The 57671-nt window shown below is 45.9% G+C and carries 59 protein-coding genes, 1 other RNA gene and 1 riboswitch (1 of these 61 running past the window's edge); of the genes, 44 read left to right on the top strand and 16 right to left on the bottom strand.

Annotated features, from left to right (window positions below; genetic code table 11):
• Positions 1-214 precede the first annotated feature (214 nt).
• From ACFPXP_RS17800 to racE, 14 genes are all read left to right on the top strand, one after another.
• The gene (locus ACFPXP_RS17800; protein WP_379895725.1) at positions 215-880 is read left to right on the top strand and encodes a hypothetical protein; all 666 of its coding nucleotides are present in this window, start codon (positions 215-217) and stop codon (positions 878-880) included.
• 140 nt (positions 881-1020) lie between these two features.
• The gene (locus ACFPXP_RS17805) at positions 1021-1677 is read left to right on the top strand and encodes a hypothetical protein (RefSeq protein WP_379895726.1); all 657 of its coding nucleotides are present in this window, start codon (positions 1021-1023) and stop codon (positions 1675-1677) included.
• Positions 1670-2188, top strand: coding sequence for an accessory gene regulator B family protein (locus tag ACFPXP_RS17810; protein ID WP_379895727.1), 519 nt, complete (start codon positions 1670-1672; stop codon positions 2186-2188). The genes ACFPXP_RS17805 and ACFPXP_RS17810 overlap by 8 nt, the downstream gene beginning before the upstream one ends.
• Positions 2189-2210: 22 nt before the next feature.
• Positions 2211-2351, top strand: a complete 141-nt coding sequence (locus tag ACFPXP_RS17815; RefSeq protein ID WP_379895728.1) for an AgrD family cyclic lactone autoinducer peptide — start codon at positions 2211-2213, stop codon at positions 2349-2351.
• A gap of 123 nt (positions 2352-2474) precedes the next feature.
• On the top strand, positions 2475-2840 hold the full coding sequence (locus tag ACFPXP_RS17820) for a LytTR family transcriptional regulator DNA-binding domain-containing protein (protein ID WP_379895729.1): 366 nt from the start codon (positions 2475-2477) through the stop codon (positions 2838-2840).
• 227 nt (positions 2841-3067) lie between these two features.
• Entirely contained in the window at positions 3068-4219 is a 1152-nt protein-coding gene (locus ACFPXP_RS17825; protein WP_379895730.1) for a peptidylprolyl isomerase, read from the top strand.
• 15 nt (positions 4220-4234) lie between these two features.
• Positions 4235-4522: a Dabb family protein gene (locus tag ACFPXP_RS17830; RefSeq protein WP_379895731.1), complete on the top strand. Its 288-nt coding sequence runs from the start codon at positions 4235-4237 to the stop codon at positions 4520-4522.
• A gap of 83 nt (positions 4523-4605) precedes the next feature.
• Positions 4606-4791 carry a hypothetical protein gene (locus tag ACFPXP_RS17835; RefSeq protein ID WP_379895732.1) on the top strand — a complete coding sequence of 62 codons (186 nt, stop codon included), beginning with the start codon at positions 4606-4608 and terminating at the stop codon, positions 4789-4791.
• Between the two features lie 45 nt (positions 4792-4836).
• A complete protein-coding gene (locus ACFPXP_RS17840) occupies positions 4837-5262 on the top strand; it encodes a DUF86 domain-containing protein (RefSeq protein ID WP_379895733.1) in 426 nt (141 codons plus the stop codon).
• A gap of 70 nt (positions 5263-5332) precedes the next feature.
• Complete coding sequence (locus tag ACFPXP_RS17845; RefSeq protein ID WP_379895734.1) at positions 5333-5962, top strand: helix-turn-helix transcriptional regulator; 630 nt, start codon at positions 5333-5335, stop codon at positions 5960-5962.
• A 211-nt stretch (positions 5963-6173) separates the two neighbouring features.
• A complete protein-coding gene (locus ACFPXP_RS17850; RefSeq protein ID WP_379895735.1) occupies positions 6174-6623 on the top strand; it encodes a DUF948 domain-containing protein in 450 nt (149 codons plus the stop codon).
• 17 nt (positions 6624-6640) lie between these two features.
• Positions 6641-7036, top strand: a complete 396-nt coding sequence (locus ACFPXP_RS17855) for a YtxH domain-containing protein (RefSeq protein ID WP_379895736.1) — start codon at positions 6641-6643, stop codon at positions 7034-7036.
• A gap of 177 nt (positions 7037-7213) precedes the next feature.
• Positions 7214-7663, top strand: a complete 450-nt coding sequence (locus ACFPXP_RS17860; RefSeq protein ID WP_379895737.1) for a disulfide oxidoreductase — start codon at positions 7214-7216, stop codon at positions 7661-7663.
• 123 nt (positions 7664-7786) lie between these two features.
• Positions 7787-8596 carry a glutamate racemase gene (gene racE / locus ACFPXP_RS17865; RefSeq protein ID WP_379895738.1) on the top strand — a complete coding sequence of 270 codons (810 nt, stop codon included), beginning with the start codon at positions 7787-7789 and terminating at the stop codon, positions 8594-8596.
• A 54-nt stretch (positions 8597-8650) separates the two neighbouring features.
• Here racE and ACFPXP_RS17870 read toward each other — a convergent pair whose 3' ends face one another.
• Positions 8651-9412, bottom strand: coding sequence for a DUF1836 domain-containing protein (locus tag ACFPXP_RS17870; RefSeq protein ID WP_379895739.1), 762 nt, complete (start codon positions 9410-9412; stop codon positions 8651-8653).
• Positions 9413-9634: 222 nt separating this feature from the next.
• On the opposite strand from ACFPXP_RS17870, the gene ACFPXP_RS17875 reads away from it, so the two are divergent.
• The 11 genes from ACFPXP_RS17875 to ACFPXP_RS17925 all read left to right on the top strand — a co-directional run bounded on the left by ACFPXP_RS17875 (position 9635) and on the right by ACFPXP_RS17925 (position 23003).
• Entirely contained in the window at positions 9635-10969 is a 1335-nt protein-coding gene (locus ACFPXP_RS17875) for a hemolysin family protein (RefSeq protein ID WP_379895740.1), read from the top strand.
• A gap of 125 nt (positions 10970-11094) precedes the next feature.
• Complete coding sequence (locus ACFPXP_RS17880; protein WP_379895741.1) at positions 11095-12294, top strand: M14 family zinc carboxypeptidase; 1200 nt, start codon at positions 11095-11097, stop codon at positions 12292-12294.
• A 122-nt stretch (positions 12295-12416) separates the two neighbouring features.
• On the top strand, positions 12417-12638 hold the full coding sequence (locus ACFPXP_RS17885) for a DUF1450 domain-containing protein (RefSeq protein ID WP_379895742.1): 222 nt from the start codon (positions 12417-12419) through the stop codon (positions 12636-12638).
• A gap of 222 nt (positions 12639-12860) precedes the next feature.
• Entirely contained in the window at positions 12861-13583 is a 723-nt protein-coding gene (locus ACFPXP_RS17890; protein WP_379895743.1) for a glycerophosphodiester phosphodiesterase, read from the top strand.
• An 87-nt stretch (positions 13584-13670) separates the two neighbouring features.
• Entirely contained in the window at positions 13671-14975 is a 1305-nt protein-coding gene (locus ACFPXP_RS17895; protein ID WP_379895744.1) for an ATP-binding protein, read from the top strand.
• A gap of 188 nt (positions 14976-15163) precedes the next feature.
• Positions 15164-15877, top strand: coding sequence for a lysophospholipid acyltransferase family protein (locus tag ACFPXP_RS17900; protein ID WP_379895745.1), 714 nt, complete (start codon positions 15164-15166; stop codon positions 15875-15877).
• Between the two features lie 22 nt (positions 15878-15899).
• Positions 15900-16099: riboswitch (cobalamin riboswitch) on the top strand.
• 168 nt (positions 16100-16267) lie between these two features.
• On the top strand, positions 16268-18943 hold the full coding sequence (locus tag ACFPXP_RS17905; protein WP_379895746.1) for an S-layer homology domain-containing protein: 2676 nt from the start codon (positions 16268-16270) through the stop codon (positions 18941-18943).
• Between the two features lie 106 nt (positions 18944-19049).
• On the top strand, positions 19050-19784 hold the full coding sequence (locus tag ACFPXP_RS17910; RefSeq protein WP_379895747.1) for a DUF4430 domain-containing protein: 735 nt from the start codon (positions 19050-19052) through the stop codon (positions 19782-19784).
• A complete protein-coding gene (locus tag ACFPXP_RS17915; protein ID WP_379895748.1) occupies positions 19781-20656 on the top strand; it encodes an energy-coupling factor transporter transmembrane component T in 876 nt (291 codons plus the stop codon). Before ACFPXP_RS17910 ends, ACFPXP_RS17915 begins: the two co-directional genes overlap by 4 nt.
• On the top strand, positions 20644-22329 hold the full coding sequence (locus tag ACFPXP_RS17920; RefSeq protein ID WP_379895749.1) for an ABC transporter ATP-binding protein: 1686 nt from the start codon (positions 20644-20646) through the stop codon (positions 22327-22329). Before ACFPXP_RS17915 ends, ACFPXP_RS17920 begins: the two co-directional genes overlap by 13 nt.
• Positions 22317-23003, top strand: coding sequence for an ECF transporter S component (locus ACFPXP_RS17925; protein ID WP_379895750.1), 687 nt, complete (start codon positions 22317-22319; stop codon positions 23001-23003). The genes ACFPXP_RS17920 and ACFPXP_RS17925 overlap by 13 nt, the downstream gene beginning before the upstream one ends.
• A 263-nt stretch (positions 23004-23266) precedes the next feature.
• Here the strand turns inward: ACFPXP_RS17925 and ACFPXP_RS17930 are convergent, their stop codons facing one another.
• From ACFPXP_RS17930 to ACFPXP_RS17940, 3 genes are all read right to left on the bottom strand, one after another.
• Positions 23267-23479: a hypothetical protein gene (locus ACFPXP_RS17930; protein WP_379895751.1), complete on the bottom strand. Its 213-nt coding sequence runs from the start codon at positions 23477-23479 to the stop codon at positions 23267-23269.
• 116 nt (positions 23480-23595) lie between these two features.
• Positions 23596-24804 (bottom strand): MFS transporter, encoded by a 1209-nt coding sequence (locus ACFPXP_RS17935; protein ID WP_379895752.1) that lies wholly within the window; start codon positions 24802-24804, stop codon positions 23596-23598.
• Between the two features lie 240 nt (positions 24805-25044).
• On the bottom strand, positions 25045-26337 hold the full coding sequence (locus ACFPXP_RS17940; protein ID WP_379895753.1) for a vWA domain-containing protein: 1293 nt from the start codon (positions 26335-26337) through the stop codon (positions 25045-25047).
• 198 nt (positions 26338-26535) lie between these two features.
• Between ACFPXP_RS17940 and ACFPXP_RS17945 the strand changes: the two genes are divergently transcribed.
• From ACFPXP_RS17945 to ACFPXP_RS17970, 6 genes are all read left to right on the top strand, one after another.
• Entirely contained in the window at positions 26536-27168 is a 633-nt protein-coding gene (locus ACFPXP_RS17945) for a spore coat protein (RefSeq protein ID WP_379895754.1), read from the top strand.
• A 403-nt stretch (positions 27169-27571) separates the two neighbouring features.
• Positions 27572-28228, top strand: coding sequence for a bifunctional 4-hydroxy-2-oxoglutarate aldolase/2-dehydro-3-deoxy-phosphogluconate aldolase (locus tag ACFPXP_RS17950; RefSeq protein WP_379895755.1), 657 nt, complete (start codon positions 27572-27574; stop codon positions 28226-28228).
• 18 nt (positions 28229-28246) lie between these two features.
• Complete coding sequence (locus ACFPXP_RS17955) at positions 28247-29578, top strand: CapA family protein (protein ID WP_379895756.1); 1332 nt, start codon at positions 28247-28249, stop codon at positions 29576-29578.
• Between the two features lie 20 nt (positions 29579-29598).
• Complete coding sequence (locus tag ACFPXP_RS17960; protein ID WP_379895757.1) at positions 29599-30243, top strand: fumarylacetoacetate hydrolase family protein; 645 nt, start codon at positions 29599-29601, stop codon at positions 30241-30243.
• Between the two features lie 52 nt (positions 30244-30295).
• Positions 30296-31117, top strand: coding sequence for a DUF92 domain-containing protein (locus ACFPXP_RS17965; RefSeq protein ID WP_379895758.1), 822 nt, complete (start codon positions 30296-30298; stop codon positions 31115-31117).
• Between the two features lie 5 nt (positions 31118-31122).
• A complete protein-coding gene (locus tag ACFPXP_RS17970) occupies positions 31123-32196 on the top strand; it encodes a M42 family metallopeptidase (RefSeq protein WP_379895759.1) in 1074 nt (357 codons plus the stop codon).
• A gap of 237 nt (positions 32197-32433) precedes the next feature.
• Here ACFPXP_RS17970 and ACFPXP_RS17975 read toward each other — a convergent pair whose 3' ends face one another.
• The 4 genes from ACFPXP_RS17975 to ACFPXP_RS17990 all read right to left on the bottom strand — a co-directional run bounded on the left by ACFPXP_RS17975 (position 32434) and on the right by ACFPXP_RS17990 (position 37220).
• Positions 32434-33474 (bottom strand): M42 family metallopeptidase, encoded by a 1041-nt coding sequence (locus tag ACFPXP_RS17975; RefSeq protein ID WP_379895760.1) that lies wholly within the window; start codon positions 33472-33474, stop codon positions 32434-32436.
• Positions 33475-33508: 34 nt separating this feature from the next.
• Positions 33509-34414, bottom strand: a complete 906-nt coding sequence (locus tag ACFPXP_RS17980; RefSeq protein ID WP_379895761.1) for a mechanosensitive ion channel family protein — start codon at positions 34412-34414, stop codon at positions 33509-33511.
• 129 nt (positions 34415-34543) lie between these two features.
• On the bottom strand, positions 34544-36346 hold the full coding sequence (gene pepF, locus ACFPXP_RS17985; RefSeq protein WP_379895801.1) for an oligoendopeptidase F: 1803 nt from the start codon (positions 36344-36346) through the stop codon (positions 34544-34546).
• A 643-nt stretch (positions 36347-36989) separates the two neighbouring features.
• Positions 36990-37220 carry a hypothetical protein gene (locus ACFPXP_RS17990; protein WP_379895762.1) on the bottom strand — a complete coding sequence of 77 codons (231 nt, stop codon included), beginning with the start codon at positions 37218-37220 and terminating at the stop codon, positions 36990-36992.
• 155 nt (positions 37221-37375) lie between these two features.
• Between ACFPXP_RS17990 and ACFPXP_RS17995 the strand changes: the two genes are divergently transcribed.
• Positions 37376-38092 (top strand): class I SAM-dependent methyltransferase, encoded by a 717-nt coding sequence (locus tag ACFPXP_RS17995; protein WP_379895763.1) that lies wholly within the window; start codon positions 37376-37378, stop codon positions 38090-38092.
• Positions 38093-38131: 39 nt separating this feature from the next.
• Here ACFPXP_RS17995 and ACFPXP_RS18000 read toward each other — a convergent pair whose 3' ends face one another.
• Positions 38132-39295 carry an MFS transporter gene (locus ACFPXP_RS18000; protein ID WP_379895764.1) on the bottom strand — a complete coding sequence of 388 codons (1164 nt, stop codon included), beginning with the start codon at positions 39293-39295 and terminating at the stop codon, positions 38132-38134.
• A 359-nt stretch (positions 39296-39654) separates the two neighbouring features.
• Here ACFPXP_RS18000 and ACFPXP_RS18005 point away from each other — a divergent pair, with 359 nt between their 5' ends.
• Entirely contained in the window at positions 39655-40740 is a 1086-nt protein-coding gene (locus ACFPXP_RS18005) for a tetraprenyl-beta-curcumene synthase family protein (protein WP_379895765.1), read from the top strand.
• A gap of 3 nt (positions 40741-40743) precedes the next feature.
• Entirely contained in the window at positions 40744-41712 is a 969-nt protein-coding gene (pfkA, locus tag ACFPXP_RS18010; protein WP_379895766.1) for a 6-phosphofructokinase, read from the top strand.
• Between the two features lie 114 nt (positions 41713-41826).
• Here the strand turns inward: pfkA and ACFPXP_RS18015 are convergent, their stop codons facing one another.
• The 3 genes from ACFPXP_RS18015 to ACFPXP_RS18025 all read right to left on the bottom strand — a co-directional run bounded on the left by ACFPXP_RS18015 (position 41827) and on the right by ACFPXP_RS18025 (position 44354).
• Positions 41827-43062 carry a putative glycoside hydrolase gene (locus tag ACFPXP_RS18015; RefSeq protein WP_379895767.1) on the bottom strand — a complete coding sequence of 412 codons (1236 nt, stop codon included), beginning with the start codon at positions 43060-43062 and terminating at the stop codon, positions 41827-41829.
• Between the two features lie 171 nt (positions 43063-43233).
• Positions 43234-43428 (bottom strand): hypothetical protein, encoded by a 195-nt coding sequence (locus ACFPXP_RS18020; protein ID WP_379895768.1) that lies wholly within the window; start codon positions 43426-43428, stop codon positions 43234-43236.
• 98 nt (positions 43429-43526) lie between these two features.
• Positions 43527-44354: a YitT family protein gene (locus tag ACFPXP_RS18025; protein WP_379895769.1), complete on the bottom strand. Its 828-nt coding sequence runs from the start codon at positions 44352-44354 to the stop codon at positions 43527-43529.
• A gap of 455 nt (positions 44355-44809) precedes the next feature.
• On the opposite strand from ACFPXP_RS18025, the gene ACFPXP_RS18030 reads away from it, so the two are divergent.
• From ACFPXP_RS18030 to ACFPXP_RS18050, 5 genes are all read left to right on the top strand, one after another.
• The gene (locus ACFPXP_RS18030) at positions 44810-46324 is read left to right on the top strand and encodes a DEAD/DEAH box helicase (RefSeq protein ID WP_379895770.1); all 1515 of its coding nucleotides are present in this window, start codon (positions 44810-44812) and stop codon (positions 46322-46324) included.
• Between the two features lie 149 nt (positions 46325-46473).
• A complete protein-coding gene (locus ACFPXP_RS18035) occupies positions 46474-47247 on the top strand; it encodes a YesL family protein (protein WP_379895802.1) in 774 nt (257 codons plus the stop codon).
• A 77-nt stretch (positions 47248-47324) separates the two neighbouring features.
• Positions 47325-47506: non-coding RNA, 6S RNA (gene ssrS, locus ACFPXP_RS18040), on the top strand.
• A 78-nt stretch (positions 47507-47584) separates the two neighbouring features.
• Positions 47585-48322, top strand: a complete 738-nt coding sequence (gene sleB / locus ACFPXP_RS18045) for a spore cortex-lytic enzyme (RefSeq protein WP_379895771.1) — start codon at positions 47585-47587, stop codon at positions 48320-48322.
• Between the two features lie 228 nt (positions 48323-48550).
• Positions 48551-48934, top strand: a complete 384-nt coding sequence (locus ACFPXP_RS18050) for a DUF1499 domain-containing protein (protein WP_379895772.1) — start codon at positions 48551-48553, stop codon at positions 48932-48934.
• A gap of 119 nt (positions 48935-49053) precedes the next feature.
• Here ACFPXP_RS18050 and tpx read toward each other — a convergent pair whose 3' ends face one another.
• Positions 49054-49572, bottom strand: coding sequence for a thiol peroxidase (gene tpx / locus ACFPXP_RS18055; protein WP_379895773.1), 519 nt, complete (start codon positions 49570-49572; stop codon positions 49054-49056).
• Between the two features lie 99 nt (positions 49573-49671).
• Here tpx and ACFPXP_RS18060 point away from each other — a divergent pair, with 99 nt between their 5' ends.
• Positions 49672-50313: a rhomboid family intramembrane serine protease gene (locus ACFPXP_RS18060; RefSeq protein WP_379895774.1), complete on the top strand. Its 642-nt coding sequence runs from the start codon at positions 49672-49674 to the stop codon at positions 50311-50313.
• Between the two features lie 98 nt (positions 50314-50411).
• Positions 50412-51314: a LysR family transcriptional regulator gene (locus tag ACFPXP_RS18065; RefSeq protein WP_379895775.1), complete on the top strand. Its 903-nt coding sequence runs from the start codon at positions 50412-50414 to the stop codon at positions 51312-51314.
• Between the two features lie 54 nt (positions 51315-51368).
• On the opposite strand, the gene ACFPXP_RS18070 is transcribed toward ACFPXP_RS18065, so the two are convergent.
• Together ACFPXP_RS18070 and ACFPXP_RS18075 are read right to left on the bottom strand one after the other, a co-directional pair.
• Positions 51369-52049, bottom strand: a complete 681-nt coding sequence (locus ACFPXP_RS18070) for a zinc metallopeptidase (protein ID WP_379895776.1) — start codon at positions 52047-52049, stop codon at positions 51369-51371.
• Between the two features lie 55 nt (positions 52050-52104).
• A complete protein-coding gene (locus ACFPXP_RS18075) occupies positions 52105-52530 on the bottom strand; it encodes a MerR family transcriptional regulator (protein WP_379895804.1) in 426 nt (141 codons plus the stop codon).
• Between the two features lie 445 nt (positions 52531-52975).
• Here ACFPXP_RS18075 and ACFPXP_RS18080 point away from each other — a divergent pair, with 445 nt between their 5' ends.
• From ACFPXP_RS18080 to ACFPXP_RS18090, 3 genes are all read left to right on the top strand, one after another.
• Positions 52976-54247 carry an ammonium transporter gene (locus ACFPXP_RS18080; protein ID WP_379895777.1) on the top strand — a complete coding sequence of 424 codons (1272 nt, stop codon included), beginning with the start codon at positions 52976-52978 and terminating at the stop codon, positions 54245-54247.
• Positions 54248-54447: 200 nt separating this feature from the next.
• Entirely contained in the window at positions 54448-55503 is a 1056-nt protein-coding gene (locus ACFPXP_RS18085) for a putative nucleotidyltransferase substrate binding domain-containing protein (protein ID WP_379895778.1), read from the top strand.
• 77 nt (positions 55504-55580) lie between these two features.
• A complete protein-coding gene (locus ACFPXP_RS18090; RefSeq protein ID WP_379895779.1) occupies positions 55581-56312 on the top strand; it encodes an exonuclease domain-containing protein in 732 nt (243 codons plus the stop codon).
• A gap of 73 nt (positions 56313-56385) precedes the next feature.
• Here the strand turns inward: ACFPXP_RS18090 and ACFPXP_RS18095 are convergent, their stop codons facing one another.
• Positions 56386-57671, bottom strand: the 3' portion of a protein-coding gene (locus ACFPXP_RS18095; RefSeq protein ID WP_379895780.1) for an MFS transporter. 34 nt of this gene lie beyond the right edge of the window; only the last 1286 of its 1320 coding nucleotides appear in the window; its start codon lies beyond the right edge, outside the window; the stop codon is at positions 56386-56388.

Here is a 57671-nt window from a genome sequence, read left to right on the forward strand (position 1 = left end):
AGTCTAACTGTATATATTTACCAAATGGATAGGAGCACCTTATTGCTTAGCATTTAACTTTTTAGCTCCTTCACCTGGAAACTAATAATCTGAATTATCTGAAAATATTTATGCAACGCTAGTGATATGCCTCTAAGTAATGACGTTCAGTGAAAATTAAGATATATTAGGCTTAAAGACTCATATCATTGATTCTTTTAAAGGTGATTAAGAGTTGAACGGATTGGGCGCATTCTGGTTTCATATATTCGGCATGCTGGAATTTGCATCTATGACATGGCTCGTTTTGGTCTTGTTTCGCCAGCCGGTGGCCGCCTGCATTCCGCAAGTCATTTTTTTGTCCGTGTTAATGTCCAACGCTTCCTATTATATACGGAAGGATCTCGTGTGGCATGATACTGCAGCCGCATTATGCCTCATTACACTGACAGTTTTGTTTTATACATATATGCTTCACATGTCGATTTTTCAAAGCCTGATTTCTTCCATTATAACGAATATGTATGCTGCCTGGGTCCATTCGATGTATTTGCTGCTGTACACGAGAATAGGAACGATGGCGTTGTCTGAAATGACCTTTTTCTCATGGGAAAAACGATGGGTACAGGGATCTGTTATTGTGACAACCATCTTCGCGGCTTGGATCGTATATCGGTATCGATTAGGCTTTACGTTCATTTCCGGGAACTTCAGGAGTCGGCCAAAACCTGTTACATTGCTATATACATATTTGATTGAGGCGTCAACATCGCTGCTCGCTTACATCACGACTTTGAACATGGTTATGCTTTGGTTTTGCTTGTCTTCGCTGCTGGCCGGTCTATTATTTCTTACAGTAAATCTTAGTAAGATTGGAAAAAGGGAGCTTTTTCACCTGTAAGATGAAGCCGAAACCGACAAAAGAAGGATGAGAAAGACATAGACAACTCAAATATAAATAAAATCACTCTTTTAAAAGAATCATTTTCATAGATTTTTTATATCTTTTGTTTTACAATAAATGTAAGGGGTCAATAAGATATGGAATTTATTGCATTCAACTTTTTCTCAATTTTAGAAAGCATTGCGTTTTTTATGTTTGTGCTCGTTTTATTCAGGTTTCAGTTGAAGTATTACATCATTCAAATTATTTCATCTGCGGTGATATTGTCACAGACATCCTATTACCTGCGGGCACAATTCGATATGGATCAGGTATCGTATGTATCCATTCTGTTAATGTTCCTTCTGTTTTGGCTGCTTTTTAAGGTTCAATTATTTTACTCGGTGCTGATGGCTGTGACAGGTTTTTTATATACTGCGGTTTTGCAAAGCACACAAATGCTGGCGTTCGTCAGCTTGGGACTGATGGAATATGATCAAATTCAGCCTTTTTCCAGCGAGGCTTACCTGCATCAATGTTTATTTTTCATCTTAACTTTGGCGATTTGCGCGCTGCTTTCGTACAAGCGAATCGGTTTTACCTTTATACCTTACAATGACCATGTTCCAGTTAAGCTCAAAGGCTTGAATTTAATCATTGCTGGACTGCTTGTCATTACCATCATCGCTGTCAATATGTATACGAATTTTTATTCACACGGGAATGAGCATCTCTACAATATTTCATTTTTTATCCTAATCTTGATATTGGCTGGTTTGTTATTATTAATCGTGAGGAGAGAGATTCATGATTAAAGCGTTCAGCTATAGACTTGCCGTATCCTTAAAATCATTTAGTGGAGTACATGAAGCGAGCGTGCAAGTGCTGCAATACGCTTTAATTAATATGATCAATATCGTTTCGATCATCATCATCATATCTATTGTCTCCGGGATTTTGGGCACTTTCCCGGAGACGATGCTGGCACTCATTCTGTTCATTATCATCCGCTTTTTATCCGGGGGATCCCATTTAAAGCAAGCGGAAAGCTGCATCATCGTCTCATCTGCCATTCTCTCTATTGTTCCATTCGTTCCTGTCAGTGCTGCAGTTATCTGGCCCATCGGGTTTATTAGCTTGCTGCTTCATATTTTGTATGCACCACAAAAGTTAAAATGGAGAAAAATACCGGAGCGGCACCTCATTTACTTCAAAATATCCTCCTGTATATTCATCTTATCGGGTTTAGTTGTGGAATCTGACGTATTTGCTCTAGTTTGTTTGATTCAAAGTGTAACGCTGTTGCCTAAATTGAACGAGGAGTAAAGGATAAAGGAGGTGAAATGCGATGAGGACGTTGGCAAAATCGGCGGCAAGATCTGTGGTGAGCATGCTTACTGTTATAGCGGCGTTTTTTGTATCCACCCAGAGCCTTCTTTTGCTTCATGCACCCAAGCCACCAGCAGAGCTGTTGGAAAATAAGGAGTAATAATTCAACATGATTACAAAAACTGCCGGGAAAAGCGGCGGGATCATGCAATTTAGACGCCGCTTTGTCCGTTCATCATCGCGTTTAATAACTAATTCATGAATTACTCTCGGAGAGGATTTTATGGACATTCCTGTCATCAAAAAAACAAAAGAGGGCATTGAAGCGTATCTGCTGCCGATTGAAGAAATATGGTACGTGAATGTCGAGAACAATCGGGATGTGGTGTACCACACGAAGGATGATAAATTTTATCAACCGACCTCGATGGAGCAGGTACATGCCATTTTGAAGGAACAAGGCTTTGAGAAGCTTGACCGTGGAGTAATTGCAAATATTCAAAATATTCAACATTTAGATACGAATATGGGGAAAGTCTATTTCGAACCGGAGATCTCTCAAGAATCAAAATATGCGACCGTGGCATTTTCAAATTTGCGCAAATTAAAAAAGTATTTTAGGCAAGCATTTGAAAAAAAGAAGGACTGAGTGTCGGTAAGCGAGTACGGAGCTGACAATCGGTCCTATTTTAATGTGAAAGGAATTATTTTATGATTCGCCGGTAACATGGAACGTGCTGTTTTGAACGGTTCAGGCGGCTTCATTTTCCCGGAAATAGATCTTTTAATGTGTTTTTAATGTGTTTTCACATAAAGTTTGGTATATTATTTGAGCAGGCTAAAATACGAACAGTACATTTTTAAGGGGGACCAGAAATGAGCGATGAAAAACGGATCGATGGCGAGCAGCCGGAGACGTTGAAGGAAAATGAAACAGAGAACGTGAATGAAAATGTAGAAAATACAGCGGACAACTCGCAGAACGAGACGGAAGTCGAACCGGCTGCAGCAGAGCAGGAAGTCACTGCCGAAGAAAGGTCTTCCTTATTAGACACACCGAATGAGGTATCGGAAACAGAAAGCAAGAAGAGCGCAGGAAACGGACTGCTGATTGGTACGATCTTAGTTGCGGCTGCAGCGATTATCGCGGTGCTTCTCATCGTTAAACCGTTCGGCGGCGATTCGGAAGCCGCTGCGGAAGTTAACGGTGTGGAGATTTCCAAGGATGCGTTGTTGGACAAGCTGATGGAACAGGATCAAAATGGCACATTAAATAGATTGATCGAAGACGAGTTGATTCGTCAAGAAGCGGAACAATTGGATGTAGAAATGACGGATGAGGAATTGAACCAAGAATTGGAATTCTATAAGAATACGTACAGCTCTGAGCTGGAGTTCCAATATTTGCTTTCCATGTCCGGATATACAGAAGCAAGCTTCAAAGAAGCACTGAAGGAAGATCTTCTTGCGACGAAAGTGTTTGAAAAACAAGCCAACATTACGGATGAGGAGCTGCAGACAACGTTTGAGCAGTATAAGGCCAGCTATTCTGAACCGGAAATGATTCGTGCGTCGCACATTCTGGTGGAAGATGAGCAGCAGGCCAATGATTTGCTGAAGCAAATTAACGAGGGCGCCGACTTTGCTAAGCTTGCAGAGGAATATTCCACGGACGGTTCAGCGCCTAGAGGCGGTAATTTGGACTATTTCAGCCGCGAAGATATGGTACAGGAATTCTCAGATGCCGCTTTCCAATTGAAAAAAGGCGAGGTATCTGGTGTCGTTCAAACGGATTACGGGTACCACATTATTAAAGTAACGGATGTACCGAAGGATTGGACATACGAGGAGAAAAAAGAGGAAGTATATCGGATCGTGCTGAATCAGAAATTGCAAGCGGAAGGTGCGACATGGATTTCCGGTCTTAAATCAGATGCGGAAATTACGAATTATTTTGACGAGTCGGACGAGACTGATGCAGGGACTGACACTGGCGCTGAAACAGGCGACACTCAAAATGCGGGTTAATAGGAGTGAGTTGATTTGATTACACATATCGTCTTCTTTAAATTGAAAAATCCGGACCAACAAACGGTCCAAACAACGAAAGAAAAGCTGGAACAAATGATGGGCCGAATTCCGGAATTAAAGTCGCTTCAGGTTGGGGTTGACATTGTCCGCAGCCAGAGATCGTATGATTTGGCGTTGATAACAACGTTCGATTCATTGGACGATCTTGAAGCGTATCAAGTGCATCCGGTTCATCTAGAGTTCGTTGAATATGTTAACACTGTCAGGGAAAGCACTGTTGCTGTAGACTTTGAATCATAAGAGACCGGTTCGTTCAAGGGATGTGCCCGTTAAGGGGCATGTCCCTTGTTCTGTAAGTTTACCGGCTGGAGGAGTATAATGAAATGACGGAAATGCAATGGATATGGAACAAAATGCCGATGCCATTAAGTCAAAACAATGCGGAGAGCACGAATTACGACAGCTTCATCATCTTGTTGGCGATTGTGCTAACCTTTGCTATCACCCTCATTTGGGCAAAACGAAAAAGCAAAAGGAAGAATGGAACTAGAGATTCGAAAGACACATAGGCATTGAATCATGTTGCGATGTCACCTAAGGAGGGAATAAAACGGATGTATTATGTGAACGAGGAGCAAATACAAATTCGGTTAGATACGATTCCTTATATCGTGCAAGCGGCCAGCCAGCTTATGGAGCAGTGGGAGGATCATAATCCAGTTCATCACTTGGCTCAAGAGAGGGTGCTGCATCTGGCCATTGAGATTGTAACCGATGTGGGGAGCAGCTTGATCGACGGTTTTCTGATGCGAGACGCCAGCAGTTACGAAGATATTATCGAAATCATCAGCGGGGAACAGGTACTCCACGGCCAGTTGGCAGATCGACTGAAGGAATGGGTTGCCTGGAGGAAACCGCTTGTTCAGGATTACTATAAGCTGGAGAGAAAAGGTTGCCATCCTTTTTTGAATCAAATCCCCGAGTCTCTCCCTGAATTCGCTGAACAAGTGAAAGCATACATCAGTTCCCAAATATATTAAACATGTTAATCTGTTAATTTACTAATCCACTCTCATCGGTTAAAATATCGTTAAGGGTGGTGATAGAGTGATGACAGAACAAGAAATGTCCACTCGAGAACAGCTGCTGAATTTGCTGAAAATGAAAGGTCCATCCAGCGTAGGTGAATTGGCCGGACAGCTGCAAATAACGGAAATGGCGGTCAGAAGGCATATTAACACCTTGGAGCGGGATGGCTTGATTGAATCGAAGCGAGTCAGACAAGCGATGGGACGGCCGACCCAAATGTATTATTTAAGTCAGGCTGCCGATGATTTATTCCCGAAAGGTTATCATAAATTAGTATTAGATTTGTTGGAAGAATTGGATACAGAAGACAATGAGCTGGTGACGAAGCTGTTCCAGCAGCGCATGCGAAAGCTGGAGCGGACGCATGAGCAAAGAATGGATACGAAATCGTTTCATGAGAAAGTCGAAGAGCTGGCCTTTATCCAAAAAGAATCCGGTTATATGGCAGAATTGGAGCAGATTTCAGCTGACAGCTATTTGCTGCACGAATATAATTGTCCGATCTCCAAAGTTGCTCAGCGCTATGAGCAGGCGTGCAGGTGTGAATTGGAGTTGTTTAAAACGCTTCTGGGTACCGAGCAGGTAGAACGAACGGAATGCTTGGCTAAAGGCGGAGGAAAGTGCACTTATTCGATCAAGCAGTCTACGTAGCCTCTTTTTACGAAGAGGCTTTTTTATTTTCACAACAACGGTAATCCATCCCCAAATCATGACAGTGTTTTTCATTATTTCCGGAATGGTGAATGAAAATGTCACATTTTTTGGTCATAAACGGTGTCAATATGTGCCGTTCTTTCTTATAATGTAAGTAACCTTTTAGGCGTTTGCCTATGAGCCAGAGGGGAGGAGACAGCGTTTGGTCATGGAATGGTTTATAGCTGCAGCAGCCATTGCCTTTATCGTATTGGTCATCTTCTTGATCACGCTAATCCAGACTGCCAAATCGACGATGCGGCAGATCCAAGGAACATTAGACGAGATGAAGCAGGAGACGAATCGGGTGATGGGAGAGAGCGAAAAATTGCTTCAATCTGCCCATCAATTGACAGATGAAGTGAAGGGGAAAATAGCTTCCTTTGATGGTATATTTTCTTCAGCGCGTCATGTGGGAGAGGCGGTAGAGCAGGTCACTGCATCATTTAAACAAGCCTCTGCAGCGATATCACACAAGGTGGACTCTGGTGTACGGAATACCGTACATACGAACGGCAGCACGATTGCAGATACCTTAAGCTGGGCACAACAAACATTCGATTTATGGAACGCATGGAGAAAGCGAAGCCGTAACAATCATCAAGAACCGAAATCATAACGGAGGAGAGGATTCACATGTCGGAAGCCAATAATCAAAATAATATGAACGGAAAAGACTTTTTGCTGGGGGCAGTTGTAGGAGGGATTATCGGAGCGGCGGCCGCATTGCTGCTGGCACCGAAAACGGGAAAAGAGCTGCGCGGAGATATCGCGGGACAGTATCAAAATGTGACTGAAAAGACAAAGGAAATTTACGGCACAGTCAGTACGAGAGGAAAAGAGGTTTTCGATACCGTCAGTACGAAGGGTAGAGAAATGACGGGGAAAGCGAAAGAGGCTGCAGCCCATATTGCAACCGATATCCGAAATTGGAAGGAGTCTAAAGAGCAATCGGCTCCTGCGGCAGAAACAGGGACGGATCAGGCAGACAATGCAGCATTGGACAACGATTCTGTGAATACAGATAAATAAAATGGAGCCAGCATATTCAGATGATGCGTCGCTGCAGTAGTCTTATGCAGCGGCTTTTTTTCGTCTGCTTTCATACTTTTAATGGACAATATTATTAATAGAACGAAAAAGTTTGCCGTTTCATCGTTAGGTGATATCATACAAAGTAGGGTCAAAATAGAAAAGAGGGAAGCAAAGATGAAGGAGAAGCAGTCGTCCGTCTCCTTTTTTACGGAGAACGGTCTGTATTTAGCATTTGGCACCGCATTGATTGCGACGCTTGGATCTCTCTATTTTTCGGAAATTCGGGAATTTATCCCCTGTACGTTTTGCTGGTATCAGCGAATATTGATGTATCCACTGGTGCTGCTGTTAGCCATCGCTGCAGTAAAAAAAGATTACAGAATAACGATATATACGCTGCCGATGTCGGTATTAGGGATCGCGGTTTCGCTGTTCCATTATTTAACGCAAAAAGTAGATTTATTTAAATCCAATGTTCCTTCGTGCGGCATTATTCCTTGCAATGAATCGTACGTCAATTATTTTGGATTCGTCACGATTCCTTTTATGGCGTTTACCGCGTTTATGATCATTACCTTTCTGCTGATCATGACTGCTCGTGCAGCAAAGAGACAAGCAGCTTAAAACGGATGGCTTCCTTTATGGACGAAACAACACCGTGTAAAAACCAGTTCCATTTTAAATGGGAAGTACATATTTTAGATTGTACGTGAATGTGTAAAACTTCAGAAAAGGAAGCGGTTGAACGTGCAGCGACCTATCGCAATCCTAGATTCCGGGGTGGGCGGTCTTACCGTCGCCAAGGAGATCATGAGGCAGCTCCCGCAAGAGAACATGATTTACTTTGGAGATTCGGAGCGATCTCCTTACGGCCCGCGATCAGCAGAAGAAGTGCGCGGGTTCACTAGGCAAATCGTAGACTTTTTGCTTCCGTTTCATCCCAAGATGATCGTCATTGCCTGCAATACGGCGACAGCGGCGGCGTTGTCGGATATTCGGAAATCGGTCGACATCGAGGTTGTCGGCGTTATTGAGCCTGGTGCGAGGACAGCGATCACGAAAACGAAAAATGCGAAAGTAGCCGTCATTGGAACGGAGGGTACGATTAAGAGCGGAGCGTACCGCAGAGCACTGCAAGCGATCTCACCGCAGATCGAGGTGTACAGCATGGCTTGTCCGCAGTTCGTGCCCATCGTTGAAAAGGGTCTTTTCGATACACTCGAAACGATGAGTATCGTCGAGGATGCGCTGCAGGCGATGAAACAGTATCCGATCGATTGCATGATATTAGGATGCACACACTATCCGTTTTTACAGGACACGATAGCGAAAGTGATGGGGCCTGATGTGGAATTGATCAATTCTGCGGAAGAAACCGCACGTGAGGTCAGTACGATCTTGAGTCATAAGCAGCTGCTGCGAAAATCACCTGTTGCCCCGTACCATCGGTTTTTCTGCAGCGGCGATCCGAAGATGTTCCAGAAAATTGCGCAGCTTTGGTTGAATGAAGAGGTACAAGTGACACCTGTTATTTGGCAGGTTTCCAACATTATTTAAAGCAGAAAAACAAGCAGCCTTTCCTGAGCGGAAGGCTGCTTGTTTTGTCAGCAGTTATATAAATATCGTCGCATGGTAGAAGCTGTTCGCCATGTGGCGGAAGTAGGCGGTTTGCACAGATATGATTGCGATAGAGAGCGCATATTGCAGCTTTCGCTGCTGCTGTGAATCCATGTGCGAGAGCTGTTCTACGGATTTCTTGACTCGACGGAGGATAAGCTCCTCTGTGAGATGGTCCTGTTTGTGCAGCGCTTTTGCATGATTCGGCCCGATATCGAGCAGCTGATCGTTATTTTGATCTAGCTCCTCAAAAATTCCAGCATACAATGCATAAAAATCGAGCGGGTGCAGGATATCGTCATCATCGGTATCAGGATGATTGAACAAGAACCCAAGCATCGTTCGGATCGATACAAAGTCTAACGTATGCTTTAAGTCATCGACGATGAACAACAGCGCTGCTTGATTCACGCCGTATTTTTTCCCCATTCTAGGTGCTCCGATGATTTCTTTGACATCACGCTTCACCCAATTCTGAACAGTGGATAAAGGCATATCGGTATATTCGATTTGACTGCCTAGCTGGACAATATCATTAAGAGATAGCCCCTTCGAGACAGAACCTTCCTTCATCAATTTATCAAAGATCGGTGGAAAAACCGTTCTCAACATAAAATCTTCGGTATCGATTTCTTCCGTATGACGATGATGCTTCGCCCAGGCTTGCTGAAATATCGTTATCGGAGAGGAATGCTGTTCTTTTAATGATTGCAGTAAAAGCGCCATTTCTGTTCGTGTTAAATAAAATGGTCTCATGTTCACTCCTCCTTTGGAGTTCTTATGAACTTATCATAAAACAGAATGACGAAAAGTCAAAGTGAAAATGAATTCAATTGATGCCTTTTTTTCAGCAGTCAAAGATGAATATAGCGAAATATGAACAAATTCGGCTTGGATTGGGCTTTGATTATGTACCAATAACATTCGTATAATAAGTTCATAGGAACCCGAAATGTGACGGGTAAAAAGGAGAATGTAATGATTACTTTGAATTTGTTTTTGGTTGCGTTGTTGATTATCATGACAGCTTTCTTCGTTTCGACGGAGTTTGCCATTGTGAAGCTGCGGGGCAGCCGGATTGATCAGCTTGTCGCTGAAGGGCGCAAAAATGCAAAGGCTGTTCAACAAGTAGCAGGGAATTTGGATGGATACTTATCTGCGTGTCAGCTCGGTATCACGATTACCGCAATGGGATTAGGATGGTTAGGTGAACCGACGGTAGAGAGAATGCTGCATCCGGTTTTGGAAGGATTCCACTTGCCCGATGAAGTGACGACCGTGATTTCCTTTCTAATTGCATTTATTGCGATGACAGTTCTGCACGTCGTAGTCGGAGAGCTTGCACCGAAAACCGTTGCAATACAGAAAGCGGAATGGGTCAGCCTTACATTATCCAGACCTTTGATCTGGTGGTATAAAATCATGTATCCGTTCATCTGGCTGCTCAACGGTTCAGCCAATTTGATCGTAAAAATGATGGGTCTGAAGCCTGTGAAGGAACACGAGGAAGCCCATTCGGAGGAAGAGCTTCGTATTATCCTAAGCGACAGCTACAAAAGCGGAAAAATAAATCAATCTGAATTCGGGTATGTGAATCGAATTTTTACATTTGATGATCTCGTTGCGAAAGAAATTATGGTGCCTAGAACAGATATGATTTGTTTATCGGCCGATGCGCCGCTTGAAGAAAATATGAGAGTTATAAGGGAAGAGCAGTATACCCGATTTCCAGTCATGAAGGACAATAAAGACCAGATCATCGGTTTTATTAATACAAAGCAATTTTTTCTTCAATATTCAGATCAACCTGACTTGAAACTGGAGGATGTCATTCATCCGCTGCTTACCGTATCCGAGGCCATGCCGATTAAAAATGTGTTGAAGAAAATGCAGGCGGAGCATACGCACATTGCGATTTTGCTGGATGAATTTGGCGGCACCTCCGGAATGATCACCATCGAGGATATTTTAGAAGAAATCGTCGGAGATATTCGCGATGAATTTGATGAAGAGGAGAAAAAGGAGATTGAGAAGCTGGGACCGGGACATATTATCGTCGATGGGAAAGTGTCCTTGACTCATCTGAATCAAATGCTTGGAATCCAGATTGATAGTGATGATTTGGATACCATTGGCGGATGGCTTTACTCGAACAATTCGGAATTGAAAAAGGGCTCGACATGGTCCTATGCAAATATGACGTTCAAGGTGCTGGAGAAGGATAAGCACCGAATTCGTAAAATTGAGATGATCGTAAACGATTCGGAACAGGAAGAAGAGAACGAGGAACAGTTGGAAAAAGCTGAAGTTTAAGCTGCAAATCTCAAAGCCGAGCGCATGCCGCCGGACTTTGGGATTTTTTTTCGCACATGGGCTTCATGTATGAGAATGTGCAAGCATATACTTTTGTCAGTAACTGGCCTGGAGGAGGAGAGCCGTTGTATACGTATGTTGTGCGCAAGGGAGACACGTTGTACCGATTAGCAAGACGCTTCGGCATCCATGTCAACTCGATCGTGAACGCGAATCCCCAACTGGAGAATCCCAATGTGCTTGTGCCTGGTCAGGTGATTAACATTCCAGAAAGGGGCAGCAATCTGTATGTAGTACAGCCAGGAGATACACTTTATGATATTTCGATTAGATTCCAAGTACCGATGGAGCAGCTTGCAGCGGCAAATCCGGATGTCGACCCGGCCATGCTGATCCCTGGTCAATCTTTAATCATTCCGCCGGGTGCAGAGCTGCAGATCGTAGATACGATGACGGATTATGGATATATGGAAATGACGGAGGATTTAGAGCAGTTGAGCCGCAAGTATCCTTTCCTGGAACTTACGGATATCGGCTCAAGTGTGATGGGGAAACGGATCCCGCTGGTGAAGATTGGTCAAGGACGAAAGAAGGTCCATTTTAATGGTTCCTTCCATGCCAATGAATGGATTACCACTGTGCTGCTGATGCGATTTTTAGAGGATTACGCGGAGGCAGTCATGCATGATGGGGTTCTTCGAGGCGAGCGGGCAAGATATTTATACAACAATGCCAGCTTATGGATTGTACCGATGGTAAATCCTGACGGCGTAGAATTGGTACAGGAAGGTGTGACTTCAGATCATCCTTATTATCGCAGCCTGCTTGAGTGGAATGAGGGCTCCTTCGATTTCAGCAGTTGGAAAGCAAACATCAGAGGTGTCGATCTGAACGACCAGTATCCTGCCCATTGGGAGGTAGAGCGGGGCCGAAGAGTCGTATTGGGTCCTGGGCCGAGAGATTATGTGGGAACGGCTCCGCTGACGGAACCGGAAGCGCTGGCGATTGCTCAGCTTTCGCAGAATACACAATTTGATGAAGTCTACGCCTTTCATACGCAGGGAGAGGAAATCTACTGGAATTACAGAGATCTTGAACCTCCGGAATCGGAACAGATTGCGCTAAGATTGGCCGAGGCAAGCGGATATCGTGCCGTGAAGCTGACGGGAAGCGATGCAGGCTACAAGGACTGGTTTATCCAAGAATTCCGCAGGACTGGATTCACCATCGAAGCGGGAATAGGCAGGAATCCGCTACCTATTACAGATTTCCCCTCCATTTATCAGAGAGTGCTGGGCATCATGGTTGAAGGCTTGAAAGCATAATGGGATGATGATCGTCTTCGACCCGTCTGCTAGTTCGAAGAATGAAGGGGATGGGTTGCTTTTCTTCCTAGCTTTCTATACAATTAGACACAGTTCAACATGTGGAAGGAAAGAGTCGGATCATGGCTAATGACATAAGAATATGTGAAAAATGCAAGCATATGTCGGTAAAGTCAATGGTACCTAAGCTGAAAAAGCTCGCACCGGACGCCGAGATTAAAGTGGGATGCAAATCATACTGCGGACCTTGTTCCCGCAAAGCATTTATTTTTATTAACGGTCGATACGTAACAGGTGCAACGGAGGACGAAGCACTGCAGAATGCACAAAAATATGTAAAATAACGAGCCGCCAGCGATGGGCGGTTTTTTTGTTGCTTGTTCGATGGATTTCATGAACGATGGTCCAAACTGTACAGTTCTGCTTTAAATTGACAGATTTGTCATCATTTTTTTACAGAGCTTTTATACAATTACGTCCAGCTTATGAAGGATTTCGCATAGAATTCAAAGAAGTAATAGCTATAGCTGGATAGATTTTGAAATAACGAGGAGTGGAGAGGGAAAATGAGAATAATGGCGCATCGTGGAGCATCTGGCGTATGTCCTGAAAATACGATGGCCGCCTTTGAGCGGGCTATTGAGATGGGTGCGGACAGCATCGAGACGGATGTACAAATGACGAAAGACGGTCATCTTGTTTGTATTCATGATGAAACGGTAGACCGTACGACATCCGGTTCGGGATGGATTCGAGATATGTACTTGGATGATCTGAAAAAATTAGATGCGGGGTCTTGGTTCCATTCGTCCTTTAAGCAAGAACGCATACCGACATTAGAGGAGCTGCTGGATCTGTCGGTTCGGCACAACATTTATTTGAATATTGAATTAAAAAACAGTACGGTGCGTTATGAAGGCATGGAGCAGCTTGTGGCCGATATGATTCGCAGAAGGAATTACAGCAGTCAGGTCATCATATCCAGCTTTAACCACGAATCTTTGAAAATGATGAAATCCGTTGCGCCAGAAATCGACACCGGTGTGCTGTACCACCGAAATATTCAATATCCTTGGCTTTATGCTTGCCAATTAAGTGCAAACGCTCTCCATCCCTCGAAAGCTCTTGTAAACGATGAATTAGTTCGATCTGCGAGCTCTTTTCATATTAAGGTTCATCCTTGGACGATTAATGATGCGAAGACGATGGAGAAGCACATTCGTATGAATGTCCACGCGATCATTACCGATCATCCGGACCAGTTAAAGAAGCTTGTGAAAAAATTATAGAAAACAAGCTGTCATCTTTTGTATGTTTTTTGTAAAATAGAGGAAAACATGGATTCGGATCTGGATCATCGGGCAAGGGGAAATGTTATGGGTCTGACATTATTCAACGATATGTTACTGAATATAAAAGATATGCTGCTGCAGCTGTTGATCGTGCTTTTTCCCTTCTTCCTGCTGCAGGTTCATTGGTTGAAGGAAAGCACTTTACAGCTTCACAAGTGGGGCCAACAGAGGGTTGTCAGCGTGGCCTGCACGCTTGGAATTGTCCTGAGTCTTTTTTTTTCAGTAAACATCCATGAGCAGATTCGGTTTGACCTTTCACATATTCTGTTGATTACTTCTGTACTGTATGGTGGTTATGTATCCGGCTCTATTGCCTTGCTCGCCCTTATACTGTTTAAAATCATTTTTGCACATCACGATCTTCTCATCACCGGCTTTATGAATGGCGGGATCTTTCTGCTTTCGATTATATTTATACGGCGTTACGTAGACGCGAATCGGTTAATTAAGGTATCCTTTTTTACTACGATGGTATGCTTGGCCTCCATTGTGCAAAGTCTATTCAATTTATACTTGATGTCAACGAAGCAGAGCGGATCGATTAATACAGAAATCGCCGTCCTGCTCATGATCTATCCGCTTGTCGGAATGATGGCGATATGGATTATTATTCATTTGGTTGAAAATGTGCGAGAGAAGCAGTTAATGGAGATGGAAATTCAAAAGGCAGAAAGATTGAATATTATCGGACATTTGGCTGCCTCAGTGGCTCATGAGATCCGTAATCCGATGACGGTTGTACGCGGCTTTATGCAAATTTTTGATAAGGAAACGTTTATTCCAGACAATAAAAAAGTGTATATTAAACTGATGATTCAGGAACTGGATCGCGCCGAAGGGATCATTAACGATTACTTGACCCTTGCAAGACCCAGACTGGAAAAGATGGAGCGGATTGCGATTAAGGAGCAGATGGATTCTGTGATGGAGATCATTTCATCCTTTGCGATGCTGCACAATATACGAATTCAACATCAAATGGGTCAAGAAGACCTTCATGTAAAGGGGATTCCCGAAAAACTCAGCCAAGTGCTGATCAATTTAATAAAGAATGCCATTGAGGCAAGTCCTGAAGGCCAAATTGTACATATTAGCGCATATCGAACCGAGGAAAAAGCGGTCATTGAAATTAAAGATCAAGGCATCGGTCTTAGCCAAGAAGAAATTAAGCGGATCGGTACACCGTTCTATACGACGAAGGAGAACGGTACGGGATTAGGACTTATGGTATGCTATCAAATTATTAAATCGATGAATGGGAAAATCGAAGTGTTCAGTGAGAAAAATAAAGGAACCCAGTTCATCATTAAGCTTCCCGCCGTAGATTAATTCTACGGTTTTTTTGTGGTCATATAAATCACTTGGAAGAGGGATGCGTCTATGACTATGCTGTGAAATCAAGGAATGTGCAGGGACTCGCTGCCTATTTTGTCCTTTTCTTGAACTCTCAGGTGCAGTATAATATTTCTGTTAAGCAAATAAGCGCTGAGATTACGAACAAGGAGTGTTGGTTGCGTTTGAAAAACTTTATCCTGCTGCTTCGGTTTGCTTTATATATGCTGAGAACGATCCCGAATCTGAACAAGGCTAAGAAATATGCCAGGGAAGGTAAGGAAGCGGAGAGGGTCGCCGTCGTTCAGCGACAAGCGAAGGATTGGACCTCTTATATTTTTAAATTGATCAAATCGGAAGTCATCGTGCATGGGGAAGAGAAAATTCCTACAGACCAGGCCGTTGTATTTGTAGCCAATCATCAAGGATACTTGGATATTCCGATCATTATGCATGCCGCACCGCAGCCGGTGGGATTCATTGCGAAGGAAGAGCTGAGAAAGATGCCTTTGATTGGTACGTGGATGCAGTACAAAAATTGCATCTTTATGGAGCGAAATAATGTACGTCAGTCCTTGAAGGCTATTAATCAAGGGGTCCAGTATCTGAAGGAGGGCCACTCGATGGCGATTTTTCCGGAGGGGACCAGAAGTAAAGGTCCGGAAATGGGAGAATTCAAGCCGGGCAGCTTTAAGCTGGCGACAAAGGCGAGAGTGCCGATCGTTCCAGTAACGATTAACCATTCCTACAAGCTTCTTCCAGAAGGGTTAAAGCTGAATCCGGGCGTCGTAGAAGTCACTTTCTCCGAACCGATTCCTACGGAAGGGCTTTCTAATGAAGAATTAGGCCGTTTGCCGCAATTGGTGCAGGAAGAGATTAGGAAGCACATTAAACCTTAGAGCGCCATACATAGGATTGAATTGAATACGTTGAAATATAGGTGTTGAGGGCATCTTCATAGATGCTTCAGCTTAAAAGGGAAGCCGGTGCGAATCCGGCGCGGTCCCGCCACTGTCATAGAGTAGTGTGCTGCCAACATGTCACTGTTTGCTTGCAAGCGGGAAGACGGCAGCAGGCGATGACTCTTAAGCCAGGAGACCTGCCTATATGTATCAACACCTGCAATCCTACGAGGAATAGGGATGGTGTTCGAAGCAGATCGTTTTGGCGATTTTGCATATTTCGACTTAAGACTTCCCTAACTAGGGAAGTCTTTTTGCTGCGCGGGGATTATGAAAGAAACGATGAATCTAGTATGGTTAAGGAACAAATAGAGAGGGGAAACGAGGATGAAGAGAATTTTATGGGTCATGGGACTTGCCTTGCTGCTGGTATGGAGTACATTTCAGCCCTCCGTGCAGGCAGCGGGGGAGGAAGTCAATACCTCTGTTGATTTGGCTGTTCTGCAAGCGGATATCGAGCAGGCCGCAAAAGCTGTATTACGGCAAGGTCAAATATCTGAATGGAGTGCGGTTGGATTGGTTCGTTCCGATAGGACTTTGCCCGACGCATATTCTGATGAATTATTGAAGGAAATCGTCAGTGAACGTGGTAAATTCCGTTTGGTTACGGAGTTGGAAAGGAAAATCATTGGTTTGTCTGCGGCAGGCATCGATGCGGGAGACGTCTTGGGTTATTCTTTAGTGGATGAACTGCTGAATCACTCCGGGATGACGGGTCAAGGATCGAATGGAGTCATTTATGCGCTGATCGCTCTGCAAAGCAGCGGGTATGAGCACTTGGAATCGAGCGAGTGGAGTGTAGAGCACTTGGTCGACTGGCTTCTTAAAGAACAAAATGAGGATGGCGGTTGGTCGCTGACAACAGATGGAGACAGTGACATTGATATTACGGGGATGGCATTAACCGCGCTGAGCCCGTATTTGGATCAAGAAGCGGTCAAAATATCGACGGATAAGGGTGCAGCGTGGATATTAGATCGGCTGACGGAGGCGGATTTACAAGCTACGATATCATCCGAGAGTATTTCCCAGGCAATGATTGGTCTATCGTCTATTGGGCAAAATCCACACCTCTTGTATGAGCAGCTCCTTCCGTACCGGTTGACAGATGGAACATACGCTCATTTAGAAGGTGAGCAAGGAAATGCGATGGCAACGGAGCAAGCATTCTTAGCTTTAACGGCGTATGAGCTGTATCTAAACGATCTCCCCGGTGTGTATGAAGGGTTAAACAGCGTTCATGCTGAAGTGATTGTAGAAGGTCCAGAAAATACGATCGTATCTGGTGAGGTGCATGCTTCACAAGCGCTAGAAGCGGTGCAAAAGCTTCTTGCTAAAGAACAGATTTCTTTACATATCGAACATTCCAGTTATGGCCGATATATCACATCGATTGATGGAATTGAACAGGGACTGTATGGCGGTTGGGACGGTTGGAATTATGCAGTATACCGCGGAGGGGCATGGGTTCCTGCAGACGAATATGGAGCCATGGACCAATTTTCACTTCAAGAGGGAGATCGACTGTACGTCTATTACAACGATGATACCCAGTTGATCGATTCGGTGACGCCAGGCGAGTCGTTCGTTAAAGCGGAAGGGATGATGACGCTTCAGGTGAATACATCGGTTTGGAACTGGGATGCCGGGAAGGCGGAAGTGGCTGCAGCTGTCGGTGTAACTGTCCAAATCGGTCAGCAAACGGTTCAGACGGACGTCTACGGACGTGCAAACATAGATGGCCTGCCAGCTGGTGAATACGATGTGAAAGTGACTGCTTATGATTCGGAGAAAGGAGCACTCGTCGTCCCGTTTTACAGCAAGGTCAAAGTGAATGCGAAAGAAGCCGAGGTATCCGTTCGGGTTGAAGGACCGAGCGGCACTTTGGCTCACGGCCGAGTTGAAGCAGCCAACGCCCTGCAGGCAGTTCAGCGGCTCCTTGATAACGAGAAGGTAGAGTATGAAGTGAAGGATTCTTCCTTTGGTCAATATATTACGTCGATTGGAGGAGTTGAACAGGGACTTTATGGAGAGTATGACGGCTGGAATTACGGTGTAAAAAGGGATGGGGAGTGGCTCCCTGCAGCATCGTACGGCGCAATGGCTGATTTTGAGCTGCAGCCGAGCGATGAACTTATTGTCTATTACAGCCATAATACGGAGCTGATTGATTCTGTTGTGTTGGAGCCTTCGGTTCCGAATTCTGGAGAGCTTCTTAAAGTGAAATTGACGAAGTCAACCTGGGATTGGGCGCAAAATCAAGAGATCGTGACGCCTGCTGCCCACGCCTTAGTGACATTGGGAACGAAGACGGCGACAGCAGATGAGAACGGAATCGCAGTATTTGAACAAGTCGATGCAGGAACTTACGAAATGACGATTACTGCGTATACAGAACAAGGTCCCGGATTTGTAAAGGAGTTCGTACCTGTTCGAATTGCACCTTCTTCTGCTGCAGACTTTTCAGATCAAGCGGAAATATCAAGCTGGGCGTACAGCTCTGTCGAGCAAGCGGTAGAAAGTGGTTTCATTTATGGGGTGAGTACGGACGGACAGCAGTTTGCACCGAAGAAATCACTGTCACGTGCCGAATTTATTTCTCTGCTGAATCGCGTATTGGATATACAGCCACAGGATGCCGTGAATCTTCCATATAAAGATGTCCCTGCCGATGCTTGGTACAGCGGTGATGTTGCAGCAGCGATTGAAAAAGGCTATCTGCGGCCTGATGGTGAAACGTTCGAAGGCTTAGAACCGATCACACGTGCTGAAATGGCGCTGCTCACGATTCGTGCGTTAGATCTACCATCTGTTGTGGGGGCCGAGCAGTTTACGGATTTACAGAGTGTATCTTTTGAACAGATTCCGTATATTGAAACAGCCGCTGTTCATCAATTGATTGTTGGATCGGATGGAAAGTTCATGCCGCATGATGAAGTATCTCGTGAGATGGCTGCTGCTGTGATTTTACGTCTAGATGAGCTGTCCGCGGCAAACTCATAACATTACGGCATTTATTATGAATTGAATCAAGAGATTCGTGTGAATTAGCGGGATATAGAGCCTCTTTTGAGGGGCTCTATATCCCTTTCATAAGGAGGTTTGGCGAATGAGAACATATGGATTTGTCTGGGTCATCTTGCTATCGTTGATGCTGGCTGCATGTGGGCCATCCACGACATCTACGGATCAGTCAGGAATCCCCTCAAAGATGTCGGAGCAAGGTATCCGTTCGGAGGATAATTCCGCAGAACAACCAGAGGTGCCAAATCGAGCGGAGGATGAGGATAAAGCGTCAGAGCTGGAACACCCCCCCGAGCAGAAGCCTGCGGTGGCCGGGGAAATGTCAAATGATGAACCGTCGAAGCTGGAGGAGTCGGGTTCTTTATTAGAGCCAACACAGTCAGAGTCGTCACTTCATGCACCGGAGAAGGAACCGGCTTCTGCGAGCCAAGCCATGCCTGAGCAGTCTGCACCGAATGAAACAACCGGAGATACTCCTGCCGAGTCAGAGCGCATCGACCAGGTGAGCTTGATCATACTCGGCTTGGAGGCGGAGGAGTTATTACGGGTGGAAGTTGAATTCGAGAAAGGGGATACCGTTCTCGATATACTAAAAAAGGGAACGAGATCAAGCGAAATGCCGATGGAATACCGAGGCAGCGGTGCATTCTCATATGTGGAGGGCATCAATAATTTGTATGAGTTTGACTACGGACCAACCAGCGGTTGGAAGTATGAAATAAATGGCGAATATATTTCAAAGAGTGCTGGAAGTGCAGAAGTTGAAGTGGGCGATCAGTTGACCTGGTATTATGTGACTGAAGAAGAGGATAGCGAATGAGATCGGATGGCCTTCGGGGAATTCATCCCGCCCCAGCTCTGTTGTATTTTTTAGCTGCAGGGATATGCATTATGCTGTTCAACCATCCTTTCATGGCAGCGTTCATGCTGGGTATGCAAATCCTACTTTCCATTATTTTAGACAAGGGACGTTCCCTGTGGAGACTTCGCTGGGTCATGGTCATCGGATTTGGGTTTGTCGCACTGCTTAATCCGCTGTTCAACCATCGGGGAATGCATATATTATTTTACTTTATGGATCAGCCGATTACCGGGGAGGCCCTATTATATGGTGTGAATCAAGCGATGATGCTGATTTCGCTGATCCTGTTATTCGTTTCATTTCAGACAATTATCGATCCTCCCAAATTTTTAAATTTATTTGCTCGTTTCTCGCCCAAGGCGGCTCTCATCGTTACGATGGCTTTCCGATTCGTTCCACTTTTTCGCAAACGGTTGGAAAACATCTCAATGGTGCAGCGGACGAAAGGGATCACAGTGAGCTCAGGTACTTTGAAGCAGAGGTGGCTGAGCGGAATGAGGCAGCTGGAGACGCTGCTGACGTTGTCAATGGAGGAATCAGTGCAGACCGCAGAGTCGATGGCAGCAAGAGGATACGGCCCGCGTAAGAGAACATCCTATGTCCCCTATCGCTGGAAATTGCAGGATGTTGTATTTGCGTCTGCGGTTTTTGTGCTTTGGATCGCCTGCTTCGGCGGATGGTTCTTAGGCAAAGGTCAGCTGATCATATATCCCAGATTAGAGGAATGGCAGCTGGATTCAGGAGACACGATCATATTGGTGACAGCGGTGCTGCTGCATGCGGTGCCTTTCATTGTAGAAGGAAGGGATTACCTGCTATGGCGTACTTAGAATTTCAAAAACTATCCTTTCGGTATCCAACAGATCAGCGAGATGCTCTGAGCGGTATCGAGATGGAAATCCGTCAGGGGGAATTTATTGTCATATGCGGTCCCTCGGGCAGCGGAAAATCCACTCTGCTGCGCCACCTCAAGCCGGAGCTGACTCCAGCAGGTGATCGTAAGGGAGATGTGCTCTTCAAGGGAAGTTCCCTCTATTCCAGTTCAGGTGCTGAAGCCGGACGTGAAATCGGCATGGTGCTGCAGGAGCCAGACAGTCAAATCGTCTCTGATCAGGTACTGACGGAATTGGTTTTTGGTCTCGAATCTCACGGTATTCCAGATAGTGAGATGCGTCAAAGGATCGCCGAAATTGTTCATTTTTTCGGGATGGAGGATTGGCTTCATCGTTCTACGCATACCCTTTCCGGTGGACAAAAGCAGCTGCTGAATCTCGCTTCTGTGATGGCATTGCAGCCTTCTGTACTTTTGCTCGATGAACCGACCGCCCAATTAGATCCAGTGGCGTCTAGGCAGCTGCTGCAGTGGCTGCAGCGGCTGAATGAGGAATTTGGGATGACGATCGTCATGTGCGAGCATCGATTAGATGAATGTATCCCGCTGGCGGATCGCGTGCTGATGATGCGGAATGGCCATTTGATGATGTCAGCTGCGCCACGAATGTTTCTTCAGCAGTTAAACGAACAGCAGGAGGAGGAACTTCAGCTTTATATGCCGATTCCTTCCCGCCTCTACTATGCGTGTTCAACGGCTGAAGGAGGCACAGCGGACCAGGGCGTCCCACTTACGGTCAAGGAAGGGAAAGGCTGGTTTGAGCAGTGGGACGGTAAGTTTGCTGTGGATCATTCCGAGCTGCAGCAAACTACGGCAGTGGCTGGGGCAAAGTCAGGGAAGCAGCAAGAGGTATTACGGTGCTCTAACGTGTCGTTCAAATATGAAAAGCAGGATCCGTGGGTACTGCAGCAGCTGAATTTGACCTGTACCAAAGATGATTTTATATGTGTGCTCGGGGCGAACGGCTCGGGAAAGTCGACACTGCTGCAGATTCTGGCTGGATTTCGCAGGCCGGTAAATGGCAAGGTTCGATTGCTGGAGAAGGATATATATCGGATGAAGGACAAGGAATTGTATCGCAGGATCGGATATCTGGCGCAAAATCCGCTTCTGCATTTTGTATATGACACGATTGAGGAAGAGCTAGAGCATGCCGCGATTCGCTCAGAGCAGGATCCGAAACACAGTGTGGAGGAATGGCTCAATTTCTTTGGGCTGCAGCCCCTTCGGAAGCAGCATCCCTATGATCTAAGCGGCGGGGAACGCCAAAAGGCAGCTTTAGCCTCCATCATGATAAGTCGTCCGGAAATTTTACTGCTGGATGAGCCGACAAAAGGATTGGACCCGGTATTTAAACAGCAGCTGGGAGAACGGCTCACAGAGATGAGCAGGCAGGGGGTGACGATCGTGATGGTGACTCATGATGTGGAGTTTGCTTCTCAATATGCGAATCGATGTTTGCTCCTGTTTGCGGGAGAAGTCACTTCTCAAGGAACACCGGCAGATTTTTTCAGCCGCCATTACTTCTATACCACTGCGGTCAATCGAATCGTCCGTTCTCAGCTGCCGAATGCCATTACAATGGAGGATGTTCTGCGATGCCGAAGCTGAATCAAACGGCTGTTTGGTCTGTAGTTTTTCTCTTATTTGCTTCGGTCATCGTTTATCATACGATATATCATCCGAGGCAGTACTTGCTGATGAGCTTCATTTTGTGCATTGCGGCAATGCTTCCGTTCTTTATTCGTTTTGAAGCGCGGCATCTTCATGCTAGAGAAGTCGTGCCGATCGCTGTACTGGTTGCACTAGCAGCCGTGAGTCGTGTTCCTTTTAGTGTTCTTCCCAGCGTACAGCCACTGACGTTTATTACCGTGATCTCGGCAGCGGTATTCGGAGCGGAAGTGGGATTTTTAGTCGGAGCGCTGTCTGCGGTCGTCTCTAATATGTTTCTGGGTCAAGGACCTTGGACCATTTGGCAAATGTTCTCCTGGGGGCTCATCGGTTGGGCAGCGGGTTTGCTGCGTCATACTTGGGTGATGCGCAATTACTGGGGGCGAATCTTATTTGGTATCGTAAGCGGAATGGTCTTTGGATGGCTGATGAATTTATCCAGTATATTGGCAATCGCGAGTGAGTGGTCCTGGGAGCTGATTTTAACTACTTATGGAGCAAGTGTGTATTTCGAATTGATGCACGCTGCGGGTAACGTTCTTTTCTTTGCGGTTCTTTCGAATAGTTGGATCAAGGTGCTTCAGAGGTATAAGCAAAAATATCAAGTATTGTAGCATGGATTATTTGAAAAGGAAAAACGAATGAAACAAGGCCGAGCATGCGCCCTAAGCATGCTCGGCCTTGTTTTTATGGCCAACAAAGATAATGACCTTATTCAGGTGTGAGCTATTATCAGAGCAGCTATTGCAGCGTATGATTAAAAAAATCGGGATGCTGCAATGGAATGAAACCAGTGAAATGGCCCATAAGCGGGGTGAAACCATGCCCTGTGTTTAACGCTGCAGTTTAGCCGAATACGTTTAGTAGGGCATGTGTTTTAGATGTAAGCAAATCTTAAAATAATGACAAGCAGTACGAACAGAACTAAGACGAATGCCGCATTCGGCACACCATGAACGGGGTAATGCGGTAGAGGAGCCGGGTTGGCGTGGCAATGACAGTCATGATGAGAACCCATCGTATATGCGGGAGCTTGATTCGCCGTGTAAGCCGGCATTTGCATGTTCGGCAGATGGTGCAAATGATCCATGAGATTCATCCTCCTCCAAATGTCTACTCTCATGGATAGTGTATGCAGGCGGACAGATGTGGACTGGGTAGATGTCATGCCGCCCGCGGAATGTGCAGGAGCACAGACCCAGGCTCTCAAGATGCCGCTGTATGGTTCCGGAAAGCCTTCAGCTTCCGATGAACCCAATATAGATTGATGAGGAGCATCACTGCACCAACTGCGAAAATACCTCGAATCGTAATCCAACCGACTAAAAAACCGCCTAAAGTCGGCCCAACCAGATTGCCTAACGCGAGAAAGCTGGAATTAAAACTATAGGCACGGCCCTCCATACCTTCCGGTGTATGTTTACGGATCAGTGCATTGACGGAAGGGATCATTCCCCCCATGAAGATGCCGAATAAAAATCTAGCGATCAGCAGCTGCCAGTAATTCTGCACGAAGATTTGCGGAATAAAAGTGATCGCTGCACCGAGGAGAGAGACTTTCAATACCATCTCGGATCCTTTGCGGTCACCAATTCTCCCCAGCAGGGGGGAAGCAATCATATTCGATATTCCCATAACAGAGCCGACGAAACCAGACAGGAAAGCGAGATTCTCTACATTACCCACTAAGTGCTGGACGAACAGAGTAATCTGCGGCATAGAGCTCATGAGAGCAAATTGAATCATGAACGTAACGGCAAAAAGAGCAGGAAGCTGCGGGATGGCACGCAATTGGCGGAATCCCTGCAGAACACTAAGATCGTTCTGTTTTGAGGCTTCCTTCCGGTTGAACTGCTCTTGAACGAAAAACCATGCGAAGACAGTGGCTAAGAACATCAGTGACCCAGTGATATAAAAAATCATTCGAAATCCGAACAGGTCTGCCATCACGCCTCCGATCAACGGTCCCATAATCGTTCCGGCAATGGCACCAGACTGGAGCGAGCCCATTGCGACACCAATGCGTTCCTTCGGCGTATTCGCGGATACGAGGGAGGTGGCAGCAGGGACAAAGCCTGAGATAAGCCCATTCATCATTCTAAGCAGTAGAAGATGCAGCGGGGTTTGAGAAAATCCCATTAACGTCATAACGATCGCCATGCCGAGACCGGAGCGGATGACCATCATTTTTCGTCCGTACCGATCAGCAATCTTGCCCCAGATGGGTTGAGCTATAAAGGAAGTGAGAAAATTAGCAGCAAAAATAATGCCTGCCCATACAGAAGCTTCTTCTGAGTTCATCACACCCAGTTCCTGTATATATAGCGGCAAAAAAGGGATGATCATCGTCATCCCGCTCATGACTAAAAATTGTCCGAACCAAAGTACAATCAAATTGATTTTCCAACGATTCAAAGGTTTCCCTTCTTTCTTGGCAATGCGTTTCCATTCCGGCAGCGTCTCTGAAGCAGAAATGCGCACATCGAACGAGAAGGGGATCTGCTCCAGGGTGCTTGCTTGGATAGGCTATAATAGGATACCGCTCTGGAAGCGGCAGATATTTCTGTTTCTCGCCGCTTCCAGAGGGTGAAAGAGATGGTATCCAGTCTTTTAAGTATATCACTTTGTGAAGGAAAAGCCAGTGAACCGTAATGGTTATTGAATGTATTCCTCGATCAGCTTAACGAGCAGATCGTTCAAATACTCGACCTCGTACATGCCAACAGATGCTTCCAAATGATCTCCGCCAATGCCGGAGTGATCGGTTAGAAAGACGTAGCTGCCGCCTGTGATTTGTGCGATCGAACGCAGTAGAAACTCTGTTTCTTGATCGATCCCGCTTGAAGCAACGGGAATAATTCGAATCCCTTTTTCCGCTGCGGATGACAGAGCTTGGTGCAGCTCCTCGATGTTTTCGTCTGTTCGATGAGGAGGTGCATCGAGAACGAGGAACAGCAGACGAGCTGCAGCTTCCTCGCTCCATTCGTGTTCTTCAATCGCATTGAGCAGCGCTTCCTCTACTGCTTCTTCATAGTCACCGCCGCCATTCGCTTTTTGCTGGCGAATCAGTTCCACGGAAGTCCGGACGCTTTCGGCAAAAGGGAAAGACTTGATGACATAATCATCCCCGTGATCACGATAAAAATTGACACTGGTGCGAATGGCAAGCTCCTGATTGTACGTTTGCTGCACCCGTTCCACGACATCCTCCAGTTCGGTTTTCAAATATTCCAGCTCATCTCCCATCGAACCTGTCGTATCGACGACAAACATGAGATCGACACGCTTGGATTTGCTTGGGGCTTCATCCTCCCATTCGATATTCAGCTCCGTATTTGAATCGATCTCAACATTCTCAAACTGCTTCTCATCGTCCCTATATTGTACAATGACTTGAAATAAAGCATTTTCCTGAGATTCTTGGTTTAGATCGTGTGAAAAAAGAAACACATAGGCATCTCCGTTATGATCTGTTTTAGAGATCCATTCCCTTTGACTGCTGTCTCTGACCGTTACCGATATTTCTCGTAACGGATCGCCGTTTTTGGTCACATGCACTTTCAAAAGCTGCCGAGTGTATAAGGACCATTGTTCCTGATAACTGTCCCACTGCTTCTCATTCATATGGCTCAGCCAATCCTCCCGCTGCGCTAAATCGTTCCAGCGACCTGCAGTCAGCTGACCGGGCTGGTCGGAAGATGGAGGCACATATTCCACGTTCTCGTCTGCACTAGGTTTTTCTTCGGATACTTCTGGCTCTCCCGCATGGTTATCCGCAGAAGACGATTCGGAGCCCGCCGCATTCGGCGCTTCATTGCTCCTCGAGGTATCTTCGGTGTTGTTGCCTGAGCTGCTGCAAGCAGCAAGCATGAGACACAGCAGGAAGACGACACCCCCCCACAACATTTGATTTGGCCAGAAGCGCCTATTATTTTTTTTACGGCCCATGGCAAATCCCCCTTTATAAATATTTGTTTGTCATACTCACATATATGGACGTCTGATTGACAATATTTGTTTCAGATTATAAAGAAATGGACGAGCCCAAATGCGGCATAGAAGATGCATAATTAGCCCAGAATAGGGAAATGTATAATGGTGTGAATTTCCAATACTGAATCTTAAATTGACAAAGGAGTGTATACCATGCCATTTGGAGCCCACGAGACGATGGAAGTCCATGAGATGTTGAATGAGAAAATAAACTTGATCAATCATTTTCAGTTGTATGCACAGCAGTGCCAAAGCTCGCAGCTCAAGGATATGATTCATCGCCATTTGCAAACGGCCATTCAAGCGTATGACCAGCTTGTAAGGTACACGCACGATTATCAAACAGCGCAAGGGATGAGCACACAGACAGGGATTTCGAATATTCAGCCGCAGCAAATTCAATACGGCTTGAATAATCCTCCGCAGCTGATGCCACAAATGCAGCAGATGTCGAAATCCATGGATGATCAGCAAATCGCAATGGCTGTTCTAAGCTGTCACAAAAATTCGGCTAAAAATCACATGCAGGCAGCTGTAGAATGTGCTGATCCGAATGTAAGGCAGATGCTGGTAAACGGCTCCGTAACTTGCTCGAATCAAGCATATGAGGTCTTCACGTATATGAACCAGCAGGGACTGTACCAAGTGCCGACATTAAAAGACCACACCGCCAAAACATATCTCCATGCTTATCAGCCGGTACAGCAGGAGATGCCGCAATCCATGCAGCAAGGAATGACACAGGGAATGCAGCAGCCTGCGATGCAGCAAATGTACCATCAGTAATAAGGAATCAAACATAGATGGCAGTGGATCTGCTGTTTCGAAACAAAGACGAGGCATCCCGCGCAGGGATACCTCGTCTTATTGTTTCTTAATTCGATTTTATAGGGCCATTTTCATTTGCAGAAGCATTCCACTTCAACGTTGCCGCACTGCCAGACGGTATGGTATACGTAAATGAGCTGTTCTCCGTGCGTACTTGAAAAGAGAGGATCTCCGGATCCCGCGGGACGTAAATAGTTATACCTATTCAATTCAGGGGCTTGTTTTTTGGGGGTGCTTCGAAAAAAGTATTTTGGATAGAAACAGAATGCGTCACAAATGTACAAGCAGGCGGCGAACATCTATGCTGAAGCGATGATTGTGGTACAATATGGCTATCCCCCTATAAAGGAGCTGGTAAGTTATGAAAAGGGTTCATCCTTATACCTTGGAGCACACCTTAGATAGGGAACGCATCATTGTCATTGCCAGAGGCGTTCACCCTGAACGCATTTTACATACGGCGGAGGCGCTGCTTGAAGGCGGAATTCATACACTGGAAGTGACATTGAATTCCGAGGATGCGCTTCGAAGCATTCGGATGCTCTCCAAGACCTTCCAGGGTCAGATGCATATCGGCGCAGGTACGGTTCTGGATCACGATGATTTTCTTCATGCCGTAGAAGCCGGTGCCGAGTTTATCGTAACGCCGAATGTGGATGAAGAGGTGATCCACGCCGCCGTAAAGGAAGATCTTCCGATTTTCCCGGGCGCGGCTACGCCAACGGAAATCGTCAAGTCTTGGAAGGCTGGAGCGACAGCGGTCAAGCTGTTCCCGAACTTCGGGTGTTCCTACATTAAAGAACTGCAAGGACCGTTCTCCCACATTCCACTGATCGCGCTGGGCGGTGTGGACGCGGAGAATATAGCTGATTATTTAAGGCACCGTGTCTTTGCGGTGGGCATCGGAGGTTATCTCATCGACCTGGCTGCGATAGAAAAAGGTCAATATCAAGTCATTAAAGAGCGGGCACAGAGGTTGATTGAGATCGTTGAACAGTATAGGCTGAGCAGTTCATAATTGCAGGAGGAGAACAATTTGATTTCGAGGAAGGAAAAGCATCAAGCGAATAGACAGCGGTCGAAGCAGCGAAGAAAGAAAGAACTCATGCGTATATTTATACCAATTCTATTTTTAGCTGTCATCGGCGGCGGGGCCGCCTTGATGATGAATCTTGATTCTAATGATGAGAAGGATATGGCCTTGCCGTCTAAAGGTGGATATGAATCATCCGTGGAAGATGAGCCGCCTGCTGCATCTCCCGATGATGCTGTGAATGACACAGGGAATGAAGGCAGGGCTCCGGCTGATGGCACAGAAGATGAAGCAAAGGGTACAGAAGATCGTGAAGAACCATCGGAGGACGCTGACCCTGAGAAGGTTCCCGACAGAGGAGAACCTACCGGCTCAGGCGGATCATCCGTTTCGATCTCTTTTGTTGGGGATGTGATGTTTTCCGGCAAGGTAGAGCCCATCATGGAGGAGTACGGCTACGATTATCCGTATTCGAGGCTGGGAGACAGCTTGTCTTGTGCCGACATTACGGTAGCAAACTTGGAGACGCCGATCAGCTTGCGAGGGGAGCCGATCGAAGAAAAGGAATGGGTGTACCGCTCCAGCCCGGATGCGCTGCCTGCGCTGGCTGAAGCAGGCGTCGATTTGGTGAATCTAGCAAATAATCATATTCTCGATTATGGATGGGATGCCTTCTATGATACATTCGATTATTTAAATGAGAGCGGCATTGAATACGTAGGCGCGGGAAAAAATGAGGCTGAGGCCTACCAGTATAAAGTGATAGAGCAAAATGGAATTAAAGTCGCCTTTCTAGGTTTCAGCCGTGTCGTGCCGGAAGGTTCGTGGAAAGCAGGGCCTGAAAAGCCGGGAGTTGCGGAAACATATGATTATACAAGACCGGTGCAGGCGATTGAAAAAGCCGAGAAGGAAGCTGACGTTGTAGTCGTCTTGACGCACTGGGGGGATGAACGGTCAGATCTGCCCAACGAGATCCAGTCGGAGTTATCCCATAGATACATCGATGCGGGGGCAGATCTTGTGGTCGGCGGACATCCGCATGTCCTCCAGGGGTTTGAGCCGTATGAAGGCAAGTGGATTGCATACAGTCTCGGCAATTTTATTTTTACGACGAATACGGTGGAGAAAACTTGGGAGACGGTGATTTTGAACGCGGAATGCAGTAAGACAGGGGACTGCAGCTTGAGCGTTCAACCGATATTAACCAAATTTGCGCTGCCGACACCGATGGAACCGGATGCCGCTAAACAGCTGCTTGAACGCCTTAGCTCCATCTCGATTGGAGCTGAAGTGGATGAGCAGGGGGATGTCCGATTGAAGGAAGAACAGCCTTAACAGAGTAAAGGAGATTCTCTATGAAACGTTTTGAAGACACAGACATTCGTAATATTTATTGTGTCGGCCGCAATTATAAGCTTCATGCGGAGGAGCTCGGCAATGCGATTCCCAAGCAGCCGATGATCTTTACGAAGCCGACGCATGACTGGCACGTTATCGGCGAGCAGCAGCAGGTGGCTCTGCCTATGGATCGAGGCGCTTTGCATTATGAAGCTGAGGTCGTATTTTATGTTGGACAGCGATATGAGGCAGGCATGAAGGCCGAAGAACTGCTGAAGGCGATGGCGCTTGGAATTGATTTGACCTTAAGAGATGTGCAGCAGGTATGCAAGGAGAAGGGCCATCCGTGGCTTTCTGCGAAGGGCTTTCGTCGTTCGGCGCTGATCACTGCCTTTACGGAACAGATCGATTGGAAGACCGTGGAGAACACACCCTTTCGCATGCTGAAGAACGGTCAGGAAGTTCAAAGCGGCAGACTGTCTGAGACGATATTCTCTGTGCAGCAAATTGTAGATTTCATCGGAGCGCATTTTGGTCTAGGACAAGGCGATGTCATCTATACGGGTACGCCCGCTGGAGTCGGGGAAGTGAGTGAAGGAGACGAATTCGAGCTGCAGTGGAACGGAGAACGATGGGGGCAATTTAAAGCTGCGAGAGCATGAAGGTTAACAGGAAAACCTCCGTACGGTCATATCATAGAGAGGTTGATAGGTCATGGGAGTTCATTGGATCGACTGGATACTGGGGATACTGCTCAATGGTGCAGCAGCCGGCGCCGCATACGAGAAACGTATGCTCACAGCTAGCGGTGCTGCAGCGGCGACCGTTGTTGGTGGCGTAATATTTGCATTAGGAGACGCATCATGGTACGTCACCTTGTTGGCTTTTTTCATTTCATCCAGTCTTTTGTCCAAATGGAAAAAGAGGAAAAAAGCAGCATTGGAACAAGAGTACGAAAAGGGTTCGACCCGGGACAGCGGTCAGGTGCTCGCTAATGGAGGCGCAGCCGCTGCAGCATGTATCGGTTTTGCGCTGACTTCTTCCCCGGTGTGGGCGGCGGCATTCCTTGGGGCGATGGCTTCCGTCAATGGTGATACTTGGGCGACGGAGGTCGGTGCTTTGAGCCGCACGCAGCCGCGCCACATATTGAGCGGCAAGCGTTTAACGGCGGGGACTTCAGGAGGGATTACTCCTCTTGGAACGTTTGCTTCGTTGTTGGGCAGCTTATTTATGGGGTTCTGTTTTGCGGCGATTGCCAGCATGATCGGCGATTCGCCGATCCATCCGCTATGGGCTATGATCTTAGCCGGAGCGGGAGGAATGGCGGGTTCACTGTTCGATTCATTATTGGGAGCCACACTGCAAAGAATGTATACGTGCCGTGTTTGCGGCAATACAATTGAAAAGGCAGTACATTGCGGTGAATCCGCTCAGCCCTCCAGAGGATGGAATTGGATGAATAACGATGCGGTCAATTTCATCAGCTCGTGCGTTGGGGCTGCCATTGCAGTATTAATTTTTTGGATAAGCAGGTGATCATCATGCAGCAGGAAACGATGGATTTGTTCCGTAAACTGACGGAAATGCCCGCGGTCTCCGGTTTTGAGAAGGAGCTGCGTCATTTTGTTCGAGGGGAAATGGAGAAATACACGAAGGAAATTGTGCAGGATCGTTTGGGAAGTATCTTTGGAGTCCTGAGAGGGGATGAGCAAGGACCTAAGATTATGGTAGCAGGCCATCTCGACGAAGTCGGCATGATGGTATCGCAGATTACGGACAATGGCATGCTTCGCTTTGAAACGATTGGAGGCTGGTGGAGCCAGGTACTCCTTGCGCAGCGGGTGCAGGTGATAACACCGGAAGGACCGATTGACGGTGTAGTCGGCTCCATTCCGCCGCATTTGTTAACGGATGCACAGCGAAAAGCGCCGATGGAAGTAGGAAAGATGCTGATCGATATCGGTGCCGAAAGCAGAGAGGAGGCCCTCAGCTGGGGAGTGCGCCCCGGTCTGCAAATCGTACCGGTGTGCCCTTTCACCCCGCTGAAAGGCGGCAAAAAAATAATGGCTAAGGCATGGGACAATCGATACGGCGTCGGTCTCTCCTTAGAGCTTCTCAAGGAAATCCATCGGGATCCGCTGCCGAATGTTGTGTATGCCGGCGCTACGGTTCAAGAGGAAGTAGGGCTTCGTGGTGCAGAGACGGCAGCGAATTTGATCGATCCGGATCTATTCTTCGCACTGGATGCCAGCCCGGCGAATGATGCCTCCGGCGACAAATCGGCATTTGGCCAACTGGGAAAGGGAACGCTGCTTCGCATTCATGATCGGACGATGGTGACGCATCGGGGCATGGTGGAGTTCATTTTGGATATGGCGGAAAAGCATCGCATTCCTTATCAATACTATATTTCCCCCGGGGGAACTGACGCAGGCAAAGTGCATTTGCACGGACGCGGCGTGCCATCTGCGGTCATCGGGATATGTGCTCGCTACATTCACACCTCCAGCTCGATAATGCACGTAGATGACTATGCTGCGGCCAAGGAGCTGCTGATTCGTCTCGTGAGAGCTGCCGACCGTACAACGCTGAATACGATTCTGGAGAACGGCTGAGCATGAGAAAAGGGATGTCCGAATTTGATCGGACATCCCTTTGTTGTGAAGAAAGCGAGTATGGAAAGTCGAAGTATTTGAAACGGGTGGGCTATACCTTCGGTCTCCCGTTGAAACCGTGTTCTTCGGATCAAATCATTAGGTTATAACACGGTTTCAAATCACTGACTTTCCAAGCTTTCTTGTTTATTAAGGGATGTCCAGATATGACGGACATCCCTTTCATATTTCAGCGCTCTATGGCTCGATCGCGTATGCAGCAAGCAGCACCGCCGTCGATTCGATCGCCTGCAAGTGCGTTCTTTCGGTTGCGTGCGACGCTTGCACACCCGGACCGATGAGCGCCGCGCGAATATCGTTGCCGCCGCTTAAAGCAGCGGAGGCATCGGAGCCGTAATGAGGGTAGATATCGACCGCATAGCTTAGCTGATGGGCTTTAGCCAGTTTAATCAGCTTGGACACCATGTCGTAATCATACGGACCGGATGAATCTTTGGCGCAGATCGATACGTCCAGCTCGGTGCACGTCAAATCTTCTCCGATGACGCCCATGTCTACGGCGATCATTTCAACTACATCGGAAGGAATGAAGGCTGATCCGTGACCGATCTCCTCATAGGTCGAAAAGAACAGCTTCAACGTTCGGGCCGGTTGCAGAGCTTCTCTTCGAAACAGCTCCAGCAGCGCCAGAAGCGCAGCAACACTGGCTTTGTCGTCCAGATGTCTCGATTTCACATAGCCGCTCTCTAAGATCACCGCTCTCGGTTCGAACGATATGAAGTCGCCTGGACGAATTCCCAGACCTTCGACGTCTTCCTTCGTTTTTACCATCTCATCGATGCGAACTTCCATATTTTCTTCTTTGCGTTCCATTTCTCGAGCTTCCCGAGTGGCATGTACCGAAGGCTTGCACAGTGTGATCGTCCCGGTGTATTCTCTTCCGTCTCTCGTGTGGATACGGCAATATTCTCCTTCAATGGAATGCATGGTAAATCCGCCGACAGGCGTAAATCTTAGACGACCATCCGATTTGATGGAACGGACCATTGCCCCTAATGTATCGACGTGCGCAGAATACAGCAGTGTGCCGTCGTCACATTTCCCAGGGATCGTCACCATCCCGTTGCCTTTATTCGTATACTCCATCGTGAATCCTAAGTCCTGTACCTGTTTCTCGAGCCATTTCATAATATCTCGGGTATAGCCGGTAGGACTCGGTGTATTCAATAGAGTCAGCAAAGTTGTTTTCAAATACTCCATATCGAAACGGTAGCTCATCTGTCAAATCCTCCTGTAGTAATCGACCTTGTCTTTACATTTCTTCGCCGGCAGCATAAGAGAACTTATCGCCAATTTCAATCCTTCGAGGATAAGCGATCGGTACGCCCAATACCTTCAGCTGTCTGATCAGTTCTTTGCGAATTTCCTTGCAGGCCGTCCAATAATGGACATCCTTCACCAGACTGACTACAGTATATTTTGCCCCTAACGCTTGATTTTCCACATCGGTCAGTCCATACAGCTGCGGCGGTTCAATGGCCTGTTCTTTATCATCCAAAAGAAATAGATGCTTATGCTTCGTTACCATCTGAGCGGACATTTGGTGTACCGCTTGTTCTACATCTGCTGGGTCCGTTTCGTATGGGACGGTAATGTTGACGATAGCTCTCATCCGCTCTCGATTGTAGTTTTGACTGATGCGGATTTCGGAGTTTTGAATGACAACGACATGCTGTGCCCAAGTACGGATTTTGGTTGCTCGGAGCCCTACCTCGACGACGGTGCCGTTAATCTCTCCATTATTGATCGTAACGTAATCGCCGACGGAAAATTGATCCTCGAAAATAATAAAGAAGCCGGTGATTAAATCCTTGACGAGAGTTTGTGCCCCAAAGCCGATGGCCAGTCCGACAACTCCGGCACCCGCAATAATCGGAGCGACCTCTACACCAATATTGCTGAGAATCATGAGTGATGAAATGATGAACAGCACATATTTGGTCAAAGACATGAGCAGCGTCTCCAACGTTTCGATTTGTTTTTTCTCCATACGAGTCAGACGAAAGACGCGCTGAATGAGCACTCTGCGCAGCTTCAATAAAACCCACGTCATGACTAGAATAATCATAATGGAAGTAATGGATTTCGTGCTGCTCTTTAAAAGATCGAACCAGAACGGCCACTGCAGCCATTCGTATTTTTCTAAGAAAGTTTGCATTAGATGGTTCCTCCTCCCTCTAATAGGATAACGTAATTAGAGCGGTGGTTAAACCATTGCTTCTGAAAAAGATCGAAAAAAGCAGCCCATCCCGCAAAATGAAAGCGGTGGACTGCTTTTTCGGTTATATTAGCCCTTCAGCTGTGCAACTGTTTTTTCCATTTCACCAATAATCTCTTCAAAGACGCTCATCGCTTCTTCGATGGGTTTCGGTGTGGACATATCGACGCCAGCCTTTTTCAAAATATCGATGGAATAGTCGCTGCCGCCGCTCTTTAAGAAGCCAAGATAGCGTTCAACAGCAGGTTCGCCTTCCTCCAATATTTGCTTCGAGAAGCTGGTCGCCGCGGAAAATCCGGTAGCGTATTTGTATACATAGAAGCTGGTATAGAAATGCGGAATACGCGCCCATTCCATCTCGATATCTTGATCGACGGTCATATCCTTGCCGTGATATTTTACATTCAATTCGTAGTAGATTTCGCTTAATTCCTGCGGGGTTAGCGCTTCTCCGCTTTCCGCCTTCTCGTGAATGATCTTTTCAAATTCGGCAAACATCGTTTGACGGAATACCGTCGTGCGGAATTGATCGGCATAGTACGTGAGCAGATACATCTTTTCCTTCGGATCCGTCGTTTTCTTCAGCAAATAATCCATAAGCAGCGCTTCGTTCAGCGTAGAGGCTACCTCGGCCAAGAAAATCGTATACTGGGCGTTTCGATACGTCTGATTTTCGTCCGAAAGGTAAGAGTGCATCGCGTGACCCATTTCGTGGGCTAACGTGAACATGCTGTTGAGATTGTCCTTATGGTTAAGAAGCACGTATGGATGAGTACCGTACGCTCCCCAGCTGTATGCGCCGCTTCGTTTTCCTTCATTCTCGTAAACATCAATCCAGCCTTCATCGAAGCCTTGTTGAAGGACGTTTAAGTAGGCATCGCCCAGCGGTTTGACGCCTTCTTTGACGGTTTTAACGGCTTCATCATATGTAATTTCCATATCGACCTCTTCCACGAGCGGAACGAACAGGTCGTACATGTGAAGTTCGTCCAATCCAAGCAGCTGCTTTCTCAGTCCAATATATCGGTGCAGCAGCGGCAGGTATTTGTGGATCGTATCGATCAGGTTCGTATATACTTCCTTCGGAATATTGTCGCCAGAGAGGGACATTTCGAGGGCGGAAGGATATTTCCGAACCTTGGAATAAAAAATATTTTTTGTGACATTGGCATTCAAGGTTGCCGCGAGTGTATTTTTATTGTTTCGATACGTCTCGTACATCGCCTTGAACGCATTTTGACGGACTTCACGGTTGCGGCTTTCCAGAAACTGAATGTAACGGCCATGCGATAACTCGACTTCTTCGCCTTTATCATTCTTTACCTTCGGGAATTTCAGATCGGCATTGTTCAGCATGCCAAATATCGTGCTAGGTGCTTGAGAGATATTGCCGACCTGCGCTAGCAGCGCTTCCTCTGTTTGGGAGAGGACATGAGGTTTTTCGCGAAGCAGCTCTTCCAGTGTGTGCTTGTAATTGCTTAAATCCGGATTGGCAATCAGTTCCTTCAGCTGTTCCTCGGACAGTGCCAATATTTCCGGAGCGATGAATGAAAGCTGTTCGCCGATTTCAACACTAAGCTTTTTCGCTTTTTCCGAGAGTCCTTGATAAGTCGGATCGCCCATATCTTCGTGGTGCTTCATATTGGCATAGACGTATAAACGTTCGGCGAGCAGCGAAATGTCATCCTCAAGCTCGAAGCACGCTTTGATGCTGTAAGCATCCTGAAGCTTTCCTTGATAATCCTTCATTCGTCCGACCAGCTGTTTCACTTCCTGATATTCCTTGTCCCAAGCTTGCCTGTCTGCAAACAAATCCTCCAGCTTCCAACGGTCTTCTACAGGTATTTCTGAACGTTTTGGCAGTGCGCTCATATGATGATTCCTCCATTCAGGTTTATATGGATTTCCATGCTCGGCCCCAAGGATGTTCAGCGGGGACCACGTGATGAATACAATGCAGGCTGCTGCAGCTAACGATACCCTTTGTACTCTCATTGATACCTCCGTGGGATGCTTGCACAAATATCCCATAGTATGGCCCTCACAGGTATAAATTATAAAGGGTAACACTTATTGGTGCGAAAGGTTAGGATGTATAAATGGCAGCGAGGAAAAAGATGAAAGCGCTAGCCACCAAAAATAATGCTAATATCGCTAATGGCCTTCTTAATTTTTCGGGAATCGTATCCTTTTTAAGAATGATGACAAAGGCGAATACAAAGGATGCAATCATATAGATGATCAAGGAGGTATTCCCTTCCAACAGCTATCACTTCCTTTTAATGGTGATAGAAATGGGCCTGAGCTCGTACTGAACTGCGTTTTCCATGAATACCCAATCTATCTTCCATCATATCAAAATTATAATGAAACATCATGTATTTATGACTAACTTTTCAAGTTTGCGAGGTGAAAAGACTCGGATAAACCAAAAGAAGCGCCGGGGCATCAGCAGTTCCACTATGTTAAGGGATAGGGGATGATCCGATGCCGCGATACGCTTCTTTCTTACCTGCTATACTTCTTTGAACTTTTCGATGATGCTTAGTCTTTCTTCTTCCGAACCTTCAAACCGCTGTGCGCTGAATCTTTCCTGCACCCAATCCATTAACGCGGGTCTGCTGAGAAATATGTGAGTATCCTCACCCCACTGATCGGAAATCTCTCGAACGACCAATTGCTTGCCCTGGATTTCGACATGAATCATATTCCATTTATCTTTTCGAAACACTTCGATTTTTTTCATGAATGACCGACCTCCTAATGACGGTCAGTATACCTTTTTTTTCTTGTGAAATCAATGAGAAGAGCGTTGGATCCATGATCAAATTATGCTAATATAAGGAAACTGAACGTATCGGAGGATAGGTTCAGGAGATGAGTTGGATGAGGTGAGCAGAGATGAGTAATACGGAGAAAGTATACGAACAGGCAGGCGTAGCCATGACATGCAGAGGCTATGCGGAATATGAGGCGATGTTTCATATTCAGCCAGGAGAGTTTGATGGAAAGACAATATTAGATGTGGCTGCAGGAGCTTCTTCCTTTGCCGCGGAATCTGCAGAGCGGGGGTGGACGGTAACCGCTGCAGATCCGATGTATGAGCTGCCGCATGGTCGTATTTATAAGCACGGATTGAAGGAAATTGAACAGTCGACTGCCAAGCTGAGACGGATTCAAGATGTCTTGGATATGTCCTTCTATGGAAATTTAGAAACTCATCAGCGCCAGAGATACTTAAATCTTGAGCGGTTTTTAAATGATTATCGGAAGGACGTAGAGAGGGAGAAGCGAACTTATGTCGCCTCCGCTTTGCCGCATCTTTCTTTCCCGGATGAGGCATTTGATGTTGTGCTCTGCAGCCATTTTTTATTTCTGTATGCGGATCAATTTTCGGAACAATTTCATGCTGAAGCCTTGAGAGAGCTCGTTCGTGTATGCCGCGGACAAGTACGAATATATCCGCTCGTATCCTTGCAGTGGGAATCGTCTAGTTATTTGGATGCCTTGCTTGCACGGTTGGAGGAGCAATTTCCTGTGAAATGCGAGCGGCTCGAAAGTCGGCTGCCGTTCATCCCAGGATCGAATACGCAGCTGTGCATTTCACGATTGGAATAATGAAAGGGGCTGGAATTTTCCCGCCCCTGTTTTAATTGATTATAATGCGGCAGTTTCCGATCTGCGCAGATTGGAGATATGCATCAGCAGAAAACCGCAGCTAGCGATAAATCCGAGCGCAGCGGCGATCAAATAAAGCGTTGTGGAGCCCCATTCCTTATACACCCATCCCCCTGCAATACCGTTGGCCATACCTGCAAGACCTGACCATACCACTGCGTATATGGCTTGCCCTGTAGCCCGGTATTCGTCCGGTATAAGCAGCTGTAAATATCGGATGGCCGTAATCATGAAGATGCCGAAGGAGATGCTGTGCAGCCCTTGGACGATGATAACGGCCATCGGGTCGTTCAGCAAACCGGTCAGCAGATAGCGGAGACCATAAGCCAATCCGGCAATGGCCAGCAGTGGAAGCTCCTTAAATTTGTGTCCATATTTGCTGAGCAGCAGAAAGATAGGGATTTCACTTAATCCGGCCAGCATCGGGGACAGACCGATGAGACCCTCGCTCGCGCCCAATTCCTTCAAATACAGTGTAGTGAAATTATCGTTCGTACGATGAGCGATCGAAATAATCAAAATCATCAGCAAAAAGAGCAGGAAGGCCTTCGATCGAATCACCTGTACGAGTCCGGAAAACTCCATTTTTTTGTAGCTGCCTTTCCGATCCTTCAAACCGAATGCGAGCAGTATCGATGAAGCGGTGGTGATGAGCAGTATATGTACCGATTGTTCCATGCCAATTTTCCCTAAAATAAATCCAACCGCTAAGGAGGAAAAAGCAAAGCCAAGAGACCCCCAAATTCGGAACGATGCGTAGCTTTTTTGGGTTCCTTTGACCGCGAGCATAATTTGACTGTCATTCAAAGCATTCACCGGCGTTTGGAAGAAGAAGAAAAACAGAATGACGGTAAATAATGTAATAAAGGAGCCGGCCTGCATCATGAGCAGCACCATGATCATTTGACCGAATAAGACCACAATAAGCACTTTCTTTATGGTGTGAAAGCGATCGCTGATGACTCCCCATACTAAGTTGGATACGATACCGGCAATGGGGCCGATCGTCTGTAAAGTACCGATCTCTATTTTGGTATACCCCTGTGATTCGAAATAGAGAGGAAAGTAAGGAATGATGATTCCTGTGCACATGTAAAAGACAAAGGTGAAGCTTTTCAACTTGAGAAAATTGCTGCTTGACACGGTCGATCACTTCTTTCTTCTGCGGGTCTATGAAATTTGAGCAAATTACGAACCATTATATCACGAAATATTCACGGCAGGTATGCATATTTGTGCAAAAGCAATTTTCCAAAATTTGCGACAGACATCACAGAACCGAGAGTGATTTGATCGTATGATCATAACGAAGACGTATCATATGGAAATCAACCATTTGCTGCAGCAATTGTACATTTGGCAAACCACTGTCCATATCTGGAGAAGGTGAAATGATCTGCATATTTGTGGTACTATATTAGAGACATTTTTTTGAAACGGAATTCGGTGCAAAGGCTTGCACTCATTTTCCGTTAGAGTAAAGAGAGCAGGGATGAAAGCGAATGATGGATAACGGCATTTCGGTTCCCAAAGGCCCAATGAAATTCATGTACCGTGTATATAAATATGTGCTGCCGGAAGTACGGGACCAGTTAGGGATATGGCGAGAAACGGCGAAGCAAATTCCCGATCCCGAGCTGAGACTGCAAGCGATTAGCAGCATGACAAGCAAGGAGTTTCATTGTCAGGGCGGGGCGGTATACGCGGCAGCCAACCTAAAGGAACGACATGTGTTGATTCCTCTTATAGTTGCCTTTCAAACCATTAGCGATTATTTAGACAATCTGTGTGATCGAAGCACTTCATTGAAGGAAGAAGATTTTCGAAGACTTCATCAATCGATGCTGGATGCGATTCATCCGAAAGCACAGCTGCACGATTACTATGAGTTCAGGGAGGAGAAAAACGACGGAGGCTACCTGCATAATTTGGTGAAAACGTGTCAATCCTGTATTTCCATGCTCCCTTCCTATGGCGTGGTATACCCTTATGTGAAGGAATTGGTCGGTCTATACTGTGATTTGCAGGTATATAAGCATATTCATAAAGATTTAAGAGAGCCGAAGCTGATGGCCTGGTGGGAGCAGCACAGACATTTGGCGCCGGATTTGAATTGGAACGAGTTTGCGGCAGCGACCGGGTCCACCTTGGGGATGTTTATGCTGTTCTTGGCATCTACACATGAGCACTTAAGCGTGGAAGAGGCACTATCTATTCGAAATCGGTATTTTCCTTATATATGCGGCTTACATATTCTGCTCGATTATTTTATTGATCAGGAAGAAGATAAGGCCGGGGGCGATTTGAATTTTTGCAATTACTACAAGGATGGCGAAGAAACAGCGGAAAGAATAGAATACGTTGTTCATAAAAGCTATGAAGCCTGCAGCCGTTTGAAATATTCCAAATTCCACCGTATGATTGTCGAAGGTCTTATGGCCCTATACTTATCCGATCCGAAAGTAAGCAGTCAGCAGGAGATTAAGCAAATTACGAGAAAAATGATGAAAAGAAGTCCCATGATTCGTTTGTTCTTTTGGGCGAACAGTGTTTTTATACGAAAAAAGTTGTATAGTACAGGAGGCTAATACATGATGACAGTAAAATCGATCGCAGTATTAACGAGTGGTGGAGATTCGCAAGGAATGAATGCGGCTGTTAGAGCCGTCGTGCGCAGCGCACTGTTTTACGGTTTGGAGGTGTATGCTGTACAGCGCGGCTACTATGGCCTGATCAATGATGATATCCGCAAGATGGATCTGCGGAGTGTCGGCGATATTATTCAGCGCGGCGGTACGATTCTGCAGACGGCACGCTGTCCTGAGATGAAGACGCTGGAAGGCCAGCAGAAGGCGGCGGAAAATTTACGCAAGCGAGGCATTGACGGATTGGTGGTCATTGGCGGCGACGGTTCTTATCAAGGAGCGTACAAGCTGACGCAGCAAGGAATTAAGACGATGGGACTGCCGGGAACGATCGATAATGACATTCCGTTCACGGATGTAACGATTGGTTTTGATACGGCGGTCAGCATTGTCGTCGACGCTATCAACAAGCTGAGAGATACGATGAGTTCTCATGAGCGTTCCTCCATCGTGGAAGTTATGGGAAGACATTGCGGAGATATTGCTCTCTATGCAGGTTTGGCGAGCGGAGCCGAAGCAATTCTCGTGCCGGAAGTGAAATTCGATCTGCAAAAAGTATCCTGCCGGATGAAAGAAAACTTCATGAACGGCAAGAAGCACTCCATCATTGTTGTAGCTGAAGGCGTCGGCAAAGGAGAGAACATCGCGAAGGAGCTTCATGACTGCTGCGGCATAGATTCTCGTGTTACCGTTCTCGGCCATATCCAGCGCGGCGGTACGCCTACGCACAACGATCGGATATTAGCCAGCCGACTTGGCGATTTTGCAATCCGAAAGCTTCTTGAAGGGGAGTCCGGTAAAGGCTGCGGAATTATCAAGGGAGAACTGGTGACGACGGATATTGAAAAAATCGTCAACTCAAAAAAGCAAATTAATATGGACATGTATCAATTGGCTTTGAGACTTTCTCAATAAGTTCGGTTCGTGTAGTCCCATAGAGGGGAAATATAAATAAAAAAAAACGTCGATCAGCATTGTGCTGACTCGACGTTTTTTATTTGAAAATATGACTGCACCCGGTTATGAGAATCACTCATTATCATTCAGCTGTCCGTCCAAATCGTAGTCTACATTTTCGGTGTAACGGTTTCCGGAATTCCATAATAAGAATTCTTCCACGTCATGATCTTTTAGCGCCTTGATTTGGGCTTCCAATTCGTTCTTGCCATAAGTGATATGACCATCGACCCACGTCGCGGTAAAATCTTGAATCCAAGGTCGTATAATGGGCTTGAGTTGTTCGATTTCTGCTAGTTTAGCGTGTGTATCCGCCATAGCTCCACTGATTGTCGTATACGGGGCCGCGTCTGGTACCGTTGACCCAAACCAACCGGTGCTGTAGTGACTTGGATAGATCATCGGTGAAATGACATCGACGTATTGGGAAATTTGATTAAAATCTTGACCGATTCCTTCCGCAGCATCCACGGAGGCAGCGTAGCCGAATATATCGACAGAAACTCGGATGCCGAGCGGCTCCAGCTGTTCACGGGCGTACCGGACAAAATCGGAGACGGCTTCTATTCGCTTTCGGTCATCCTGCTTGTATCTTAGAATGTCGGCTCTCCGTTCGAAGCCTTCCGGGAATCTGACATAGTCAAATTGTATTTCCTTAAATCCATGCTTAGCGGCTTCCTTTGCCACTTCAATATTATAATCCCATATTTCCTTAACATAAGGATTTACAAAGCTTTCCGGATTTGATTTCTCGTTGTGCCATACGGTTCCGTCCGGGTTCAAAAAGGACCATTCCGGCTTTTTATTTGCCAATATGGTGTCTTTAAACACAACGATTCGTGCTATGGGGTATATCTGATGCTGCTCAAGCTCCGTCATTAATTCGTCGACGTCTGAAATAATCGGGTTAATCGTTCCCAGTTGGTTTAGCTGTTCATTGTCAGTATTGAACGTAATATATCCATGATCTTCCTTCACATCGATGACCATCGCGTTCAGCTCCGTCTCATCGAGCAACTTAAGCAGCGTTTCCATTCTGGAACCATTCGCAGAATGTGCCGTCACATAAATACCTTTCACCGCAGGTGCGGTTTCCAGCTGTGGATCGAGCTTCACAAACGTATTCGTGCTGCTTGGATCTTCCCCGTTTGATGATGTTCCATTTGGATCATAGCTTCTAGGCAGTTCAACAATGACAGCGTTCCGTGCTTTGTTCGCAGCTTCGACCCATTGGTCGATGGTTAAGCCGGGATGCTGATCCTCCGCATGTCCTAGAAGTGCCAAAAAAGCCGCCAGTAGCAATTGCATTTCATTTCCCCCACTGTCATCTCTCGTTTATATCATTATATGATACGGCAGCTTATACAGGACAGAGGAATATATAACTAATTTGTTGATCTCTGTATAATTATGATGGATTTCGTCGAGTGATTCTCCAAAAAATAAGCCCGCCTTATGATGGTCAAGGCAGGCTCTCACTTATTGTAACAGCTGTAAATCCTGATGCTTGATAATACTGTACCGAACAATTTCATCGGCATCCTCCCGGCTGAGACCATCGATTCCGTCCCGCAGCACAATGGTCGTGTTGAGTTCCACTGGCTTTAGAAACGGATAGAGCTCTGGTTTCAGTTCCAACACAAGCCTAGACAACTTCACGGTTTCATTCTGCATAAGAATCACACCTTCCAATCTTTGGATTAGAATTGCACTCTTAAAACAGACCTGAATGAAGCAAGCCAGAAGTTTCATTTGACTTGGTATACAGTATATCATACTTTCCTTCGAAATTCTCCCATGACACCGACGGTTTCCACAATATTCACGAATGCCTTAGGATCCGTATCGCGAATGATTTTCTGAAGGGCCGCCAGTTCATAACGGGTTGTGACGGTCATCAGCATGTCCTTTTCCGCATGAGTATAGGCCCCTTTTGTTTCAATAATTGTCACCCCGCGCGGGATTTTTAATAAATGCTCGAGCAGCGATTTGGTTTGATTGGTAATAATAAATACGGTCACTTTCACATGCCGGATATGTATCGTATCCACAATCTTCGTGGTAATAAATATGGCCAACATCGACGATAAGGCCAGATCCCAATTGTTCGGATAGCCCAGCACGAATACAACAGATCCATTCAATAAAAATAAAATGGTGCCGAGGGGAAAATCCTTCTTTCTTGTCATAATGGAGCCGAGTATGTCGAATCCTCCTGTAGACCCTTCGTACCGAAGAGAGATCCCCGTTCCGATCCCTATAAGCACACCGCCGAAAACGGCTGCGATAATTCCGTCCTTTACGATGGATTGAACAGGAATGAGCTGCATGAATACACTGGTGAATACAACGGAAATAATGCTCAGCACGATAAATTTGCTGCCGATGGCCCGCCATCCCCAAATGATGAGAGGCAGATTAATTAAAAAGTAAAGCATTCCAATATTCCAGTCTGTGGCGTATCCGATAATCATGGATATGCCTGAGACCCCGCCGCTGAGTAGTGAATGAGGGACAAGAAATAAATTAAACCCTGCTGCAACGAATAGGGCCCCAAGGATGACGGCAACATAGGGAAGTGTTAAATGGAACGTTCTCATACACGGATCACCTCGGTCTTAGTATTTATAAGAGGCAGGTTAAACATTCCGTTACGTTGGGACTGGAAATGATTGTTTAGGGTATGATATGATGAAAGACGTGATTATGGGGAACGTATGCGTAACGTCGACAGACGTTTTTTTTAAACCGAAAATTCAGGTTAAGCCCGGTGAAGAGAATCAGGCTGAATCGACCTGATTTCGGCGATAAAACAGATCGCGAAGCCAGCGGTCGCTCATCCCGGTACTTCTATACTTGCCTTCATGTCATTTAACCCTTGGAAATGTGCATGAGAAGAAGGAATTTCCTAGAAGGACTTCGAGAAGATTTTAGATTTCATAAGCATGACTATGATTCGGATCGTAAAAACTTATGGATGAGGCAGTGTGCATACACGCCCTTATAAGATTGCAATGCAAAAAGATCGGTAACTAAGAAAGGAAGTATGAATATTTTGGCAACATTCTATGATTTTGAGTTAGAACCTAAGGTTATCCGTGCGATTACAGAGATGGGGTTTGAAGAGGCTACGCCGATTCAGTCCCAAGCGATTCCTCATGCACTGCAGGGAAGAGATTTGATCGGGCAGGCACAGACAGGTACGGGAAAAACTGCCGCATTCGGTATTCCGTTGATTAATAAAATCAGCCCGCAAGAGGAGGATATTGTCTCCCTTATTTTGGCTCCAACACGGGAGTTGGCGATTCAAGTTTCGGAGGAAATCAGCAAGCTTGCGCGCTTCAAGCGCTTAAGACCCCTTCCGATCTACGGAGGTCAAGATATCGGCAGACAAATTCGTGCATTGAAGAAGCATCCGCAAATCATTATCGGTACACCGGGACGGCTGCTGGATCACATTCAGCGCAAAACGATTCGTCTGGATAAGGTACAAACCGTAATTTTGGATGAAGCGGATGAAATGCTGGATATGGGCTTTATGGATGACATTCAATCGATTCTGAAGCTCGTTCCGGAAGAGCGTCAAACGATGCTGTTCTCAGCAACGATGCCTCCTAACATTAAACGTCTGGCGGAGCAGTTCTTGAACGATCCGGTACATGTATCCGTCATTCCGAAGCAGGTCAGTGCACCTTCGATTGCTCAATTTTATATTGAACTTCATGAAAGACAAAAGTTCGATACGCTTTGCCGTTTGTTAGATCGCGAATCTCCAGATCTGGCAATCGTATTTGGACGGACGAAACGAAGAGTCGACGAATTAGCCGAGGCTCTGCAAAAGAGAGGCTATTCTGCTGACGGCTTGCACGGTGATTTGTCACAAAATCAACGTGATACGGTGATGAGACGTTTCCGTGATGGAAGCATCGATGTGCTGGTTGCAACCGACGTGGCTGCAAGGGGCTTGGACATTAGCGGGGTAACTCACGTGTTCAACTTTGATTTGCCGCAGGATCCTGAAAGTTATGTCCACCGTGTCGGCAGAACAGGAAGAGCAGGAAAAGAAGGTCAAGCTTGGACTTTCGTAGCCCATCGGGAAATCGATCACCTGCATTTGATTGAGAAGGTCACCCGCCACCGGATTACGAAAAAGCCGATCCCGAGCATCGCAGAGGCCATCGAAGGTAAACAAAAGGTGACGGCGGAAAAAGTATTGGAAATTCTTCAAAAAGAACAATATGCAGAGTACAAAGCACTGGCTATTCAGCTCTTGGAGCAATATGATTCTGTACAGCTGCTGGCCGCTGCCATGAAGCTGCTCACAGGCGACAACAATGATACAGAAATTGTTCTGACTCCAGAAGAGCCGCTGCGCTCCAAAAAACGCCGCGACGATCGCAATTCCAATCGCCGTTACGGCAGCAGCAAGCCGGGACAAAGAAGAAGCTCCTCCAGTTACGGCGGAAACAGAGGAGGAGGCTCTGGGCACAAGTCAGGCGGCTCATACAGCAGAGATCGCAGAGATCGCCGGAGCTCCGGTACTTCGACCTATCGAAAAACTGAAGCATAATATAGAGTGATTCCGAAAAGGGGGACTGTTTCTTATACCAAGAAATAGTCCCTTTGCATTGTGATGTCCTTCCATGTAGAATGATTATATAATGTGATTTCGATTGTAAATCTGTGGCAGCAAGTTGAAGGAGGATATGTACATTGGAAATGGGAGGATTTATGGGGGGCTTATACCGCTTATCTGAGTGGATTATGCGGTTAGCCGGAGCGAATGTGCTTTGGTTTTTGTGCTCCTTGCCTGTATTTTTTGTAACACTGGTATTTCTTTATGGAACAACGCCTGAGAATGCCGAATTGATTGCTGATATGCTTGCCAATCCGCAGCAATATTTAATATCGCTTGCGATTCCTATGTTTCTATACGGCTTGTTGGCCGTCGTATTTTTGTTTCCCGCAACGACCGCTTTGTTCTCTGTTGCGAGAAAATGGGTTATTGGGGAAGAGGATGTTTCGGTCTTTAAAACGTTCTTTAGAAGCTACAAAGCGAACTACAAGCAAAGCTTGATCGGCGGATTCATTTATACCGTCGTGATAATCTTAATCATCGTCAATATTTTGTTCTACAGCGGAAGCGAAACACTCTCATTTTTATCGATGGTATTCATCGTACTGCTCGCGCTTGTAACCGTTTCACTTCTGAACTTTTTTTCGATATTGTCTCACCTGCACATGAAGACAACAGGGCTTGTGAAAAACGCACTGCTTATTACGCTTGGCAAGCCGCTGAATTCATTGCTGATGATCGCGACCAACTGTGTCATCGTCTACTTCAGTTTTCGCTTTACGTTTTTGATTTTGTTCTTCATGGGCAGCATGATGGCGATGATGTCGTTCTGGTATTTCCATCGCACGTTCCAAAAAATTCAGCTGCAGTATGAAAAAAATCAAGAATCTGAAGCAGCAAAAGCAGAAGCAGAGTAATTGACTGGCGCTATTTCCAGAAACATTAGCTCTGTCTGCAGTTTACTTTCAAGTACGGAACGTCTATAATAAAGCTACAACTCCTGCGATGCGCGTTTTGGGATGACATTGTTTTGAACCAATGATGGTTTCTTGGGATTCCTAGATTAAGGTATGGCTGAACTGCCCCTTCCGGGGACTTCAAAAGTATCTTTGCGGAAACCCACCTGCGAGAGCGGGTTCAGAAACAACCAACCCGGACGGCATAGGCGGGTTTTTCTATTAGCTAAGTACTTCACAAATTGAATAAGAAAGCAAGAACACCTCCATACTATGCATATAGAGGGAGGTGTTTTTTATGCAGAAGCTGAAAAAATGGCAGCGCACAATAGGTGTTGTGCTTGTTTGTATAATTCTAAGTACGGTCATCTGGAGCATCCTGCCGAATTCAAATACATATTCGTTCACGGCGCAAGTCCTTCGTACTGGTTCGCGCGGAGACGACGTTTACGAGCTGCAAAGCCGCCTAAAGTATTTAGGATACTATCATGGAGCTGTAGATGGAATTTTTGGCAACCAGACGTATTGGGCGGTTCGCAATTTTCAATATCAATTTGGCATTACGATTGACGGTATCGTCGGCTCACAAACGAAAAACAAACTTGTTCGAGCAACGCCAAATTGGCAGCCGGAGCAAGGCTATAAGAAACAGGGCGGATATGTGCCAACCGCATACAGCATTAGCTCTAATGATATGAAGCTGCTGGCTAGAGCGGTTTATTCCGAAGCAAGGGGAGAGCCATATGAAGGACAGGTGGCGGTCGCAGCCGTTATTTTAAACCGTGTTGCCAGTGAGCTGTTTCCGAATACAATCTCCGGCGTCATTTTTCAGCCAGGGGCATTTACCGCGGTCGCAGACGGGCAATTTTGGTTAGAGCCCAATGACAGTGCCTACGCAGCGGCGAAGGATGCACTTAACGGATGGGATCCGACATACAATGCGCTTTATTATTTCAACCCGGATACGGCCACATCTGCGTGGATTTGGTCTAGACCGCAAATTAAGAAGATTGGAAAACATATCTTTACGAAGTGATTCCTTGAGCCTCCCCTTCGTATTCGTAGGACAATGTAAATATGTAATGAATGAGATCATCTGGACAAGGGGCCCAGATGATCTTTTTTTGAAGGTTGCAAAAGTCCTGTGTTATCAGCCTTTTTTTCGGCCTATGTCTAGTAACGGCACCCTTTCTATTCATTTCAAAGCATGGTATCATAATAAATAGATGAATCTCGGACATCGGGAAAAGGGGGACAAGAGGTTTTGTTAAAAAGAACGCTTGCCGGTATTTTTCGCAGTTTTGAACAAACGGGGGAAAAGGCCAAGGACCCACTCATGAAAACTAGATATTATAAAATGTCCAAGGATGCAGCTTGGGAACAGGTCATTTCGGCATTGAAAAAAATTCCTGGGATGAAGGTACTGCACGAAGTTCAAAATGTCGGGGAAATTGTTGCTGAGAAACGGACAATGACGGGAAGAACTCAGGATATTACAATTACCTTATTTAATATTAATCCGACAAAGACTGCAATCGATATTTATTCCGCATCCAGAGGCTCCCTAGGTGATTTGGGATCAAATTATCGATTGATTCTAACGATTTTCAAAGCAATTGATCGACAAATCGGCCAACATAAAATATAAAACTGCCGGCAAATGAACTCTTTACGTATGCTTTGAACAAAAATGAGAAATCAAAAAAGCGAGGACGGTGGTCCTCGCTTTTTGTCCGATTATTATATTTATGTAGCTCTTGAATCCAGTTAAATCAGCTGTTTAACGGCATTTACCGCAGCATCATAATCAGGGTGCTCCGTCATTTCACTTAAATATTGAACATAACGGATCTTGTTATCGGCGTCAAGGACGAAAATCGAACGCATATCCAGCGCCAATTCCTTGATGAATACGCCGTAATCCTGACCAAATGCTCTTGTTTTATAATCGGATAAGGTAACGACTTTATCCACTCCTGCAGCACCGCACCAGCGTTCTTGTGCGAATGGGAGGTCTACGCTGACAGTCAAGATGACCACTTGGTCCCCTAATTTGGCTGCTTCTTCATTGAAGCGGCGGGTTTGTTGGTCGCAGACTCCCGTATCAAGTGAAGGAACCACACTGATTAACTTAATTTTGCCGGAAAAATCGCTGAGGCTGACTTCGGTCATCAAATCCTTGTTTAATTTAAAATCGGGAGCTTGATCACCCACTTTAAGCTCCGGTCCGATCAGAGTAATCGGATTGCCTTTCAGGGTTGCAACACCTGTACGTTCTTGCGCCACAATGATTTCCTCCTTATAATGATGAGAATAGTTGGTACACCAAGTTCATTATAAGCTTTTACTCTATCCCTTTCAAACAAAGAAAGGAGCATGTCCATTATGATTTTTTTGCGCTATGAAAGTTTTAATGAATACATTCGCAAATATCCGGTAACCTCATTGTTTTTGCTGGCCAACATCGTGATGTTGATCGTCACCGTTTTCTCCGGAGGGCTCGGAAACCATTTTACGCTTATCCGTCTTGGGGCGCTCTATGACTTCACGATCGATAATGGACGCGAGGATTGGTGGAGATATGTCGCTTCGATGTTTCTTCATTTTGACGTACCTCATTTTTTGTTCAACAATTTTGCTTTATTTGTATTCGCTCCTCCGGTCGAAAGAATCTTAGGTCACTTTAAATATTTCTTGTTTTATATGGGAAGCGGGATTATCGGCAATTTAATCAGCGAAGGACTCCAAGTGGTCAGTAACGATTCTGATGCGTATGTGTCTGCGGGCGCGTCGGGGGCGATCTATGGGATCTACGGAGCGTTCTTGTTTCTCATCTTATTCCATCGCAATTTGTTGGATGAAGCATCGAGAAAGACGGTCCAGACCATATTAATTATTGGAGTGGTGTACTCCGTAGCAAGTCCGTTTGTAGGTGGACCTACGGTTAATATTTCTGCGCATTTTGGCGGCTTATTGGGTGGATTCCTTATTTTCGGAGCGTTCTTTCAAAAGACAAAATTAAAGTAGATGAAATGCCTCTGGGCAGTTGACAAACGATGCTTTCAAGGATAAGATACAACAGGCTGTGTAGGCCGGAAAACAGAACACGTTGGAGAGGTTAAAAAGTGGAATTAAGGCAGCTGCAGTATTTCGTGAAAGTGGCAAAAAAACAGCACGTCACCCATGCCGCAGAGGAGCTCCATATCGCGCAATCCGCGGTCAGTCGGCAAATCCATCAACTCGAAGAGCAGCTAGGTGTCAATCTCTTTCTGCAGCAGGGAAGAAATCTGCAGCTGACACCTGTAGGTAAGCTTTTCTTAAAAAGGGTAGAAGCGATACTTGCCGATTTGGAACGATCTATTCAGGAAACAAGGGAATTTATGGATCCGGAACTTGGTGAGATCAGGTTAGGTTTTCCTCACAGTATGGGGGTCCATCTCGTACCCATGGTCGTCTCCACCTTCAAGCATGAGCATAATAAAGTGAACTTTAAGCTGAAGCAGGGTAAATACGATCAACTCATCCAATCGGTGATGAAGGCGGAGACGGATTTGGCTTTCATTTCACCATTTCCAGAGAAGCACGATCACGTGACAGGAGATCTTCTCATTACGGAGGATTTATATGCGGTGTTCCCTCCGAAACACCCATTGGCACAGAAGGAAAGTATCAGTTTAATCGACTTAAAGGATGAGCCATTCGTTTTGTTCAATGAAGGTTTTTCACTGCGCAGTATCGTCATTGAAGCTTGTGCTAAAGCCGGATTTATTCCGAAAATCAGCTTTGAAAGTGATGAAACGGATACGATCCGCGGTTTGGTTGCGGCGGGAATGGGAGTCAGCTTGCTGCCTGAGATCGCTTTGAAATTTTCATGCACACCTCTGCAGCCGGTGCAGGTGAAGATCTCCGATCAAAAAGTTACGCGCACTGTCGGCATTATCCATCGTAAAAATGAAAAGCTTCCACCGGTAGCGGAAGTCTTCAAGCAATTCATCGTTCATTATATACAAGAGCATTATAGTAAATAAATCACAAAAAAAATCCTTCCAAATCGGAAGGATTTTTTGGTATGCGATTATTCGTCAGTCACGAGACTGCATGAAGATCATGACGAATTTCAGCAACTCCAGTAATGAGATCAGTGCAGCAGCGACATAAGTTAATGCGGCTGCATTGAGTACTTTACCTACGCCGGATTCCTCTTGATTGGTAATAAATCCGAGGGAAATCATTTGCTCGCGAGCTCTTGAGCTGGCGTTGAATTCGACCGGCAGCGTCACCAATTGGAATAGAACAGCTGCGGAGAAGAAAATAATACCAAGAAGTAATAGACCGCTGGCTTGGAACAAGAAACCTGCAATGAGCAAGAACGGTGCAATTCCCGATGTAAAGTTGACCAAAGGGAACATTTGATGTCTTGCAACCAGCATCGGATATCTCACTTTGTCTTGAATCGCGTGACCGATTTCGTGACAGGCGACAGAAATCGCCGCGATGGAGCTTTCATAATAGACGGGCTCTGACAGCCGGACAACCTTTTTGATGGGATCGTAGTGATCGGTTAAGGTGCCTCTGATGGGCTCGATTGGAATGTGGCTTAGACCGTTCATGTCCAGCATACGTCTTGCGGCTTCATACCCGGTCATGCCGGACGATGCAGCGACTTTAGCCCATTTATTAAAATTTCCCTTCACCCGAAATTGAGCCCAAAGTGAAATACCGAATGCAATAAAGATTAAGATGTCCATCGGATGAAAAAACACTTCAGCATTCCTCCTGTTAAATAACGGTTCATGATATAAATGACGGCTTGCGCGATTACATGAGGGGCCCTTTGCCTAACAGCAGCAAGATCGCTTCAATGCATGCCGCGCTTTGCGGAGTCAACACTTTAAATACGTTCTTCGCTTGGTTTGGTTTCAATTTCTCAATATAAGGGTGAATTTCTTTCAGTTCCTTCTCAAGCTGTTTCATATGGGCTTGAAGTGATGTGATTTTCCCGGAGAAGTGCTCTTCGCCGGACACCTTATCCAAACGATCCAAGATCTCTTTAATTTCTTCAAGAGTATATTTCTCTCTTTTTAACATTTCGATACGCTTGATGCGTTCCAGGGCGTCTTCACTGTACAATCTATAATTTGTATTTGTTCTTCGCTCTGGATGGAGCAGACCCTTCTTTGTATAAAAGTCAATTGTTCTTGAACTGACATCGGCTAAGCCTGCAAGCTGCCCTATTCGATACAGCGGCTTATTCCCATGAGACCCTCACCTCCGACATCAAAATAATAAATAAATGGTGTCACCTCTTATGATAATAGATTCGATGCAATACAGTCAAAGAAAACTCACATGATTAGGGCTTCGTTCAAAAACATTTCAAATATCCATCTTAATGATGATAGATCCTCATGTAATAAAAACTGCCAAGAATAATCAATTCAGTACAAGTTATATGCAATAAAGCACATTTTATTATATTTGCTGACATGAAATAATATAGATGGAAATAAAGTTAACAATCCGGATTGTTTAACCATTATGATGAATTAACGAACTAAAAAGCGGAAAAAGAAAATAATTTACGGTTTTTTCATCAGAAAAGTATTGTCAAAGATGATAACATTAAATATAATGACATTAAGGTTATCACATAACGTTATATAATATAACATCAAAGGAGAGGGTTAATATGGAACTAGGGTTAAATGCAATCTGGGTGATGCTAGGGGCAATCCTGGTTATCCTTATGCAAGGCGGCTTTATCATGCTGGAGGCCGGTTCAACTAGAATGAAGAACGCTGGACACGTTGCCGGCAAAACGATATTTACATTCGGCATTGCGTCATTGGTATTCTGGGCAGTGGGTTATGGATTAATATTCGGTGGTGACGGCAATAGTATCATCGGCTGGGGAGATTTCTTCTTTGACACACGCGCCGTATCGGAAGGCGATACTTTGCCGCCAACGATCCTGTTCTTATTCCAATTGGCTTTCGCAGGCGTATCGTTGTCCATTGCATGGGGCGGATTCGCAGAGAGAGGTAAGCTTTCGGTATATTTGATCTTTGCTGTTCTATTCTCTGCATTAGTTTATCCAGTTATCGCTCACTGGATTTGGGGCGGCGGATGGTTAGCTGATCATGGTAAACAGGACTTTGCAGGTTCGACAGTCGTTCACTTAACGGGTGCAATGGCAGCATTAGCGGGTACGATTTTGCTGAAGCCGCGGATTGGCAAATATAATAAGGACGGCTCCGCAAACGATATTCAAGGTCACAACCAAGTGTATACGACGTTAGGTGTTATTATTCTGTGGGTAGGCTGGTTTGGATTCAATGCGGCAAGCACATTGTCGGTGGGGGATGGATTCTTCGGCTTTGTCGCTGTTAACACTCAATTGGCAGCAGCAGCAGGTGCGATCGTAGCGCTGTTGGTTGCTTGGGCAGCAAGAGGGAAAGCGGACGTTCCGACGATGTTGAATGGTGCGCTGGCAGGACTTGTCGCAATTACTGCATCGTGTGCTTTCGTTGAAACTTGGGCAGCTGTATTAATTGGAGCGATCGCAGGCGTATTGGTTTACGGCAGCATGGTATTCTTTGAGAAGAGAAAAATTGACGATCCGATCTATGCTCTATCTGTACACGGTACCGCTGGCGTATGGGGAACGATCTCTACAGGATTCTTTGCATCTGATTCATTGGTTGAAGAGGTTGGCGTCGGTAAAGCTGGTCTGTTCTATGGCGGCGGCTTCGAGCAATTAGGCGTACAAGTGCTGGGTGTAGTAGTTTGCGGAGTGTTCGCATTCGTTGTATCTTACATTATTCTCGCAATTATGAAGGCAGTCATGGGTCTTCGAGTGAGCGAGGAGCAAGAAATTATTGGTCTGGATTTAAGTGAGCACGGTGCTTACGGATATCCGGAACAAATGAAGAAAGCAAGTGCTGACAGCATTCAAGCCTAAAGATTTGCTGCAATGAACTGAACTGATGGAGGATTTCATCTTCCTCCATCTAAAAATCAGGCTAGACATTTTGGGGAGGCTGAAAAGTCTTCCCATTATGTTATTTTTCTGACTAATCTAGAGCAGGAGGCATCATTCGAGATGCATATTGATGTAAAAGGATAGATTCAAGTCGGGCTGGATGATGGGAGGCTGGGAGCGTGGACGATCGGATATTCGAGAGGTGGATTCATCAAATACAGCAAAGCTCCTCGGCAGAGGATTTGTTAGAAATTAGAGAGCAGTTTCATATCGCTTCACTTCGGGAAGAGAATGAAAACATGACCTTGATGCAGGTACAAAGGGTGAATGATTTTCACGATGAACTGATCCGAGCATCCGTAAAATTCGCTGTAATGGAGATGGGAGAGGAACCGCCCACACCTTTTCAATTTGTGCTGTTTGGCAGTGGCGGCCGCAGCGAACAGACATGGTGGAGCGACCAAGATAATTGTCTGATTTATGATCACCCTGCTCAAGCAGATGTTGGATCGGTAGAGATTTATTATAAAGAACTTGGGCAAATGATTGTGAAGCAGCTCGAAGCTGCAGGTTATCCTCCATGTGAAGGTCAAGTCATTAGCAGTCACTCGATGTGGTGTTTGCATAGCGGTGTCTGGCAGGACAGGATGAATGAATGGATGAACGATCCCCATTGGGAGAATGTTCGATATTTGCTAATCTGCTGCGATTTGCGAATCATCTATACACATGGTACCCCCGCCTTTCATGCGGCAGCACCGCTTCACGATTATGAGGCTTATCACGATGGTCTGCTCCAATACTTTGTGGCTAATACGCTGAAGTACAAGGTGCTCATCAATGTGTTTGGCGGATTCATAAAAGAGAAGTACGGAACCGCCGCGGGCAGTATCGATTTGAAATATGGCGCCTATATTCCGATGGTGAACGCGATTCGGCTGCTCGCCCTCACGCATGGAATAAACGAGACGAATACGCTTAGGCGATTGGAGGGGTTGAAGCAGCTGCATGCCTTTCCCGTCCCGCTTATAGAAGAATGGGAAAAAGCATTCGAGTTTTTTCTGCTGCTGCGAATGAAGACGGACTCCATACTGGAGAATGGGATGTACAGCACGAACGGGATGCTTAAGCTGTCAAGCTTGTCTAAAGTGGAAAAGCAGCAATTAAAGAGCTTTTTAAAAACAGGGAATTCCTTACAAAAGCTCATTCGCAAAACCATTGGGATCGTTTCTTGAAGCATGGCAAGCCGGGATGAACAAGTTCGTGCGTATCGTTGGGAGTACTTGGGTGAAAGCGGATAGGAGGGAGCTTCGTGACAGATGACCGAAGAGCTTCCACAAATATGTGGAAGCTATACAAGATGGGTGGGATTACACCGGCGATCGCTGCGGCATTCGGTGATCATAATGCACAGCGTATGGCTTTTATTCGTTCGATGGTGAAGGAGCAGCGGAAAAGCTCGATATTAGAAACTCCGCTGGCCGAGCTTGAAGCCGTCGTATTCGATCTTGAAACGACAGGCTTCATGCCCCAGTCGGATGAAATTATTTCGATTGGGGGCGTATGGGTTGAGGGGGAACGCATATTAATGGACAAAACGTTTTATACGCTGCTTAAACCGATGCGTTCCATTCCGAATGATATTCAAAAGCTGACGGGCATTCGAGATGAAGATGTAAGTGAAGCCCCTACATTAATTGAAGGCCTGCAGCAGTTTTTGGCTTTCGTCAAAAAAAGAGTGCTTATTGCACATGGGACAGGGCATGATAAACAGTTTCTCAATGCAGCACTATGGAAAACATCACGTGTTCGTCTATCCCATACGGTTCTGGATACGATGCACATTGGAAAATGGCTGCAGCCGTCTCTGAAAAGCTTTGGATTGGATGAGCTGCTGAATGCCTATGGCATCCCGATTCACCATCGTCATCATGCACTTTCAGATTCATTGATGACGGCCCAGCTCTGGAAATGTTATATCGAACAGATGAAATTAAAGCAAGTCTGGACGGTCGGGGATTTATATGCGTATTTAAGCAGATGATCTAATCACGGAGAAAATGAAAAAAGAAAGGAACCGATGCGGATTCCTTTCTTTTTTAGATTGAACCTTTAAGTTAAGCATCGGCCAAATGCTTGTCTGGTTTGATTAAGAAAAACACAAGGCCAAGAGCAATGGCAGCAAGAATGGATACGGTGATAAATACGAATCGATCGGAAATAGACATCATCCATCCGAACAGCGGAGGGCCTGCTGCAACACCAAGAAAACGCAGGCTGCTGTAAAGGGAGGTGATCATTCCTCTTTGGCTTTTTTGAACAGAACCGGTAATCATCGTGTTCAGACATGGCAGAAGCAAGCCCGTACCGATACTGCTGAGTGTCAATAAACCGATGAAGATGTATATGTTCGTGTACAGGAAAATGCACAGTGCGAGTGCGATGGTGCTTACTGCAAGACCGATGAGCATCAATCTTCTCATCAGTATGCCGTTTTTCTTAATGACGCTCCCCGTAATGTAAGAGGTCGTGACCATACCCATCAGCGGTATGGCCAGCACTAGGCCTTTGATGACGCCATCAATGCTGTAAGGCTTCTTTTCTAAAATATCCGATAAATAAAACAGCACCCCGAACAGCACAAACAACCCTAACGAACCGGCGAAAAAGGAGGTAATGAGCCAACGTCCTTTTTTCTTCATGATGTCGCCGATAGAATGGACATATTGTGAGAGGCTTTCTTTTTCCTTTTTCTTCTTCGGCTCATGCAGTATAAAAATAACTGCCAGCAGGGCAACAAGACAAAACAGAGGAAACGCAAAATAAGCGGCGTACCAAACAATTAACGCAAGGAGTGCCCCGAGAATAGGACTGATTACCTTGCCCGTACCATTCGAGGCTTCGGTGATACCGAGTGCTTTACTTTCCGTTGCGCCTTTATATACGTCTCCGACATAAGCCATTGCAATGGGGGCCGTACCTGCGGCTCCAATGCCCTGCAGTGCTCTGGCCGTAATGAGCAGCCAATAAGAATTCCACACCGCTCCAAAACCTGCAAGTATACCTGCTAACCCATAGAGGATAAGAGATGGGATCATCACAGCTTTCCTTGAGAATCGATCGGATAAATAGCCTAAGGCGGGAATGAAAATACCTGCCGTCACGGAGAATAAGGTGATCACCAAACTCGTTTGGAATTGGGAAATACCCATTTCCCGCTGCATGTCGGGCAGGATCGGAATGAGCATGGAATTGCCAAGAACCAATACCATCGGAACAGTCGCAATCGCGAAGAATTCCAAAGCGTGCCCTTTGGCGGCTTTTTTCGATCCTTTGGAAGTCTTGGGTTTAGACTTTTCTTCTGCCGCCGAATTGGAATCCCCCTCCATGTGACTGTCGAAAA

This window comes from Marinicrinis lubricantis, from assembly GCF_042658665.1.
GTDB classification, from domain to species: domain Bacteria; phylum Bacillota; class Bacilli; order Paenibacillales; family KCTC-33676; genus Marinicrinis; species Marinicrinis lubricantis.

Excerpts from the sequence above, each read along its gene's own strand:
- ACFPXP_RS17805 (WP_379895726.1), top strand. The coding sequence starts at position 1,021 with ATGGAATTTATTGCATTCAACTTTTTCTCAATTTTAGAAAGCATTGCG.
- ACFPXP_RS17810 (WP_379895727.1), top strand. The coding sequence starts at position 1,670 with ATGATTAAAGCGTTCAGCTATAGACTTGCCGTATCCTTAAAATCATTT.
- ACFPXP_RS17815 (WP_379895728.1), top strand. The coding sequence starts at position 2,211 with ATGAGGACGTTGGCAAAATCGGCGGCAAGATCTGTGGTGAGCATGCTT.
- ACFPXP_RS17820 (WP_379895729.1), top strand. The coding sequence starts at position 2,475 with ATGGACATTCCTGTCATCAAAAAAACAAAAGAGGGCATTGAAGCGTAT.
- ACFPXP_RS17825 (WP_379895730.1), top strand. The coding sequence starts at position 3,068 with ATGAGCGATGAAAAACGGATCGATGGCGAGCAGCCGGAGACGTTGAAG.
- ACFPXP_RS17835 (WP_379895732.1), top strand. The coding sequence starts at position 4,606 with ATGACGGAAATGCAATGGATATGGAACAAAATGCCGATGCCATTAAGT.
- ACFPXP_RS17840 (WP_379895733.1), top strand. The coding sequence starts at position 4,837 with ATGTATTATGTGAACGAGGAGCAAATACAAATTCGGTTAGATACGATT.
- ACFPXP_RS17845 (WP_379895734.1), top strand. The coding sequence starts at position 5,333 with ATGACAGAACAAGAAATGTCCACTCGAGAACAGCTGCTGAATTTGCTG.
- ACFPXP_RS17850 (WP_379895735.1), top strand. The coding sequence starts at position 6,174 with ATGGAATGGTTTATAGCTGCAGCAGCCATTGCCTTTATCGTATTGGTC.
- ACFPXP_RS17855 (WP_379895736.1), top strand. The coding sequence starts at position 6,641 with ATGTCGGAAGCCAATAATCAAAATAATATGAACGGAAAAGACTTTTTG.
- ACFPXP_RS17860 (WP_379895737.1), top strand. The coding sequence starts at position 7,214 with ATGAAGGAGAAGCAGTCGTCCGTCTCCTTTTTTACGGAGAACGGTCTG.
- ACFPXP_RS17870 (WP_379895739.1), bottom strand. The coding sequence starts at position 9,412 with ATGAGACCATTTTATTTAACACGAACAGAAATGGCGCTTTTACTGCAA.
- ACFPXP_RS17875 (WP_379895740.1), top strand. The coding sequence starts at position 9,635 with ATGATTACTTTGAATTTGTTTTTGGTTGCGTTGTTGATTATCATGACA.
- ACFPXP_RS17885 (WP_379895742.1), top strand. The coding sequence starts at position 12,417 with ATGGCTAATGACATAAGAATATGTGAAAAATGCAAGCATATGTCGGTA.
- ACFPXP_RS17890 (WP_379895743.1), top strand. The coding sequence starts at position 12,861 with ATGAGAATAATGGCGCATCGTGGAGCATCTGGCGTATGTCCTGAAAAT.
- ACFPXP_RS17895 (WP_379895744.1), top strand. The coding sequence starts at position 13,671 with ATGGGTCTGACATTATTCAACGATATGTTACTGAATATAAAAGATATG.
- ACFPXP_RS17905 (WP_379895746.1), top strand. The coding sequence starts at position 16,268 with ATGAAGAGAATTTTATGGGTCATGGGACTTGCCTTGCTGCTGGTATGG.
- ACFPXP_RS17910 (WP_379895747.1), top strand. The coding sequence starts at position 19,050 with ATGAGAACATATGGATTTGTCTGGGTCATCTTGCTATCGTTGATGCTG.
- ACFPXP_RS17915 (WP_379895748.1), top strand. The coding sequence starts at position 19,781 with ATGAGATCGGATGGCCTTCGGGGAATTCATCCCGCCCCAGCTCTGTTG.
- ACFPXP_RS17920 (WP_379895749.1), top strand. The coding sequence starts at position 20,644 with ATGGCGTACTTAGAATTTCAAAAACTATCCTTTCGGTATCCAACAGAT.
- ACFPXP_RS17925 (WP_379895750.1), top strand. The coding sequence starts at position 22,317 with ATGCCGAAGCTGAATCAAACGGCTGTTTGGTCTGTAGTTTTTCTCTTA.
- ACFPXP_RS17930 (WP_379895751.1), bottom strand. The coding sequence starts at position 23,479 with ATGGATCATTTGCACCATCTGCCGAACATGCAAATGCCGGCTTACACG.
- ACFPXP_RS17940 (WP_379895753.1), bottom strand. The coding sequence starts at position 26,337 with ATGGGCCGTAAAAAAAATAATAGGCGCTTCTGGCCAAATCAAATGTTG.
- ACFPXP_RS17945 (WP_379895754.1), top strand. The coding sequence starts at position 26,536 with ATGCCATTTGGAGCCCACGAGACGATGGAAGTCCATGAGATGTTGAAT.
- ACFPXP_RS17950 (WP_379895755.1), top strand. The coding sequence starts at position 27,572 with ATGAAAAGGGTTCATCCTTATACCTTGGAGCACACCTTAGATAGGGAA.
- ACFPXP_RS17960 (WP_379895757.1), top strand. The coding sequence starts at position 29,599 with ATGAAACGTTTTGAAGACACAGACATTCGTAATATTTATTGTGTCGGC.
- ACFPXP_RS17965 (WP_379895758.1), top strand. The coding sequence starts at position 30,296 with ATGGGAGTTCATTGGATCGACTGGATACTGGGGATACTGCTCAATGGT.
- ACFPXP_RS17970 (WP_379895759.1), top strand. The coding sequence starts at position 31,123 with ATGCAGCAGGAAACGATGGATTTGTTCCGTAAACTGACGGAAATGCCC.
- ACFPXP_RS17975 (WP_379895760.1), bottom strand. The coding sequence starts at position 33,474 with ATGAGCTACCGTTTCGATATGGAGTATTTGAAAACAACTTTGCTGACT.
- ACFPXP_RS17980 (WP_379895761.1), bottom strand. The coding sequence starts at position 34,414 with ATGCAAACTTTCTTAGAAAAATACGAATGGCTGCAGTGGCCGTTCTGG.
- pepF (WP_379895801.1), bottom strand. The coding sequence starts at position 36,346 with ATGAGCGCACTGCCAAAACGTTCAGAAATACCTGTAGAAGACCGTTGG.
- ACFPXP_RS17990 (WP_379895762.1), bottom strand. The coding sequence starts at position 37,220 with ATGAAAAAAATCGAAGTGTTTCGAAAAGATAAATGGAATATGATTCAT.
- ACFPXP_RS17995 (WP_379895763.1), top strand. The coding sequence starts at position 37,376 with ATGAGTAATACGGAGAAAGTATACGAACAGGCAGGCGTAGCCATGACA.
- ACFPXP_RS18005 (WP_379895765.1), top strand. The coding sequence starts at position 39,655 with ATGATGGATAACGGCATTTCGGTTCCCAAAGGCCCAATGAAATTCATG.
- pfkA (WP_379895766.1), top strand. The coding sequence starts at position 40,744 with ATGATGACAGTAAAATCGATCGCAGTATTAACGAGTGGTGGAGATTCG.
- ACFPXP_RS18015 (WP_379895767.1), bottom strand. The coding sequence starts at position 43,062 with ATGCAATTGCTACTGGCGGCTTTTTTGGCACTTCTAGGACATGCGGAG.
- ACFPXP_RS18020 (WP_379895768.1), bottom strand. The coding sequence starts at position 43,428 with ATGCAGAATGAAACCGTGAAGTTGTCTAGGCTTGTGTTGGAACTGAAA.
- ACFPXP_RS18025 (WP_379895769.1), bottom strand. The coding sequence starts at position 44,354 with ATGAGAACGTTCCATTTAACACTTCCCTATGTTGCCGTCATCCTTGGG.
- ACFPXP_RS18035 (WP_379895802.1), top strand. The coding sequence starts at position 46,474 with ATGGGAGGATTTATGGGGGGCTTATACCGCTTATCTGAGTGGATTATG.
- sleB (WP_379895771.1), top strand. The coding sequence starts at position 47,585 with ATGCAGAAGCTGAAAAAATGGCAGCGCACAATAGGTGTTGTGCTTGTT.
- ACFPXP_RS18060 (WP_379895774.1), top strand. The coding sequence starts at position 49,672 with ATGATTTTTTTGCGCTATGAAAGTTTTAATGAATACATTCGCAAATAT.
- ACFPXP_RS18080 (WP_379895777.1), top strand. The coding sequence starts at position 52,976 with ATGGAACTAGGGTTAAATGCAATCTGGGTGATGCTAGGGGCAATCCTG.